Consider the following 55,638-nt stretch of genomic DNA (forward strand, 5'->3'; position numbering starts at 1 on the left):
GCCTGACGGTGAGCGCCTGACGGTGAGCGCCTGACGGTGAGCGCCTGACGGTGAGCGCCTGACGGTGAGCGCCTGACGGTGAGCGCCTGACGGTGAGCGCCTGACGGTGAACGCCTGACGGTGAACGCCTGACGGTGAACGCCTGACGGCGAACGCCTGACGGCGAACGCCTGGGTGCGGCCGACCCGGCCGTGTGCGCAGGGGCGCGGCCCTGGTCCGTACTCCGGACGGCCGCTCGCCGGATGCGGAACCGGAGGGTTCGAGGTCGACTCGGGCCATGAGCAGCGAACCGCCCCCCGGCTCCGGACCGCAGCCACCGGACGACGACCCGTTCGGAAAGCAGCCCCCGCCCGGGCAGGGCGCGGGCTCGCCGTACGACGCGCCCCAGGGCGGTCCGCAGACCCCGCCTCCGGGCGGTCAGCCGCCTCCGGGCGGGGGATGGCACCAGGGCGGCGGCGGCCCGTACGACGGCCGTCAGCCGCCTCCTCCGGGCGGTGGCGGCCCGTACGGCGGCCAGCCCCCGCCCCACGGCGGCGGCCCCTACGGCGGTGACCCCTATGGCGGCGGAGGTCCCTACGGCGGCGGCCAGTACCCGGCCGACCCGCTGGCCGGCATGCCCCCGCTGGCGGACAGCGGCAGGCGCACCCTCGCCCGGATCATCGACATGGTCCTCGTCGGCATCGTGGTCTGGCTGGTCACCTGGCCCATCGGGGTCCAGGAGCTCGGGATGGACGCCGACAGGATCTCCTACGGCAGGTCCTTCGCGCAGTCGCTCATCGCGGCCGTGCTCTACATCGCCTACGACACCTTCCTGATCAGCAGGTCGGGCCAGACCCTCGGCAAGAAGTGGCTCGGCATGCGGGTGGCGGACCTCGACGACGGCGCGACGCCCTCCACGCAGACCTCGCTGGTGCGCGCGGCGGTGCTGTGGATCCCGTTCGCCTTCTGCTGTGCCTGCATCTGGACGGCCATCGCCGGTGGTTGGAGCTTCTTCGACCGGCCCTACAAGCAGGGCCTGCACGACAAGGCGGCCAAGACGGTGGTGGTCAGCACCGGTTGACCCAGGACGACGAGTCGGCGGGCCCGTGGGAACACGGGCCCGCCGACTGTGTCCGCAACCGACTGCGTCCGGAGACGGCGGCGTGCCGAACCGGCTGTGTGCCGGACGCGGTCAGGAAGCCGTCGGCACCCGCTCCTCGACGGCCTGGACGGCCTCGACGGCCTTGACGCCCTGGGAGACCTCGACGAGTTCGGGCGGTACCGGGACGCCGGCGGCCGTGCGCGCCTCGGCCGCAGCGGTGGCGGCGGCGCGTGACTTCGGCAGGGGGACCGTCATCGAGACGAGGAGCCCCAGCGCGAGCGCCGCGAGGGCGATGACCGCGATCCCCACACCCGAACTCGTCTGTGACAGCAGCAGCATGGCGAGCGTCGAGAAGATCACGGTGGACGAACCGTAGGCGAGCTGTGCGGCAGTCGGACGAGGCATGGCAATCGTGTCCTCGGATGAGAAAGGGGGGTCAGAGGGGGTGGCGGCCTGGCATTCCGCCGACTTCCTGGCCTTCCGCCAGTCGACTCTAATCGGCTGCATGCCCGAGCGGAACGAACGGTAAGCGTGACCTTACCGACAGCGCTGGTGCACAGGGGGCGCACGGAGTCATGGAGTCCGCCAAGTGGACGTCTGTGCGCGCCCGTTGTGTTACGGCCTCGTGTCCGCAATGCGAACTCATGCTTCGCATAGTGCAGTTGTCCTGCTCAAGTCAAGGTCTGTCTTTTCTCGTAAACCAGTAGTCAAATGACGTCACTTGACTACACGCGTTTAACCGTGCGCGGACCTTTCCTGAACAGGCCCCCCTTCCGCGCGTTCGGTTGCGTCAGGGGAGGACATCAAGTGAGCAGCAGACCCAGGACCTTCAGAGCGGCCGCCACGGTCGTCGCCCTAGCGGCGGCCTCGGTGACGTTCTCGACCTTCGCGGTGGCGCAGGCCGCGGAGAGCACGTCCGCGGGAAGCCCCGTGGTGGACCGGCACGATCCGCAGCCGGTCAAGAGCAAGGAGCACGACTTCGACGGGCCCCTGAGCAAGACTCAGGACGCCCAGCGCAAGGAGGCCCTCCAGCAGGTCATAGCCGGCAAGGCCACGGTCAAGGACCGCAACGGCTCGCAGGTCGTCCAGCTCAAGGGCAAGCAGGGCGGCAGCAAGTACGTCGAGCTCGGCCGCGAGAAGACCGACAAGATCTTCACGATCCTGGTGGAGTTCGGCGACCAGGTCGACAGCCGCTACGGCGGCACCGCGGGCCCGCTGCACAACCAGATCGGCGCGCCGGACCGCGCCCAGGACAACAGCACCGCCTGGCAGGCGGACTACAACCAGGCGCACTTCCAGGACCTGTACTTCGGCACCGGCAAGAACACCGAGTCGCTGAAGAAGTACTACGAGAAGCAGTCCTCGGGCCGCTACTCGGTCGACGGCGAGGTCACCGACTGGGTCAAGGTCCCCTACAACGAGGCCCGTTACGGCTCCAACGACGCCGCCACCGGCGCCTGGTACGCGGTGCAGGACGGCGTCAACGCCTGGGTCGCCCAGCGCGAGGCGGCCGGCGACACCGCCGCCCAGATCAGGACCGAGCTGGCCCAGTACGACCAGTGGGACCGCTACGACTACGACGGCGACGGCAACTTCAACGAGCCCGACGGCTACATCGACCACTTCCAGATCGTGCACGCCGGTGAGGACGAGTCCGCGGGCGGCGGCGCCCAGGGCGAGGACGCGATCTGGGCGCACCGCTGGTACGCCTTCGGCACCGACGCCGGTTCCACCGGCCCGGACACCAACAAGCTCGGCGGCACGCAGATCGGCGACACCGGCATCTGGGTCGGCGACTACACCATCCAGCCGGAGAACGGCGGCCTGGGCGTCTACGCCCACGAGTACGGCCACGACCTCGGTCTGCCCGACGAGTACGACACCGCGGGCGGCGAGAACTCCACCGGCTTCTGGACGCTGATGTCGTCCGGTTCCTGGCTCGGCACCGGCAAGGACGCCATCGGCGACCTGCCCGGCGACATGAACGCCTGGGACAAGCTCCAGCTCGGCTGGCTCGACTACGACCTGGCGAAGGCCGGCAAGCTGTCCGCGCACACGCTGGGCGTCGCGGAGTACAACACCAAGAACCCGCAGGCCCTCGTGGTCCAGTTGCCGAAGAAGACGGTCACCACGGACGTCGTCGCCCCGGCCCAGGGCGCCACGCAGTGGTGGAGCGGCAGCGGCAACGACCTGCACAACACCCTGACCCGCTCGGTCGATCTGACCGGCAAGGCGTCCGCGAGCCTCACCCTCGACGGCTGGTGGGACATCGAGCAGGACTACGACTACCTCTACACCGAGGTGTCCACCGACGGCGGCGCCAACTGGACGCCCGTCGACGGAACTCTGGCCGACGGCACCGCCATCCCGCGTGACGGCAGCGGCAAGCCCGCCCTCACCGGTTCGGTGGCCGCGTACCAGAAGCTGACGTTCCCCCTCGACGCCTACGCGGGCAAGAAGGTCGACCTGCGCTTCCGCTACCAGACCGACGGCGGTGCGGCGCTGAAGGGCTTCACGGCCGACGAGATCACCGTGACCGCCGACGGCGCCACGGTGTTCTCCGACAACGCCGAGGCCGCGGACACCGCTTGGACGGCGGCCGGCTTCACCCGGGTCGGCGCGTCCGTCACGGACGACTACGACCAGTACTACATCGCCGAGAACCGCCAGTACGTGTCGTACGACCAGCAGTTGAAGACCGGTCCGTACAACTTCGGCTTCTCGACGACCCGTCCGGACTGGGTGGAGCACTACGCGTACCAGAACGGTCTGCTGATCTGGAAGTGGGACACCTCCCAGGTCGACGACAACACCAGCGCGCACCCGGGCACGGGCCTGATCCTGCCGATCGACTCGCACCCGACGCCGCTGAAGTGGGCGGACGGCACGCTGATGCGCAACCGCATCCAGGCCTACGACTCCCCGTTCAGCTGGTACCCGACCGACGCCGTCACGCTGCACAAGGCCGACGTCGCCACCAAGATCAAGTCGCAGGCCGGGGTCCCGGTCTTCGACGACGGCAGGTCGACGTACTACGACGCGTCGAACCCGCGGGCCGGTGTCAAGATCACTGACACCAACACCCGGATCACGATCGTCCAGGAGCCGCTGAGCGGCTCGACGATCAAGCTCCTGGTCAGCCCCTCCGCCAAGTAAACGGCGTTTTAGCAGGTCACAGGCGTATCGGCGGCAACCCCTTGGCGGGTTGCCGCCGATCGTGTTTAGGTGCGTGCTGTGGATTTCTTATTGACACCGATACGCACGGGGGTGTGACCGCATGGCTGTGGGAGGTTTCTGCAAGTTGCCGGACGGCATGGTGGTGGTGGCGCTGAACCTGCCCAGCCCCGACGCCGACGGCTCGTGCGGTGTCCGGGTGCTCGTGCACGCCCGCAACCGGGCCCGGGCCCTGACCAGGCTGCGCAACCTCGGTCTGCGCGCCGTCTACCTGCGGGGCAACGCGGCCCCGCCGACCCCGGACGAGATCACCGCGGTCCTGCACCACCCCGACGGCCTGATATGGCGCACGGCGCCCGACGGCGAGGTCACCCCGCCGGAGCTGTGGCACCCCATCCGCGCCCTGCTCAGACGCCCGGCGGCGCCCGTCTGACGAGCCTCAGACGACCGGCTTGCCGGTCAGCTCCACCCCCGCGGCCCGCAGCTCCTCCAGTGCCCGGCCGGTGCTCTCCTCGGCCACCCCGGCGGTCAGGTCGAGGAGCACGTGGGTGCGGAAGCCCTGCCGTACCGCGTCCAGGGCGGTGGCCCGTACACAGTGGTCGGTGGCGATGCCCACCACGTCCACCTCCTCGATCTCCCGCGCCCTGAGCCAGTCGCCCAGCGTGACCCCGTTCTCGTCGGCGCCCTCGAAGCCGCTGTACGCCGCCGAGTACGCCCCCTTGTCGAACACGGCGTCGATCGCCCCGGAGGCGACCACGGGCGCGAAGTTCGGGTGGAAGCCCACCCCCTCCGTGCCGGCGACGCAGTGCGCGGGCCAGGAGCGGACGAAGTCGGGGTTGTCGGCGAAGTGGCCGCCGGGTGCGATGTGGTGGTCACGGGTGGCCACCACGTGCCGGTAGCCGGCGGGCGCCTGCCCGATCAGCTCGGTGATCGCGGCGGCGACGTCGGCACCCCCGGCCACCGCGAGGCTGCCTCCCTCGCAGAAGTCGTTCTGCACATCTACGACGATCAGGGCGCGGCGCATGGCGGATGTCCTTCGGCAGTGGGATCGCGGTGGGGGAGAGGACGGGAGGAGAGGACGGGGGAGGGGGTCGGGAAGAGGTCGGGGGACGGCGCGGGACAGGGACCCGGCCGCGAAGTTCCGAGCCTAGAGACTTCGCGGGCCGTACGGGAGAGGGTGGCCGGGGGGATGCGTGCGGGCACTCGCTCTAGTTACCCGACCGTCCGTGGACGTACTCCGTAGGAATGACGGGTTCTCCCCGGGAGAGCTGGGTGGCCGACAGCGGCAGACCGGCGACGGCCGTCCGGTGCCGGTCGCGTACGACGTCCAGGGGCTCGCGGGCGACGACCTCACCGCCCTTGACCAGCTCGACCAGCAGCCGCCGGTCGAGCAGCTCGGTCGGCACCGCTCCCGTGCCGACGACCTCGGCCTCGGCGACCCCGTACGCGTCCAGCCGCCGCGCGGCCCACTTGCGGCCCCCGACGGAGGTCTTGCCGCCGCCGGACTTCTTCGCCACCGGCAGCAGCGGCGCCTTCGGATCGGTGGAATTGGCCCGGGCGACCAGCTTGTACACCATCGAGCAGGTCGGGTGCCCGGACCCGGTCACCAGCTGCGTACCGACGCCGTACGCGTCCACCGGCGCCGCCGCCAGCGAGGCGATCGCGTACTCGTCCAGGTCGGAGGTCACGATGATCTTCGTGTCGGTGGCGCCCAGCTCGTCGAGCTGCTGGCGCACCCGGTGCGCGACCAGCAGCAGGTCGCCGGAGTCGATGCGCACCGCGCCCAGCTCGGGCCCGGCGATCTCGACCGCCGCACGGACCGCCTCGGCGACGTCGTAGGTGTCCACCAGCAGGGTCGTGCCCCGGCCCAGCGAGGCGACCTGCGCCCGGAACGCGTCCCGCTCCCGGTCGTGCAGCAGGGTGAAGGCGTGGGCGGAGGTGCCGACGGTCGGGATGTTGTAGCGGAAACCGGCCGCCAGGTCGGAGGTGGAGCTGAAACCGCCCACGTACGCGGCGCGCGCCGAGGCGACCGCGGCCAGCTCGTGGGTGCGCCGGGCGCCCATCTCGATCAGCGGCCGTCCGCCGGCGGCGGAGGACATCCGGGAGGCGGCGGCGGCGATCGCCGAGTCGTGGTTGAGGACGGACAGGATCACCGTCTCCAGCAGCACGCACTCCGCGAAGGAGCCCTCGACCCGCATGATCGGTGAGCCCGGGAAGTACACCTCGCCCTCGGGATAGCCCCACACGTCACCGGAGAACCGGTAGGAGGCGAGCCAGGCCAGGGTCGCCTCGTCGACGACCGAGCGTTCGCGCAGGAAGGCGAGGACGTCCGCGTCGAAGCGGAAGTTCTCGATCGCGTCCAGCACGCGCCCGGTGCCCGCGACGACGCCGTAGCGCCGTCCTTCCGGCAGCCGCCGGGTGAACACCTCGAACACGCTGCGCCGCTCGGCGGTGCCCGCCTCGAGCGCGGCCCGGAGCATGGTGAGTTCGTACTGGTCGGTGAAGAGCGCCGTAGAGGGAACGTCCACCGGCAACCCAAGGTCCGCTACGTCCATGACCCGGATCGTACTCCCATTTCGTCACTCTGACGATTTCAGTTTCGGGGGTGCCGCGGGCGGCCGGTTTGTGCGACCACCCCCCTCGGGTGGCAGCATGGTCACTGTGACGTCACCCGCACCCCTGGAGATCGAACGCACCGAATCGGCGGAGGAGGTCTTCGCCGTACCCGAGCCCGACGTCCCCTGGGTCACGATCGTCCACAACGACCCGGTCAACCTGATGAGCTATGTGACGTACGTCTTCCAGTCGTACTTCGGCTACACCAAGGACAAGGCCACCAAGCTCATGCTCGACGTCCACCACAAGGGCCGGGCGGTCGTCTCCAGCGGCAGTCGCGAGGAGATGGAACGCGACGTGCAGGCCATGCACGGCTACGGTCTGTGGGCCACCCTCCAGCAGGACCGGAAGTAGCGAATCGCCTCCATGCCAGGACACTTCGAACCGCTCCCCGGCGGCGGCGCGGCCGTCGCCCTCGACGACGTCGAGATCTCCATCATCCGCTCGCTGACCGTCCAGCTCCTGGAACTCATCGGTCCCGGCCCCACCGAGGACGCCTCGGCCGACCCGCTCGCCGAGCTGTTCGCCGAGGGCCCGAGCGAGCCGCCCGCCGACCCGGTCCTCAGACGGCTCTTCCCCGACGCCTACGGCGACCCGGAAGCGAACCCGGGACCGAAGGAGGCGGAGGAGCAGCGGGCGCACTCCGCGGAGTTCCGCCGGTACACCGAGAACGACCTGCGGGCCGGCAAGCGCGAGAACGCGCTGGCGGTGATCCGGACCCTGGACGCGCTCACCTCCGCCGCCGGAGACAGCGGCGCGGTGCTCAAGCTGTCGCCCGCCGAGTCCCGGCAGTGGCTGAGTGCCCTGAACGACCTGCGCCTGGCGATCGGTGCCCGGTTGGAGATCGCCGACGAGGAGGACGGCGACCTCCTCTACCGCCTCCCGGACGAGGACCCGCGCAAGCCGATGGTGATGGCCTATCTCTGGCTGGGCGGGCTCCAGGAGACGCTCGTGTCCACCCTCATGCCCTGACGGGCGCACTTCATGTCCGGACCGGCGCCCCCTGGTCCATCGAGGGGGTGTTCGCTCAGCGGACACTCAAATCCGAATAACGATCGCGTTACCGCAGCGGCCGAGTGTGTCCACTTTGTGCACCCTTTGGCCGCTTCTTCTTGTGCGATGCGCCACAAATCGCCTCGACGATCAAAAGTAGGGGCGTGATAAATCTTCACGACCGCCCGGCGAGGACCACCCATGCCCCCGCCGGGTGCGCCACCGAGCCGACGACCGTCGGCCAGGCACGGAGCGGACTCGGAGAGTCCCGAGCCCGCTCGCTCCATACATCCGGGGGGATCGCAACCCGATCCGGGGCCGACGAAAGGCCCGGTTCGGCATGGAGAAAGGCGCACCACACATGACCTCTGTGCAGGTCGACAAGGACAGCACCCCCGAAGAGGGGTACGAGCGCGGACTCGGCAGCCGTCAGGTCCAGATGATCGCGATCGGCGGAGCCGTCGGTGTCGGGCTCTTCCTCGGCGCCGGGGCGAACATCGCCAAGGCCGGCCCCAGTCTCATCTTCATGTACGCCCTCGCGGGCGTGGTCATCTTCTTCATCATGCGGGCGCTCGGCGAGCTGCTCCTCTACCGGCCCGTCTCCGGTTCCTTCGCGGAGTACTCCCGCGAGTTCCTCGGCCCGTTCTTCGGCTACTTCACCGGCTGGACCTACTGGCTGATGTGGGTCGTCACCGGCATGGCGGAACTCACCGCCGCCGCGATCTACGTCCACTTCTGGTTCCCGCACATCCCGCAATGGGTGACCGCGCTGGTGTTCCTGATCGTCCTTTTCGTGGCCAACCTGATCTCCGTCAAGCTCTTCGGCGAGATCGAGTTCTGGTTCTCGATGGTCAAGGTCACCGCCCTCGTCGGCATGATCGTCATCGGCCTCGGCGTCCTCACCTTCGGCTTCAGCGCCGCCGGTGACACCGCCTCCGTCGCCAACCTCTGGCAGTTCGACGGCTTCTTCCCCAAGGGCATCGGCTCCTCCCTGATGACCCTCCAGGGCGTCATGTTCGCCTACCTCGCCGTCGAGCTCGTCGGCGTCACCGCGGGCGAGTCCGAGAACCCCGAGAAGACCCTCCCCAAGGCGATCAACACCCTGCCCTGGCGCATCGCCCTCTTCTACGTCGGCGCCCTCACCGTCATCCTCTGCGTGGTGAAGTGGACCGAGTTCGCCCCCGGTGTCAGCCCCTTCGTCGAGGCGTTCGCGAAGATCGGCATCCCGGCGGGTGCGGGTATCGTCAACTTCGTGGTTCTGACCGCCGCCCTGTCCTCCTGCAACTCCGGCATGTACTCCACCGGCCGCATGCTGCGCACCCTCGCGGACAACGGCGAGGCCCCCAAGGTCTTCAACCGGCTCTCCGCCACCAAGACCCCCGCCATCGGCATCACCGTCTCCATGCTCTTCATGGGCATCGGCGTCGTCCTCAACTACGTCGTCCCGGAGAAGGCCTTCGGCTACGTCACCTCCGTCGCCACCGCGGCCGGCATCTGGACCTGGCTGATGATCCTGATCAGCCACGTCCTCTACCGCCGCGCCGTCGACGCCGGCCGCCTGCCCGCCTCCTCCTTCCCGGCGCCCGGCGGTGCCAAATTCAGCTGGGTCGCCATCGCGTTCCTGCTCTTCGTCACCGGCCTCATCGCCTTCGACTCCGACTCCCGCGTCTGCCTCTACGTGATGGCCGGCTGGGCCGCCGCCCTCGCGGTGGGCTGGTACGCGATCAAGGCCCGCAACCCCCAGGTCGCCGAGCGCCGCGCGCCCGAATTCGAGAACGTGGGCTGACCACCCGGAGGACGTCCGGCCGCAGGGAGCACTCGTGGCGTTCCCTGCGGCAGCCGCTCAGGGCGTCCGGCATACGGGCCCTGCCGTACCACTCTTCGGTACGGCAGGGCCCGTCTGTTTATCCTGACCGGCATGCTGACCATCACCCAGGCCCTGTACGACCGGATCGTCGACCACGCGCGCCAGGACCACCCCGACGAAGCCTGCGGCGTCGTCGCGGGCCCGGTGGGCGAAGGCCGCCCCGAGCGCTTCATCCCCATGCTGAACGCCGCCCGCTCGCCCACGTTCTACGAGTTCGACTCCCAGGACCTGCTCAAGCTCTACCGCGAGATGGACGACCGCGACGAGGAGCCGGTGATCATCTACCACTCCCACACCGCGACCGAGGCCTATCCCTCCCGCACCGACCTGACCTACGCCAACGAGCCCGGCGCCCACTACGTCCTCGTCTCCACCGCGGACACCGACGGCGCCGGCGACTTCCAGTTCCGCTCCTTCCGGATCGTCGAAGGCCAGGTGACGGAGGAGGAGGTCAAGGTCGTAGAGGCGTACTGATCTCAAGCCTCGGTCGAAAAGAGTCCGTCATGTGGGATGGCCCTCCGGAACCCGGGCCGGGAATCGATACGATGAGCCCATGGTTCTGTACGACGTGAGCGAGAAGACGCCGGGCGCACTGCTCGTGGCGCGGCTGCACGTCGACCTGTGCAGGCTCGCCAGCGCCATCTGTTGACGCCGACCCCTGCCGCCGTACGGCCCGTGAGCCGCGGCGCCCGATCCGCGCCACCACGCCCGGCACCGCCGCGCGCCCACCGAACCCGCCACTCCCGACAGGAGCCCTCAGCCATGGCCATCGAGGTCCGCATCCCCACCATCCTCCGCACCTACACCGACGGCGCGAAGGCGGTCGACGCCAACGGGGAGACCCTCGCCGAGCTGTTCGCCGACCTCGACACCCGCCATGCGGGCATCCAGGCCCGCATCGTGGACGGCGGCGAACTGCGCCGCTTCGTCAACGTCTACCTCAACGACGAGGACGTCCGCTTCCTCGACGGCATCAACACCAAGCTGGCCGACGGCGACAACGTCACGATCCTGCCGGCCGTCGCCGGCGGCATGGCCTGATCGGTCCCTGAGCACCCATGCGCTACGACTCCCCGCTGGCCGCGGTGGGCAACACCCCTCTGGTGCGCCTGCCGCGGCTGTCGCCGTCCTCCGACGTCCGCATCTGGGCCAAGCTGGAGGACCGCAACCCCACCGGCTCCGTCAAGGACCGCCCCGCCCTGCACATGATCGAGCAGGCCGAGAAGGACGGCCGGCTCACCCCCGGCTGCACGATCCTCGAACCCACCTCGGGCAACACCGGCATCTCCCTGGCCATGGCTGCCAAGCTCAAGGGCTACCGCATGGTCTGCGTCATGCCCGAGAACACCTCCCAGGAGCGCCGGGACCTGCTCGGCATGTGGGGCGCCGAGATCATCCCCTCCCCGGCCGCGGGCGGCTCCAACACCGCCGTGCGCGTCGCCAAGGAACTCGCCGCCGAGCACCCCGACTGGGTGATGCTCTACCAGTACGGCAACCCCGACAACGCCGGCGCCCACTACGCCACCACCGGCCCCGAGATCCTCGCCGACCTGCCCTCCGTCACCCACTTCGTGGCCGGCCTCGGCACCACGGGCACCCTCATGGGCGTGGGCCGGTTCCTGCGCGAGCACAAGCCGGACGTCAAGATCGTCGCCGCCGAGCCGCGCTACGACGACCTCGTCTACGGCCTGCGCAACCTCGACGAGGGCTTCGTCCCCGAGCTCTACGACGCCTCCGTGCTGACCACCCGCTTCTCCGTCGGCTCCGCCGACGCCGTCACCCGCACCCGTGAGCTCCTCCAGCAGGAGGGCATCTTCGCGGGCGTCTCCACCGGCGCCGCCCTGCACGCCGCAATCGGCGTGGGCGCCAAGGCGGTCAAGGCCGGCGAGAGCGCCGACATCGTCTTCGTCGTGGCCGACGGCGGCTGGAAGTACCTCTCCACCGGCGTCTACACGGCCGCCACCACCGAGCAGGCCATCGAGACCCTCCACGGCCAGCTCTGGGCATAGTCCTTCTCATCGATGCGCCAACCCCCTCTCATGAGGGGGCTAAGGCGCGTTATGAGGCGGCAAAGATCTTCCCAGGAGCCTGCCCGGCCCCTCCCCGGGCGGGCTACGGTCTGCCCGCGCCTTGTCATGTCTGGATCATTCAGATGAGGTGAGGCGCCGAAGGTGTTCCAAGCGTTCGAAGTGTCAGCGTTCGTCAGTGTTCGAAGTGTCATGTCGATGTCGTAAGTGTCATGCTCATGACCGCGGTTTGAGCCGCCGCTACGCGCGTCACAAGCCTGCCACCCACGTCGAGATCCCCACATCCGATGGAGGCAGTACCCCATGCGTGAGTCACGCCCGAGCAAGCGGCGACCGAGCCTGCGAAGACTTCTGACCGCAGCCGTCCCGGCCCTCGCCCTCACCGTCGCAGGCCTCATGGCGGCCCCCGCGGCCGGAGCCCAGACCGCCGCCGCGACCCCCGCCGCGACCGCCACCTCCCGCACCACCCAGAACGCCCAGGCCCTCACCGCCCCCGAGCGGCAGACCGTCCACGCCACCGGCAGGGCCGGCCAGCAGGTGCCGACCGAGCACCTCTGCGCCACCGCCGAGCCCGGCCACGCGTCCTGCTTCGCCCAGCGGCGCACCGACATCAAGCAGCAGCTCTCCGCGGCCCTCGCCGCCGCCGCGCCCTCCGGCCTGAGCCCGGCCAACCTGCACAGCGCCTACAACCTGCCCTCGACCGGCGGCTCCGGACTGACCGTCGCCGTCGTCGACGCCTACAACGACCCCAACGCCGAGTCGGACCTGGCCACTTACCGCTCGACGTACGGCCTGTCCGCCTGCACCAAGGCCAACGGCTGCTTCAAGCAGGTCAGTCAGACCGGCTCCACCACCTCGCTGCCGACCAACGACACCGGCTGGGCCGGTGAAGAGGCCCTCGACATCGACATGGTCAGCGCGGTCTGCCCCAACTGCAACATCATCCTGGTCGAGGCCACCTCCGCGACCGACGCCAACCTCGGCACCGCCGAGAACGAAGCCGTCGCCCTCGGCGCCAAGTTCGTCTCCAACAGCTGGGGCGGCTCCGAGTCCTCCTCCCAGACCAGCGAGGACACCTCCTACTTCAAGCACCCGGGCGTCGCCATCACCGTCTCCTCGGGCGACGAGGCCTATGGCGCCGAATACCCGGCGACCTCCCAGTACGTGACCGCCGTCGGCGGCACCGCGCTGTCCACCTCCTCCAGCACCCGCGGCTGGACCGAGTCCGTCTGGAAGACGTCCAGCACCGAGGGCACCGGCTCCGGCTGCTCCGCCTACGACGCCAAGCCGACCTGGCAGACCGACACCGGCTGCACCAAGCGCATGGAGTCCGACGTCTCCGCGGTCGCCGACCCGGCCACCGGCGTGGCGGTCTACGACACCTACGGCGGCTCCGGCTGGGCGGTCTACGGCGGCACCAGCGCCTCCGCGCCGATCATCGCCGGCGTCTACGCGCTCGCCGGCACCCCGGGCTCGAGCGACTACCCGGCGAAGTACCCCTACTCCCACACCTCCAACCTGTACGACGTCACCAGCGGCAACAACGGCTCCTGCACCACCTCGTACTTCTGCACCGCGGGCACCGGCTACGACGGCCCGACCGGCTGGGGCACCCCCAACGGCACCGCCGCCTTCGCCTCCGGCACCAGCACCGGCAACACGGTGACCGTCACCAACCCGGGCAGCCAGTCGACCGTCACCGGCGGCTCGGTCAGCCTCCAGATATCCGCCGGCGACAGCGCCGGCGCGACCCTCACCTACAGCGCGACCGGCCTGCCCACCGGCCTGTCCATCGGCAGCTCGACCGGCCTGATCTCCGGCACGGCGTCCACCGCGGGCACCTACAGCACCACCGTCACCGCGAAGGACTCCACCGGAGCCTCCGGATCGGCCTCCTTCACCTGGACCGTCAGCACCTCCGGCGGCGGCACCTGCACCTCCGCCCAACTGCTCGGCAACCCGGGCTTCGAGTCCGGCAACACCACCTGGACCGCGAGCAGCGGAGTCATCACCAACGACACCGGCGAGGCGGCCCACGCCGGTTCGTACAAGGCCTGGATGAACGGCTACGGCTCCACCCACACCGACACCCTGTCCCAGTCGGTGACCGTCCCCTCCGGCTGCAAGGCGAGCTTCACCTTCTACCTGCACGTCGACACCGCCGAGACCAGCACCAGCTCGCAGTACGACAAGCTGACGGTCACCGCCGGTTCGACCACCCTGGCGACGTACTCCAACCTCAACGCCGCCACCGGCTACACCCAGAAGACCTTCGACCTGTCCTCGTACGCGGGCTCGACGGTCACGATCAAGTTCAGCGGTGTGGAGGACTCCTCCCTCCAGACCAGCTTCGTCGTGGACGACACCGCCGTCACGACCAGCTGACCCCGTACCGCCGAGCGGGGGCCCCGGCCGTGCGACACGGCCGGGGCCCTTCGGGGATCCGGACGCGCGGGTGGAACGTCACATCTGCACCAGGCACCGGTTCCGGCGGAAAGGCGGTCCCCCCATGCGCCGTACGACGCTCCACCGCACGACGGTCACCACGGTCGCCGCGGCGACGCTCCTCCTCGCGGGCTGCGGCGCGCAGCACGGGGACACGGGCGGCGACGGCTCCCCGTCCCCGACCTCCACCGCGCGTACTCCTTCGAGCACATTTCCGAGCACGCCGTCGAGCGCGTCGGCGTCCGGGACACCTTCCGGGACCTCCGAGTCACCGGCCTGCACGTCCCACGTGGAACTCACCGCCGCCGACAACGGCCGCGCCGTCTGTCTGACGACGGGCGGCCAGCTCCGCATCACCCTGGACGGGACCAGAGAGCGGCCCTGGAGCCCGGTCACGGCGAGCGGCGGCACGCTGAAGGCCGCGAACCCGGGCATCGTCCTCCTGCCGGGCGACGCCGTCGCCGCCTACGACGCGGTGGTCACCGGAGACGCGAAGCTCGGTTCCTCCCGGCCGGTGTGCCCCCAGCACGGCAGCCCCGGCCAGGTGTCCTGCAAGAGCGTCGAGGAATGGACCGTCACCGTGACGGTGCGCTGAACCGGCGGTGCGCCGAACCGGCGGTGCGCTGAACCGGCGGTGCGCTGAACCGGCGGTGCGCCGAACCCGCGGGGCCGCGCGCGTTCCTCAGCCGGCCAGGTGTCGCACCTGGTCCCACAGGACCGGGTCCACCACGCCCACCCGTCGCCGGAAGTCCATCAGCGGCACCTGCCGCAACTCGTCCGTCTCCAGGAAACTCGTCCGCCCCTGAGCGTCCCCGACCGCGCCCGGCGGCAGCGGGATCACCCCGGCCCGCTCGTCGTGATACCTGCTGGTGATCTTCGCGACCGTCGCCCGCCGCCCGTGCACCGACAGCACCAGACACGGCCGGTCCTTGCCCCCGGGCCGGTCCTCGTACGGCACGCTCGCCCACCAGATCTCCGCCGGCCGCGGCCGTCCCGCACCGCTCCTGCGCCCCGGCCGCCCCGGTGGACGGCTGCGGCGCCCGGCCGGTCTGCCGCTCCGCCCCCAGCCGTCGACCAGCACGGCGACCAGCGCGAGCAGTATCACCGCCGCCAGCGCCAGCCACCATGACGTGTCCATACGACGACGTTACCGGCGCGCAATCCTCGCCGCGCGCCTTGCCCCCACGCCCCCGGGCTCCGCTTCCAGCCGATCCGGTGACACCACGGGTGAGTTCGCCCACAACGGCCCCAGGCGGAGGAGCGACCGACGGTTTTGCGCCTTACGCTCAACGGACCGCACGACCCCCGTCACCCCTTTTCCCAGCATTCCCGCCAGCGGAGGTTTCTGCTTTATGAAGCTCACCGTCGTCGGCTGTTCGGGGTCGTTCCCGTCCGCGGAATCGGCCTGCTCGAGCTACCTCGTCGAGGCCGACGGCTTCCGGTTGCTTCTCGACATGGGCAACGGTGCCCTCGGAGAGTTGCAGCGCCACTGCGGTCTCTACGACCTCGACGCGATCTTCCTGAGTCATCTGCACGCCGACCACTGCATCGACATGTGCGCCTATTTCGTCGCGCGCTACTACCGCCACGACGGCGGCCGGTGCGCCCCGATCCCGGTCTACGGGCCCGAGGGCGCCGAGCACCGCCTCACCACGGCCTACGGCGACACCCCCACCGCCTCGTCGATGAGCGAGGTCTTCGACTTCCACACGGTCAAGCCGTCCACGTTCGAGATCGGCCCGTTCACCGTGCACACCGAGCGCGTGGCCCACCCGGTGGAGGCGTACGCCATCCGCATCGAGCACGGCGGCCGTTCGCTGACGTACTCCGGCGACACGGGAGTCACCGACGTGCTGACGGAACTCGCCCGGGACACCGACCTGTTCCTGTGCGAGGCCGCCTTCACCCACGGCCGGGAGGACATCCCCGACGTGCACCTCAACGGCCGCGAGGCGGGCGAGACGGCGGCCCGCGCGGGCGCCCGCCGCCTGGTGCTGACCCATGTGCCGCCGTGGACGGACCCCGCGATCAACCTGGCGCACGCGCGAGCGGTGTACGACGGACCGCTGGAACTGGCGGCGCCGCGGACGTCGTACGACGTCTAGGACCCGGGACCTGCCGAGTCGCACGAGGGTTCCACGCCCCGCGACCCGCACCTCCCACGGCGTACGAACTGCCGGGCAGGTCCCCCGACATGACGAAGGCCCCCGGAGCCACAGCGCTCCGAGGGCCTTCTGCTGTTCAGCGGGGACTCACGCCTTCGTGAGGTCCTCGATCTCCTCCTCGGGCTCGCGGCCCGGGGTGGGGAGGTTGAACTTGGTGATCGCGAAGCGGAAGACGCCGTAGTAGATCGCCGCGAAGACCAGACCGATCGGGATGATCATCCAGGGCTTGGTGGCGAGGTTCCAGTTCAGCGCGTAGTCGATGAAGCCGGCCGAGAACGTGAAGCCCGCGTGGACACCGAGCGCCCAGGTGATCGCCATGGACAGGGCGGTCAGCACCGCGTGGATCGCGTACAGCAGCGGGGCGATGAACATGAACGAGAACTCGATCGGCTCGGTCACGCCCGTCACGAAGGAGGTCAGCGCCAGCGAGATCATCATGCCCATCACGGCCTTGCGGCGCTCGGGGCGGGCGGAGTGCGCGATGGCGATCGCGGCGGCCGGCAGACCGAACATCATGATGGGGAAGAAGCCCGACATGAACTGACCGGCGGTCGGGTCACCGGCGAAGAACCGGTTGAGGTCACCGTGGACCACCGTGCCCGCCGAGTTGGTGAAGTCACCGATCTGGAACCAGGAGACGGCGTTCACGAACTGGTGCATGCCGACCGGGATGAGCGCGCGGTTGATGAGACCGAACAGACCCGCGCCGACCGTGCCGAGACCGGTGATCCACTCGCCGAAGTTCGCGATGCCGTGACCGATCGGCTCCCAGACCAGGCCGAAGAAGACACCCATGGCCGTGCCGACGAAGGCCATGATGATCGGCACCAGGCGGCGGCCGTTGAAGAAGCCGAGCCAGTCCACCAGCTTCTTGCGGTGGTAGCGCTGCCACAGCACGGCCGACAGCAGACCCATGATGATGCCGCCGAGGACACCGGGGTTGTTGTACGTCGCGGCTATGTCCGCGCCCGCCTGGATCTTCGCCTCGGTGACGGGGAACGCCTTGAGGACGTTGCTGTAGACCAGGAAGCCGACCAGGGCGGCGAGTGCGGTGGAGCCGTCCGCCTTCTTGGCGAAGCCGATCGCGACACCGATGCAGAACAGCAGCGGCAGGTTGTCGAAGATCGCGCCGCCCGCGGTGGCGAACACCTCGGTGACCTTCGCGGGCAGGTGCAGCTTCTCCGCGATGTCCGGCACCCCGAGTCGCAGCAGGATGCCCGCCGCCGGAAGGACGGCGATCGGCAGCTGCAAGCTGCGACCGACCTTCTGCAAGCCTTGGAACAGGCCGGATCCCCGCTTCTTTGCGGGGGCCGCCGTTGCGGTGGCGGTGCTCATAGCGTTCCTCCATCAAGGGGATGGTCTACACCACTCAGTGGTGTAGACCAGTTATAGCCGATTGGGGACCATCTAAGGAACCCGTGAATCCAGCTATCGGGCCACTACCCGTGGTGCTCGTCGGGCAGGTCGATCCAGTTCATACCGGACAAAAGTAAGGCCCCCGGACCGCCGGTCCGGGGGCTTTGTGACAAAAGCGACGCTCTACGCCTTTGTGATGTCTTCCACTTCATCTGCCCATTCCCTCCCGGGTGTCCTCAAATCGAACCTCTTGATGGCGAAAACGACGTCAGTGCCACCGACGGCATCAGCCCCCGACCTCCTTGCGCCGGTCCGGCCGCACGCAGTGCGTGATCGCCGGCGCCGCCCCGGCGGCGGCGCGAACGTCATGATCGGGAAGAAGGCCGAGGTGAACTGCCCCGCGGTCGGGTCACCCGTCAGGGACGTGTTGATGTCACCGTGCACCACCGTGCCGTCCGGCTTGGTGAAGCTGTCGAACTGGAACCGGATGGGCACGTTCGGGAACTGGTGCAGACCGATCACCGGCAACGCGCGGTTCGCCACCCCGAAGATGCCGGCGCCGTAAGAGCCCGGACCGTCCAGTCGGTTGGAGAAATCCTCCAGGGCGTCCCGCCACCGGCGGCCACACCCACAGACGCGGCGCCGCGAACGCGATCGCGACGAACGGCATGACGATCGGCACCAGTCGGCGGCCGTTGAAGAAGCCCAGCCCGTCGTCCCCGAACACGTCCGGCTGTCCCGGCCGGGTGAGGATGCCCGCGGCCGGGAGCGCCGCGATCGGCAACTGGAGGCTGCGTCCCATCTTCTGCAAACCCTGGAACAGGCCGTTCCAGCGCTGACGGGCGGGGCTGATCGTGACGTCTGCGCTCATCGGGCTCCTCGCGGAGGGGGCCTGGTTTGGCGGGCGTCCGCCTGGTGGTGTAGACCAGTTCGCGGACGGTTCCGTCGTCGTGAACACCAGCATTCGGCACCCACGACACGACCGCTCGCAAAGTTGGGCCAACTGTGGGTTACTGCGACAAAGCGGTTCGTAACAGGGAGAAGGAACATGGCCACCAAGGCTGAGAAGATCGTTGCCGGGCTCGGCGGCATCGAGAACATCGAAGAGGTCGAAGGCTGCATCACCCGGCTCCGCACCGAGGTCGCAGACGCCAGCCTCGTCGACGACGCCGCCCTCAAGGCCGCCGGAGCCCACGGCGTCGTCAAGATGGGCACCGCCATCCAGGTCGTCATCGGCACCGACGCCGACCCCATCGCCGCGGAGATCGAAGACATGATGTGAGGCATCCGCCTCCCCCGGACGGGGCCCCTTCCCGGTAAGGGAGGGGGCCCCTCCCGTTGTACGGCTAGGCTCGGCGCCATGTCTCGAATCGACGGCCGCACCCCCGAACAGCTCCGCCCCGTCACCATCGAACGCGGCTGGAGCAAGCACGCAGAAGGCTCCGTCCTCGTCTCCTTCGGTGACACCAAGGTCTTCTGCACCGCCTCCGTCACCGAAGGCGTGCCCCGCTGGCGCAAGGGCAGCGGCGAAGGCTGGGTCACCGCCGAATACTCCATGCTCCCCCGCGCCACCAACACCCGCGGCGACCGCGAGTCCGTCCGCGGCAAGATCGGCGGCCGCACCCACGAGATCAGCCGCCTCATCGGCCGCTCCCTGCGCGCGGTCATCGACTACAAGGCCCTCGGCGAGAACACCGTCGTCCTCGACTGCGACGTCCTCCAGGCCGACGGCGGCACCCGCACCGCCGCCATCACCGGCGCCTACGTCGCCCTCGCCGACGCCATCACCTGGGCCCAGGGCCGCAAGCTCGTCAAGGCCGGCCGCCAGCCCCTCACCGGCACCGTCTCCGCCGTCTCCGTCGGCATCGTCGCCGGAGTGCCCCTGCTCGACCTCTGCTACGAGGAAGACGTCCGCGCCGAGACCGACATGAACGTCGTCTGCACCGGCGACGGCCGCTTCGTCGAGGTCCAGGGCACCGCCGAGGCCCAGCCCTTCGACCGCGCCGAACTCGACTCCCTCCTCGACCTCGCCGTCGCCGGCTGCATCGACCTCGCCGCCGCACAGCGCACGGCACTCGAAGCCGTCCTCGAAAAGTAAAAGACACCCCAAGCGGAACGGCCCGGCCGGGCAACCGGCCCCTCACCCGCCGCGTCTACGAGTATGGGCGCACGGCACACCACCGTGCGCCCCCAGCGGCACCACAACGGGAACGGGGCCCGCGGGCCCGACAACGGGGAGGGAACCACCCATGGGCGCGAACAGACGCCGAGGCCACCGCACCACCATCGCCACCGCCCTCGCGGCCGTCGCGCTCACCACCGGCCTCACCACCGGCTGCGACGCCGTCGGCACCGCCCTCGACTGCGTCCAGACCGCCGACACCATCGCCGACAGCGTCACCGACCTCCAGCAGGCCGTCGAGAACACCGCCGACGACCCCACCCGCACCAGCCGGTCCATCGCCTCCATCGAGAACAACCTCGACCGGATCGGCGACCGGACCGACAACGCCGACGTCAACAAGGCGGTCGACGACCTCCGCAAGGCCGTCGCCAACGTCCGCACCGCCGTCGACAACGGCGACGACACCCCCGACCTCAGCCCCGTCACCGACGCGGCCGGCGAACTCACCAAGGTCTGCACACCGTAGGGACCGCCGGCCGGGGCCCGGGATACTGGTCGGCATGACCCGCCTGATCCTCGCCACCCGCAACGCCGGAAAGATCACCGAACTGAGGTCGATCCTCGCCGACGCAGGACTGCCCCACGACCTCGTCGGCGCGGACGCCTACCCCGACGTCCCCGACGTCAAGGAAACCGGCGTCACCTTCGCCGAGAACGCCCTCCTCAAGGCCCACGCCCTCGCCCAGGCCACCGGCCACCCCGCCGTCGCCGACGACTCCGGCCTGTGCGTCGACGTCCTGGGCGGCGCACCCGGCATCTTCTCCGCCCGCTGGGCCGGCCGCCACGGCGACGACCAGGCCAACCTGGACCTGCTCCTCGCCCAGCTCTCCGACATCGCCGAGGAACACCGCGGCGCCCACTTCGCCTGCGCGGCCGCCCTCGCCCTGCCCGACGGCACGGAGCGCGTGGTCGAGGGCCGGCTGCGGGGCGTCCTGCGGCACGCCCCGGCCGGCACGAACGGCTTCGGCTACGACCCGATCCTCCAGCCGGACGGCGAGACCCGAACCTGCGCGGAACTGACCCCGTCCGAGAAGAACGCGATCAGCCACCGCGGCAAGGCGTTCCGGGGGCTGGTACCGGTGGTGCGGGAGCTGTTGGGCTGAGCATATAAAAAAGGCCCGACGCCTTGGTATTCAAGGCGTCGGGCCGGATTTCCCTGTGGGCCCGGTGGGACTCGAACCCACGACACACCGGACCTAAACCGGCGCCCTCTCGGCCAGCTGGGGTACGGGCCCAGAGCGCTTACTGTACTGTGCCTGACTCGGCACTCGTGCAGAGGCGCTTCGGCGACCACGGTTGGAGAAGGTGCTCGTCTGACTGTGGCAGGACGGGCACAAGTACCGCAGGTTTGTCCGGCGGTTGTCCAGGCGGTCGCCGTTGATGTGATCGATCTCCAGAACGAGCCGCTTCCCCTGCCATGTGTCGCCGATACCGCATGCGTCGCAGACGTGCGGTACGTCGAGATCGTCGAGTGCGCGCCTGAGCGTGACCGTCTTGGTGCGAGCTTGTCCTGGGGCGAGTTGCACCAGGATCTCGGCCGCTGCCTTGCGGTTCGGGGACCGGGTGCCGCGAGAGTGCCCTTGCCCTGTGAAGTGGGCAGTCGACAGACCATGGAACGTGATGCTGCGTTTGAGCAGGGCGCGGTCCGCGCCGTTGGAACTCCGGCCGAGGGCGGCGAGGACTCCGGTGATGCTCGTGGCGGTCTCGATCAGCGGTGCCAGTTCGTCACGGGGAATGATTTTGGCGCCGTATCTGCGTCCGCTGGTGAAGTGCGAGGTGTCGATCGCGTATTTGTCCAGCTTCTTTCTGATGTGCCCGTATGGGCTGTCCCGCGGCGGAAAGCCCATGTACTCCAGCATCTCCTTGATGCTGTGTGAATGGGCGGCGGCTTCCCGCAGAAGTTCCTCCGGGTAACTGCGCCGCTCACGTTCGGGCAGGGGCTCCTCGCGGAAGTGGGAGATGTCGATGTCGTAGTACCGGAGCCGCTGGGCGAGATAGCGACGAGGGCCAGTGCCCATCGGCGCGCCCACCGCTCGCATCAGGTCGACCATGCTCATGGCCTCGGCGGCAGACCGAGTCAGCAGATCACGCGTGAATCTTGGTGTGGTCACGCGCTCACCCTTCGCTTGCGACCCCGGTATGTGTCCGTCACCGCATGGCAGTTGGGGCAGAGCAGCTGAAGGTTCTCCGGGCGGTTGTCCCACCAGTCGCCGTTGATGTGGTCGACTTCCAGTCGAAGCGGCTTGTCGTTCCACTCGGTCCCTGTGCCGCACATGGCGCAGACCTCCCGGATCCCCCTGCGGAGAAGTTCTCTCAGCAGCCGCCTTCCGGGAATTCTGCCGGTCTCGGGTGATCCGAGAGTGAGGGGATTTCCTCGCGAACCCTTCGGCCCGCCACGGTGCACCGTGAAGTGGGACGTGTCGATATTCAGTGCCGCGATGCGGCGGCTGATGTGGGTGTGGTTGCCACCCACTGGGCTGATTCCCAGGCGGCGAACCACTTCTTTGACGCTGGTCGCCGCAGCCACGATCTCGCGGAGCGTCGCCTCGCTGTGCCGTGCCCACCGGGTGGGGAAATGGGACGTGTCCACGCCTGCGTCCGCCATCTTCTGGCGCAGATAGCGTCTGCTGCCCGCCGTAGGCGTTCCTCCGCACCATCGAACGGCATCGTCCCAGCTCGCAGTCGAACGAGCTGCCTCTTCCAGCAGCTCGCGGGTGTACCTGACTCCCACGATTTCCCTCCGTCCCCGGCCACCCGTTCGTGGCTCGTACGGAGTAACGAGTCGTTTATCGGACAGTCACGCCCTAAACGCGGAACGGCCCCGGCGGGTTCGTTCCGACGGGGCCGTTGTGCAGGCGGGGGTGGGATCTCAGATGCCCAGGTCCTTGATGATCTTGGCTACGTGGCCCGTCGCCCGGACGTTGTACAGGGCGCGCTCCACCTTGCCGTCCTCGTCCACCACGATCGTGGAGCGGATGACGCCCATGTAGGTCTTGCCGTAGTTCATCTTCTCGCCGAAGGCGCCGTACGCCTCCAGGACCGTCTTGTCGGGGTCGCCGACCAGCGTGACCTTCAGGGACTCCTTCTCGCGGAACTTGGCCAGCTTCTCCGGCTTGTCGGGGGAGACGCCGATGACGTCGTACCCGGCGCCGGCCAGGAGGTCCAGGTTGTCCGTGAAGTCGCACGCCTGCTTGGTGCAGCCGGGAGTCAGGGCCGCCGGGTAGAAGTAGACGATCACCTTGCGGCCCTTGTGGTCGGCCAGTGACACCTCGTTCCCGTCGGCGTCGGGCAGAGTGAAGGCGGGGGCGGTGTCCCCGGGCTGGAGTCGCTCGCTCATCGGCCTAGCGTAACCGGGGGTCTCGGCCGTGCGGCGCGCCGCGAACCTGACAGACTGTCCGGAACAACGCATCAGCAGATTTTGGAGGCCGTACGGTGGCGGACACGTCGGAAACGTCGGACACCAGAAGCCCGGCGCAGATCGAGGCGGACATCAAGCGCCGTCGGGACGTTCTGGCGGAGACCCTCGACGAGATCGGTGTGCGGGTGCACCCCAAGACCATCGTCGGCGACGCCAAGGCCAAGGTCGTCTCCAACATCGACCACACGCTCGGCCGGGCGTACGTCGGTGTGAACAGGGTCGTGAGCGACGTGAAGGCCCAGTTCGTCGACGAGTCGGGCACGCCGAGGATGGAGCGGGTCGTGCCCGTCGCGCTGGTCGCGGTCGGCCTGGTCGGCCTGCTCGTCGTCGGTTCCAGGCGCCGCAGGCGCTGAGCGGCGGGCGACCCACCCGCGTACGGATTCGAGTCGGGCAGGTAGGTTCAGTGGTGTGAGCGCCAACAGAAACAGTCCGCAGCACGACAAGCTGCCCATCCGGATGCTGCACGACCGCGTACTCGTGCGGCAGGACACCGCCGAGGGCGAGCGGCGTTCCGGCGGCGGCATCCTCATCCCGGCCACGGCCGCCGTGGGGCGCCGGCTGGCCTGGGCCGAGGTCGTCGCGGTGGGGCAGAACGTACGCAGTGTGGAGCCGGGCGACCGGGTGCTGTACGACCCGGAGGACCGTGCCGAGGTCGAGGTGCGGGGCGTGGCGTACGTGCTCATGCGCGAGCGCGACCTGCACGCGGTGGCGGCGGACCGGTTCGAGGGGTCGGAGGACTCCACTGGGCTGTACCTCTGATTCCGCGGCAAAAACGCTCGAGAACGTTCGAGAGGGCTGGTGACCATGGTCACCAGCCCTCTCTTCGTTCCTTTGCTACGTTGGGAAGGAACCCGACGAGACGCGCCGTACCGGGGTCACAGGCTGCCGACGCAGGTCGGCGGGCCGGCGTGACAGGAAAGACGACGCACCCCGGAAGAGTCCCGTACGTCTCGGAGGTGCCTGTCATGGCCTGGGTTCTGCTCGTCGTCGCCGGTCTGCTGGAGGTCGGCTGGTCGGTCGGCATGAAGTACACCGACGGATTCACCCGCCTCGTGCCCAGTCTGCTCACGGGCTGCGGCATCGTCGCGAGCATGGTGCTGCTGTCGTACGCCACGAGGTCGCTGCCGATCGGCATGGCGTACGGCGTGTGGGTGGGCATCGGGGCGGCCGGTGCGGCGGTGGTCGGCATGGTGCTGCTGGGGGAGCCGGCGACCGCCGCCCGGATCTTCTTCGTGGGTCTGCTGCTGGTCGCCGTCGTGGGGCTGAAGGCGACCTCGGGTCACTGACCGGCGGGCCGGCCGGTCAGTCCCTGCGGGTGCCGAGTGCGCCCGTCCCCAGCGTGGTGCCGACGGTGCCGGTGTCGCCGGTGCCCCCCGTGGTGCCGCCGGTGGCCGCTCCGGAGGAGCCGTCACCGGTGCCGCCGTCGGTCGGCGTGCCGGTGTTCCCGGTGGTGGTGGAGCCGTCGGAGCCGCCGTCCGTGCCGGAGCCGTCGCCGTTGCCGTCGGTCGGCGCGCCGGTGTTCCCGGTCGTGTCGGAGCCGTCGGTGCCGCCGTTGTCCGTGCCCGCGGTGGCGTTGCCGTCGTTCTGGCCGGAGGGGGCCTGGGAGCTCTGGGAGGGGTCGGGCAGCGGGGGTGCGGGCTGGTCGGCGCCCTCCTGGAGCTGGAGGTCGAAGTCCGTCACCGGCTTGCCCTTGAGGGCGTTCTTGGTGAACTGCGCCCAGATCTCGGTGGGGGCGCCGCCGCCGTTGACGCGCGCGAGGCCCATCGCGCCGTACAGCGGGGTGTGGGCGGCGGTGACCGGGTCCTGGCCCATGACCGAGATGACGGTGGCCAGCTCGGGGGTGTAGCCGGCGAACCAGGCGGCCGTGTCGTTCTCGGCGGTGCCGGTCTTGCCGGCGGCGGGGCGGCCGGCGGCCTGGGCGGCGGTGGCGGTGCCGTTCTGGACGACGCTGCGCAGGACGTAGGTGGTGGTGTCGGCGGCCTCGCGGGTGACGGCCCGGCGGGGCTTCGCCTCGGGCGCCTCCATGATGTTCCGGCCGTCCTTGGCGACCTTGTCGATCATCGTGTACGCGCCGGCCTTGCCGTGGTTGGCGAGGGTCGCGTAGGCCTCGGCCATGTCGAGGACGCTGGCGGTGGCGGTGCCCAGCGCGATGGACGGGTAGGGGTTGAGGTCCTTGGTGGCGGCGGGGACGCCGAGGGCGACCGCGGTGTCCTTGACCTTCTGGGGGCCGACGTCGACGGCCATCTGCGCGTACACGGAGTTGACGGACTTGTCGGTGGCGGTGCCCACGGTGATGTTGCCGTAGGAGACGTCGTCCTCGTTGGCCGGCGCGTAGGCGTCGCCGTTCGAGCCCTGGACGGGTCGCTTGTTGGTGCCGTCGTAGTAGGTGTTAGGGGTGATGAGGCGGCCGTCCTGGGTCTTCGACCCGTTCTGGACGGCGGAGGTGAACACGAACGGCTTGAAGGTGGAGCCGACCTGGAAGTCCCCGCGGGTGGCGTTGTTCGTGTACTGCTTGATGTAGTCGACGCCGCCGTACATCGCGACGACCTTGCCGGTCTTGGGGTCGACGGCGGCGCCGCCCGCGCGGACGGAGTTGTCGACCTTGCGGCCCTTCTTGTCCAGCTTGGACATGAGCTTGTCGTTGACGGCGTCGACGAGGGCGTCCTGCTTGGACTTCTGGAGTGTGGTGGTGACGCGGTAGCCGCCCGCCTCCAGCTCGTCCGCGGTGACGATCTTGTCGTCCTTGAGGTATTCCTTGATCGCGTCGACGATGTAGCCGCGCTGTCCGGACATGCCCGTGGCGGCGGCGCTGTTCTCCTTCGGCGTCGGGAACTTCATGCCCGCGCGTTCGGAGGCGCCGAGCCAGCCCTTGGTGACCATGCCGTCCAGGACGTAGTTCCAGCGGGCCTGGGCGGCCGCCTTGTTCTCGGGGTGCGCGATGACGTCGTACTCGCTGGGCGCGTTGACCAGTGCGGCGAGGTAGGCGCCCTTGGCGGGGTCGAGGTTCACGGCGTCGACGCCGTAGTAGGCCTTGGCGGCGGCCTGGATGCCGTAGGCGTTGCGGCCGAAGTAGCTGGTGTTGAGGTAGCCCTCGAGGATCTTGTCCTTGCTCTCCGTGCGGTCGAGCTTGATGGAGATGAAGAACTCCTTCACCTTGCGCTTGGCGGTCTGCTCCTGCGCGAGGTAGTAGTTCTTGACGTACTGCTGGGTGATCGTGGAGCCGGACTGCTTGCCCTTGCCGGTGGCGGTGTTCCAGCCGGCCCGGAGCATCGCCTTGGGGTCGATCGCGGACTCGGTGTAGAAGTCGCGGTCCTCGGCGGCGAGCACGGCGTGCTGGGCGTCCTTGGAGACCTGGGCGAGGGTGACGTTCTCGCGGTTGATCTCGCCGTCCCGGGCGATCTCGGTGCCGTCGGCGTAGAGGTAGACGTTGCTCTGCTTGGTGGCGAGCGCGTTGGCCGGCGGGATCTTCACCATGGAGTAGCCGAGGAAGAACAGGCCGATCAGCAGCAGGACGCCGATGACGACGGTGCTCAGCACCATGCGCCAGGTCGGGAAGATCCGGCGCCAGCCGGTGCGCTTGGGGCGCTTGGGCTTCTTCCCGCTGTTCACGGGCTCGGTGGCCCGGTCGGGTTCGACGGTGTGCATGGCCTGCGCGGTCCGGGGGTCCTGGGGCGCGTGGGCGGTCTGCGCCTGCGCGTATCCCGGTGCCGGCTGGGGTGCGTGGGCCGTCCGGGAGGCGGCGGCCGCCGCCGCGAGCGGGGCCGCCTGGGCGGGGACGGCGGGGCGACGGGCGCCCTGGGCGGGAACCGTGGGGCGGGCGGTCCGGGCGGCGGTCGCGTCCGCCTCGGGCGTGACCCGGCGGAGCTGCGCGGTCGCGTCCGGCTCGGGCGTGACCCGGCGGAGCTGTGCGGTCGCGTCGGGTTCGGGCGTGACCCGGCGGAGTTGCGCGGTCGCGTCGGGTTCGGGCGTGACCCGGCGGAGTTGCGCGGTCGCGTCGGGTTCGGGCGTCGTCCGGGGGAGCCGCGTGGTCATCTCCGCCTCGGCCGCTCCGGCCTTGGCGTCGCCCGTGCGCGCCTCGTCACTCGCGGTGGCTTCGGCTGCTTCGGGCGTCCTGGCGGGCTCGGTGCTCGGAGTGGCCCGGCCGGTCGCGGCGGCCGTGCCGGTCTCGGCGGCCCCCCGGTTCCCGGAGCCCCCGCCCTCGCCGCCCTCGCCGTCGCCCGGGCCGCCGCGGTCGCGGTCGCCGCCCGGCTCGTCGGCCGGCCGGGGTGCGCTCCGGGCCGGACCCTCGGTCGGCTGCTGCGGCTGCGGCTCGTCGCTCATGTCGTGCACGGACTCCTGTTTCGCGTCGTACGTTCCCGTACGCCCTCGTACGCCTTCTCTGCCCCCAGATAAAGACTGTCGCACCAAGCGTTTCGTTCCCGAAAATCGGCACGCGTTCCGCCGGAAATTGCGTGGTGTGCCCGGTCACACGCGCAGTAGGCTCCTGCGCTTCGGTGCCGGGCAGACCTGGAAGGCGGTGGACGTGGGCGCGGGACGGTTGTACGGGGCCGTCGCGGCGGGGGGATTCCGACGGTACGCGACGTACCGGGTGGCCACGGCCGCGGGGGTCTTCACGAACACTGTTTTCGGCCTGATCCTGGTCTACACATATCTCGCACTGTGGGACGAGAAACCGCATCTGGGCGGCTACGACCAGGCGCAGGCGGTGACCTACGTGTGGCTGGGACAGGCCCTTTTGTCGACGCTCGCCCTGGGCGGTGGCGGGGTCGAGACGGAGCTGATGGAGCGCATCCGCACGGGCGACATCGCGATCGACCTGTACCGGCCCGCCGATCTCCAACTGTGGTGGCTGTCCGCCGACTTGGGCCGGGCCCTGTTCCAGTTGCTGGGGCGGGGCGTGGTCCCCTTCGTGTTCGGCGCGCTGATCTTCCCGACCGCGTTGCCCCACGACGTGCTGACCTGGGCGGCCTTCCTGGTCGCGGTGGCACTGGCGATGGTGGTCGGCTTCGGGGTGCGCTTCCTGGTGGCGCTGAGCGCGTTCTGGCTGATGGACGGCACGGGCGCGCAGCAGATGTCGTGGATCGTGGGGTTCTTCTGCTCGGGGATGATCGTCCCGTTGAACGTGTTCCCGGGCGAACTGGGCGACATCGTAAGGATATTGCCGTGGTCGGCGCTGCTCCAGGCGCCGGCCGACGTGCTGTTGGGCGAGGCCGGTGCGTGGTCCACGTACGCCTTCCAGGCGGGGTGGGCGGTGGTGCTGCTGGGCGCGGGGCGGCTGGTGCAGTCGGCGGCGACGCGGCGGGTGGTGGTGCAGGGTGGCTGAGCCGGGGCGGTTCGCGGAGGGCGTGCGGGCGTACCGGCTGATCGCCGGGATGTGGATCCGCTCCACGATGGCCTACCGGGCGTCCTTCGTCATGACGACGTTCGGGAACTTCGCGGCGACCGCGCTGGACTTCGTGGCGATCCTGCTGATGTTCTCCCGGGTGGACGCGCTCGGCGGCTGGTCGCTGCCGGAGGTGGCGTTCCTCTACGGCCTGTCCGGGATGGCGTTCGGGCTGGCCGATCTGGCGATCGGGTCGATGGACCGGCTGGGCGGCCGGGTGCGGGACGGGACGCTGGACACCCTGCTGGTGCGGCCGGTGCCGGTGCTCGCGCAGGTGGCCGCCGACCGGTTCGGGCTGCGCCGACTGGGCCGGGTGGTGCAGGGGGCGCTGGTGCTGGGTTACGCGCTGGCGTCGCTCGACATCGACTGGACCCCGGCCAGGGTGCTGCTGATGCCGTGGATGGTGGTGAGCGGCTGCGGGATCTTCTGCGCGGTGTTCGTCGCGGGCGCGGCCTTCCAGTTCGTGGCGCAGGACGCCTCGGAGGTGCAGAACGCGTTCACGTACGGCGGTACGACGCTGCTCCAGTATCCGCCGACCGTGTTCGCCCAGGACCTGGTGCGGGGGGTGACGTTCGTGCTGCCGCTGGCCTTCGTCAACTGGCTGCCGGCGAGCTACGTGCTGGGGCTGCCGCTGCCGCTGGGGCTGCCCGGCTGGGTGGCGTTCGCCGGACCGGTGGTGGCGGTGGCCTGCTGCGCGCTGGCGGGCGTGGCCTGGCGGGCGGGGCTGCGGGCCTATCGGAGTACGGGAAGTTAGGAGGGACCCGGGGCATGGACGGTGAGGCGACGGCATGAGCGGTACGGGCGACGTGGGCGGTGCTCTCCGTGAGGACGGTGCTTTCGGTGAGGGCGCTGCTCTCATCGAACTCGACCGGGTCGAGAAGGTCTTCTCCGTGCGCAGGAAGACGGGCTTCCTGCGCCGGGAGTCGCGGCAGGTGCGGGCGGTGGACTCGATCTCCTTCACCGTGGCGCGCGGGGAGATGGTGGGCTACATCGGGCCGAACGGCGCCGGGAAGTCGACCACCATCAAGATGCTGACCGGCATCCTGACGCCCAGCGGCGGCCGGCTGCGGGTCGCGGGCATCGACCCGTCCCGCGAGCGGGCGCGGCTGGCCCGGCGTATCGGGGTGGTGTTCGGGCAGCGGACGACCCTGTGGTGGGACCTGCCGCTGATCGACTCGTACCGGTTGATACACCGCATGTACCGGATCCCGGACGGGCGTTACCGGGAGAACCTCGACCGGTGCGTGGAACTCCTCGAGCTCGGCGACCTGTTGGACGTCCCGGTACGGCAACTCTCCCTGGGGCAGCGGATGCGCGGTGACATCGCGGCGGCCCTGCTGCACGATCCCGAGGTGCTGTACCTCGACGAGCCGACCATCGGTCTGGACGTGATCTCCAAGGCCAGGGTGCGGGAGTTCCTGCGCGAGCTGAACGCCGAGCGCGGCACGACGGTGCTGCTGACCACGCACGACCTCCAGGACATCGAGCAGCTGTGCTCGCGGGTGATGGTGATCGACCACGGGCGGCTGGTCTACGACGGCGCGCTGGCGGGGCTGCACGAGGTGGGGGAGAGCGAGCGGACGCTGGTGGTGGACCTGGAGCGGGAGGTGCCGCCGGTCGAGGTGCCGGGGACGCGGGTGGTGAAGGTGGAGGGGCCGCGGCAGTGGCTCGCCTTCCCCGCGGCCGAGTCGGCGGCGCCGCTGGTGGCGCGGATCGCGGCGTCGTACCCGCTGGTCGATCTGTCGGTGCGGGAGCCGGACATCGAGGCGGTGATCGCCAAGATGCTGTGGTCGACGGACACGGCGGAGCCCGCGGCGGGGACGGAGCCGGAAACGGGGATCCCCGAGCCCCCGGCGGAGAGGGCCGGTGCGTAGTGCCGGGAGCCGGGAACTCGTAGGCTGTCAGGCATGACCGACGATGCCCCGGAGCTGCGTGCCTCCGACGCCGATCGTGAGCGAGTCGCCGAGGTCCTGCGGGACGCCGTCGCCGAAGGCCGCCTCGACATGGAGGAGTTCGAGGAGCGGCTGGAGGCGACGTACAAGGCGCGGACGTACGGCGAGCTGGCCCCGATCACCCGCGACCTGCCGTCGGCCGGGGTCGCGCCGCCCACCATCTCCCTGATCAAGGAGCCCGAGGGCGACGGGAGTTGGGCGGGGCGGATCGTCGGTGGCGAGGGTTCGTCGCCGTGGGCCGTCGCCGTGATGTCCGGCTTCCAGCGCAGGGGGCGCTGGACGATGCCGAAGCGGTTCAACTGCTTCGCCTTCTGGGGCGGCGGTGAGATCGACCTGCGCGAGGCGAACTTCGCCGACCGCGAGGTGGAGATCAACTGCGTCGCGATCATGGGCGGGTTGAACGTCATCGTGCCGCCCGGCGTCGAGGTCGTCGTGCGCGGCATCGGCGTCATGGGCGGCTTCGACCACACCCAGGCGGGCGTGCCGGGGGACCCCGGAGCGCCGAGGGTGGTCCTGACCGGCTTCGCCTTCTGGGGCGGGGTGGGGGTCGAGCGCAAGGTGACACGGGCCGAGCGGCTGCGCCTGAAGGAGGAGCGGCGCCAGGAGAAGCTGGACCGCAAGGCCGCGATGCGGGACCTGCACTCGACGTTCCGCGACGAGGTGGAGGGCGCGCACCGCAAGATGCTCGACGCCCACCGCGACCTGCGGCGGGCGCACCACGAGGAGCGGCGGGAGGCACAGCGCGAGCGGCGGGACGCCCGCCGCGAGGAGCGGCACCGGCGGCGCTACGAGGACTGAGCGGCACCGGCGGCGCTACGAGGACCGAGCGGCACCGGCGGCGCTACGAGGACCGAGCGGCACCGGCGGCGCTACGAGGACCGAGCGGCACCGGCGGCGCTACGAGGACCGAGCGGGTCCGCCGGTCACAGCCGTGCCGGAACCGACCCCGTCAGATCATCCAGGTCGAGCGCCCGGGCCATGGCCCGGTAGCCCTTGTCGCTGGGGTGGAGATGGTCGCCGGAGTCGTAGTCGGGGCGGAACGCGTGGGGGTTGTACAGGTCGCGCAGCGCCTCGTCGAAGTCGACGACCGCGTCGTACACCTTCCCGGCCCGGATCACGGCGTTGACCTCCTGGCGGACCTCCTCCCGGACGTCGGTGTAGCGGGGATGCCCCTGGAAGGGCATCAGCGTCGCGCCGACGACCTTGATCCCCCGGGCGTGCGCCTGCCGTACCAGCTCGCGCAGGCCGTCGAGGATCGCCTCGGGGTCCGCGCGCCGCTCGCTGCGCAGGATGTCGTTGACGCCGAGGTCGATGACGACGACCTTGACGTTCGGGCGGGCCAGTACGTCCCGTGCGAAGCGCTTCAGGCCGCTGGTGTTGCCGGCGGGGCTGCCCGGCCCCCCGTCGGCGAGGACGCGGTTGCCGCTGATGCCCGCGTTGACCACGCTGTAGCGGGGCACGTCGCCGCCCGAGCCGAGGGCCGCTCGCAGCCGGTCCGAAAGGGCGTCCGGCCAGCGGCGGTTGGCGTTCTCGGTGGAGGTGACGCCGTCGGTCAGCGAGTCGCCGAGGGCGACGACGGTGCCGTCGGCCTCGTCGCTCAGCACGTCCAGGGCGGTCAGGTAGCGCCAGTGCTCGTCGCGCTCCCCGTACGGCGTCCCCGTCGCGTCCTGGACGTGGTCGCCGTCGGCGGCGTAGCTGATCTGGCGGGCCGCCTCGTGGTAGGTGACCGGGCCGGAGGAGGCGGGGGAGTAGGTGCTGACGAGGAGGTCGGCGCCGCGCGGCACCAGCAGGGGCACGGCGTCGCTGACCGTCTGCCCGCCCGCCGGTATGACGACCGACCCGGCGCCGCCGAAGCTGAGCCGGCGCAGGGTGCCGGTGGCCGCGGCGGCGGTGTCCGGACCGGCGGCGACGGCGATCGAGGCGTGGGTGACCGTCAGCGGCCGGGTGCCGTAGAGGTTGGACAGGGTGATGCGGGCACTCGTACCGGAGACGCTCGCGTGCACCACGTTGCGTATCGAGCGGCCCGCCGTGCCGGTCGTCTCCGTGCCCGGTTCGGCGCCGGACGGGGATGCGGACCAGGCGCCGACCCAGACGCCGGCGGAGGCGGGGACGGCGTCGGCGCGGACGGGGGAACCGCCGTTCTTCGCGTCGGTGTGGCCCGCGCCGACCGAGACGCCCACGTATATGGCGGCGGACAGGGCGACGATCAGGGCGGTGATCGCGGACAGCAGGGCGCAACCGTGACGCCTGGTCATGCGGCGCGGGTCTCCTCGGGCATGGGGAGCCCGGGGCTCCGCTGTGATCGGCTCATGCTGGACAGGGGGGACAGGAGGGACGGGGAGGCCGGGGAGGTCCGGCTCGCTTCGAACCTTCTGCGACCTTCCTCGAACCGTCCTCGAACACAAACGACGGGAACTCTTGTTCCGTTCCAGGAGTCCGTCACTGAGGGGCGAGGAAGGGACAATGGGTCCGAGGGGTAGCGAACGGGTGGAGTGGATGAACGTCACACATCAGGACGAAGCGACCGAAGAAGGTGCGCCCGCCGCGAGCCGGCGCACGATGACCACCTTCAGCCCCGCCGACGAGGAGAAGCGGCGGGGGGTACGCAGGATGAAACTCACCGCGACCGGCCTGCTGCTCCTCGTGGCCCTCGTCTACGTCCTCGCCACCTGGGCCCGGCACTCCGGCGCCGGGGCGTGGACGGCGTACGTCGCCGCGGCCGCCGAGGCCGGCATGGTCGGCGCGCTCGCCGACTGGTTCGCGGTCACCGCCCTGTTCCGCCATCCCCTCGGCCTGCCCATCCCGCACACCGCGATCATCCCCAACAAGAAGGACCAGCTCGGCGTCTCCCTGGGGGAGTTCGTCGGCGAGAACTTCCTCTCCGAGGACGTCGTACGCCAGCGGCTGCGCGCCGTCGGCATCGGCAGCCGGCTCGGCACCTGGCTGGCGGATCCCGAGCACGCCGACCGGGTGACGGCCGAACTGGCCACCGCCCTGCGCGGCGCGCTGACCGTGCTGCGCGACTCCGACGTGCAGGCGGTGGTGAGCGAGGCGATCACCCGTCGTGCCGGCGCCCAGGAGATCGCGCCCGGCATCGGGAAGCTGCTGGAGCGGATCGTCGGCGACGGCGGGCACCGCCGGGCGGTGGACCTCGTCGTGGCCCGCGCGCACGACTGGCTGGTGCTGCACGGCGACTCCGTGATGGACGCGGTGCAGGGCGGCGCGCCCGGCTGGACCCCGCGGTTCGTGGACCGCAAGGTCGGCGAGCGCGTCTACAAGGAGCTGCTGCGCTTCGTCACCGAGATGCGAGACATGCCCTCCCACCCGGCTCGCGGCGCCCTGGACCGCTTCCTCACCGACTTCGCCTCCGACCTCCAGTCCGACACCGACACCCGTCTGCGGGTCGAACGGCTCAAGGGCGAGGTGCTGGGCCGCGGCGAGGTCCAGGACCTGATCGGGTCCGTCTGGACGGCCGTACGGTCCATGATCGTGTCGGCTGCGGAGGACGAGCGCAGCGAGCTGCGGCTGCGGGTACGGGCCTCGCTGCTGACGCTGGGCGCCCGGATGGCGAACGAGCCGAAGGTGCAGGAGAAGGTCGACAGCTGGGTGGAGGGCGCGGCGGTGCACGTCGTGACGACGTACCGCAAGGAGATCACCTCCCTGATCACCGACACCGTCGCGAGCTGGGACGCCCGCCACACCACGAAGAAGATCGAGGCCCACATCGGCCGCGACCTCCAGTTCATCCGCATCAACGGCACGGTGGTCGGCTCACTGGCGGGCCTGGCGATCTTCACGCTGTCCCGGGTCCTGGGGGCGTAGGCCGGGCGGGGCGCGGCCCGGCGCGGGAGTGGATCAGCCGGTCCGGGGCACACGGACAGCGTTCTCGCTCGACGATGAGGAGGGGGCGCATGACCACCGCGCAGGCCGGGAGCGGCCGTACCGTCACCACGAACATTCCCGCCCGCCTGGACCGCCTGCCGTGGTCACGCTGGCACTGGACGATCGTCATCGGCCTCGGCACGGTGTGGATCCTCGACGGCCTGGAGGTCACGGTCGTCGGCAGCATCGCCAGCCGCCTCTCGGAGCCCGGCAGCGGTCTGCCGATCAGCTCGGGCCAGATCACGGGCATCGCGGCGGCGCTGTACGTGGCCGGTGCGTGCGTGGGCGCCCTGTTCTGGGGCCGCCTGACCGACAAATGGGGCCGGAAGCGGCTCTTCATGATCACCCTCGCCGTCTACCTGGCCGCCACCGCCCTCACCGCGGTCTCCTTCTCCTCCTGGTGGTTCTTCACCTTCCGCTTCCTGACCGGCTTCGGCATCGGCGGCGAGTACGCGGCGATCAACTCCGCGATCGACGAACTGATCCCCGCGAAGTTCCGCGGCCGCGTCGACCTGATCATCAACGGCAGCTTCTGGCTGGGCGCGGTGGGCGGTTCGCTGCTGTCGATCGTGGCGCTGAACACGAGCATCTTCCCGGCCGACGTCGGCTGGCGCCTGACCTTCGCGCTGGGCGCGGTGCTCGCGCTGGTCATCCTGCTCGTACGACGTCACGTCCCGGAGAGCCCGCGGTGGCTGCTGATCCACGGCAGGGAGCACGAGGCGGAGGCGATCGTCACGTCGATCGAGGAGCGGGTGGAGACGCAGAAGGGCGAGCGGCTCGCGCGCCCGGAGGGCGAGATCACCATCCACCAGCGCGGCGGCGTGGGCTTCGCGGAGATCGCCCGCACGCTGTTCGCCGACTACCGCAAGCGCTCGGTCCTGGGCTTCTCGCTCTTCATCGGCCAGGCGTTCCTGTACAACGCGATCACCTTCGGCTTCGGCGCGATCCTGACGACGTTCTTCGACGTGCCGAGCGGCAACACCGGTTACTACTTCGCCGTCATAGCGGTCGGCAACTTCTTCGGCCCGCTGCTGCTGGGCAAGCTGTTCGACACGGTGGGCCGCCGGGTGATGATCTCGGGCACGTACCTGCTCTCCGGCCTCCTGCTCTTCGGCACGGCGTGGCTGTTCGACCGCGGCTCGCTGAACGCGACGACGATGACGGCGTGCTGGTGCGCGGTGCTGTTCTTCGCCTCGGCGGGCGCGTCCAGCGCGTACCTGACGGTCTCCGAGATCTTCCCGATGGAGACCAGGGCCATGTCCATCGCCTTCTTCTACGCCCTCGGCACGGCCGCCGGCGGTATCAGCGGCCCCCTGCTCTTCGCGGACCTGACCAGCACCGGCAAGGTCGCCGACACGGTCCTCGCCTTCCAGATCGGCGCGTCCCTGATGTGCGCGGCGGGCCTGGTGGCGGCGTTCCTGGCGGTGAACGCCGAACGCCGCTCGCTGGAGGACATCGCCCGCCCGCTGACGGCGGCGGCGGAGAAGGCCCGCACGGCGACGACGAAGCCTCGCGGTACGAAGGGGTCGAAGGGATCGCACGTGAAGCCGGCGTAGCGCTCACCGCGCCGTCCCGCACCCTGGGGGACGGCGCGGGCTCTTGACCGGGCCCCAGGGGGGTGGATCAGACCCCGGTCGTGGACCCGGGCCGGACGATCATCAGCACCGTCACGGCCGCCCAGAGCAGATTGAACATCCCGGTGAACATGGCGAGCCGCACGGTCGCCCCGGCCGTCCCGCCGCCCTCGGCCAGCGCCTCCTGCCGGGGCAGCACCAGCACGGCCAGCACGAGCGCGGCCAGCACGGTCAGCACGATGGAGGCGATCAGCCAGCCGTCACCGAGCACACCCATGTTGCTCGCCGTGGCGAACCCGAACACGGGAACGACGACACCGACGACGGCGTACACCCGGCAGATCCGGTGCAGCAGCCGTACGGTCTCCACCGCCCGCGCGTCGTCCGGCGCGGCCAGCGCCCGGCGCGCGGCGGGCGGGAACATGCTGGCGGCGACGGTGACGGGCCCGATCGCGACGATCGCGGCAAGGACATGGACGGCGAGAAGGAACTTGTTCACGCCCCGACGGTAGGCGGCGGCCCGCCGGCACAGAAGTGGCAGGAGTGCCATAGATCAACGGATTCTCGCCAGCACCTGCCGCACGGCCGCCACCGGGCCCGTGCCGGTGTCGCCGACCTCACACCTGCCGCCCGGCGAGGCCAGGCACCCACTGGGCGCGGCAGCCGTGCCGCCTCATGCCTGCCTGCCGGTCGGCGCCGACGGGTTCCGCTGGGCGCGGCAGCCGTGCCGCCTCACGCCTGCCGGTCGGCGCCGGGGTCGTGATCGTGTCGGTGGCCTCACGCCTGCCGGTCGGTGACGGGGTCGTGTCGGCGGCCTCACGCCTGCCGGTCGGCCACGGCCCAGGACGCCAGGGCTACGGCCCCCGCCACCCCGAACACGGCGGGCCAGGCGCCCACCTTCTTGGCCAGCGGGTGGGGCCCGGCGAACGCGGCGACGTACGCGGCGCTCAGCGCACCCGCGGCCACCCCGCCGGCCTGCTCCCGCCACTGCCGGGCGGCGGCGACCCCGGCCACGGCCAGCACGGCCCCACCGAGCTGCCGCTTCCTCGTCCACCGGGCAACCCCGTACCCACCGACGAGCCCACCCGCGGCCACCACCGCACTGGGAACCTTCGCCATGATTACCTCCTCATTTGTCCCGCTGAGGCTAACGGCCCGAGCTCAGCGCGACGGACTTGCCCCTCGGCGCGGAGCCCGAGCCAGGAGGATCAGAGCTTGGGCTCGACGGGGGAGGGCAGCTTGTCCGCCCAGCTGGCGAGAGCTTTGGTCGCGATCTCGCGCACTTCACCGTCCACGGCTGTTTCCGCGAGCAGGGTTCGCTCAGCGTTGGAAACGGTGAGCTGGCGGTAGAACTGGAGATCCTCGAACCCGTTCACGGCGACGTCGCGACTGGTGGCGGCGTAGACCAGGCGCGGGATTCGGGCCCAGTAGCAGGCGACCAGGCACATGGGGCAGGGCTCGCTGCTGGAATACATCACGGCGTCTTCCATGAGGTGACGCCCGAGTTCCGCGCCTGCCGCGCGCAAGGCCATGACTTCGGCGTGGGCTGTGGGATCCCGGAGTTCGACGACTGAGCTGGTGCCGGTGGCGATGACCTTCCCGTCGATGACGACGAGGGCACCGAAGGGGGTTTTGCCTTCGTCTTCGAGAGCGTGCCGAGAGAGTTCGATGGCTTGGGCCAGGAAAGCCTGGTCGTCCTGGTTCTGAGGTACGTAGGACACCTGATCTCCAATGGTGCAGGGCCGGTTGCGGGTGCGCTTACAGGTAGACGGAGGGATCGGCGTCACCGAAGGGGCCGTCGAGGTCCACGTCGTAGCCGGTGAGTGGCGTGGTCGTACCTGTGGCCTCGATGGTGCGCAGCACCAGTTCGGCTCGGTGCTGGTCTGTCCAGTCGCCGTTTTTCAGCAGTTCGACCATATCTGGGATAGGTGCCCTGGTCTGGTCTCCGCCAAGGATCAGGCGATGGATGCGGTGCGCGGGCGAACTGCCGTTCGGGAGCAGGATGCTGGCAGCTGACAGGCGGTCGTGCCATTCAGTGAAAGCGCGGTCGACAGCGGCCGGCCGATGGACAGTGCCCGATGCGAGAGGGAGGCCGTGCAGGATGATACGGGTGATGGCGAGCCGGTCCCCGCGGCGCAGTTGAGCCTTTATGAGCGCCTGGTCGACTTCGTTCCGGAAGGCGGTGAGGCTGGGCCGGAGCCAAGCCTGGTCGCACTGCACAACCACCACGGCCGAGACTTCAGCGTCTTCCAGATCGGTCAGACGCTGGCGCCAGTCGGCCACGTCTATCACGGAGTCGGTCACGCTCCCTCCCGTGTGTGGGCGCCGATCAGTTGCAGAACCTTCAGGCCGACGGCGATGGCCTCCACAGGGTCGGATTCCGCTGCGGCACCAGGCAGCACGCGGGCGGCGAGGCGAGCGGAGGCAGCCAGGGCCGGGGCAGGAAGCGAGGCGAGAAAGGCCCGCAACTCCGCGTCGTCGCTATGGGGGACGAGCGGAGCCAAGCGGCAGGCGATGGCAAGGATCATCGCGGCCGGGCGCCGGTTCGGCTCCACGCGCGGGGCGGGTATCCGGTACGTGTCACCGCTTCGTGCCCGCAGTATCTCTGCGGCGGGCGAGCCGGGAGCGTCGGCGCGGGATACGAGACTCAGGAGTGCCTCGCGGCCTTGTGCCGCGGTGGTGAAGTAACGATGAGTGGCGAACGTGCGCAGATAGGCCCCCAATAACTGGTGATCGGGAGTGAACTCGGGACGCACCAGCTCTGGCGGGTGCGGAACGCGGGCGTCGCGCAGAGTGGCGAGGGCGGTCACGGAGACCAGCGCCCAGAAGTGGTCGTATTCCTCTGGTGGCCCGAAAACCGCTCGGGAGGCGTCGGCCTCGGGAGTGGAAACGGCCTCCGCGTCGTCGTACAGGACGTGGCGCAGCCGGCCGAGGACGGAATCGCCGTCCCAGTAGTTCCCCATGAATTTGGTGCCGGTGAGGATCTCGTAGACGCCGTACAGAGCGCCGGCCTGGTGAGCGCCGTGGAACTCCGCGAAGTCGCCGCTCCACAGCAGCACTTGGAGCGGCCCCGTGAAAATGGTGCCGATCTCCTCACGGGTGGTGGCCGACTTCGGGTCGGGGTCGACACAGCGAAGAATCTTCAGACGGGCATCGGTCGTGAAGGCGACGAGTTCCCGGGCCGCCCGGTTGGAGGCCACACCGCGTACCGACATGAGGAGCGCGGTGTTGGCGAGCCAGGCCAGATAGCGGCTGAGCGCGCCCAGGGGCGGGGCGGGGTCGGGCAGTCGGCGGCAGTGCCGGATGACCGAGTCGGTCAGCGCGTGGGCGCAGTCGCTGACCTGCACAGGATCCGTCCCGCCGACCAGTGCGGCGCGTGAGAGCCGGTGCAGGACGTCGAGGTGGACACCGATGGCACTCTGGGCGGCCTCCGGTGGTACCTCCGCCCCTGTCAGCTGTTCGACAAGGTGCTGGATCGCGGTGGGGTCGTTCCCGGTGCCGGCCTGGCTGACGGTGCCGAGGTAGGCGTTGAGGGCCGAGTCGTCGCCAGGCTCTGAGGGGAAGGGGCCGAGGGCCGTTCCCTGTCGGCCCAGGGCCTCGGCCAGAGTCCGGCGTAGGAGCCGGTTGCGGCCACCGACACTGGCCAGGCCGAAGAGCTGGACGAACGAGAAGACGCCGAAGACGTTGGCCAGCAGGAACAGCAGTGCGCCGTAGGTGGCGCTGATGGCGTTGCCACCGAGGAGACCGCAGGCCGTGAACAGGGCCGCGAACCAGCCGATGAGCACCCATTCCCGGAAGGCGATGTGACCGTCGATCGCCCGTAACGAGGGCCAGGAGCTGGCAGCGGAGAACGTCAGCGCGAAGATGACCGCTTCTCCGGTCAGCAGTGTGGCGAAGAAGGCGATGCTGAACTGGGTCGCGTCCACGATGTCGTCATGGCTTCGCGGGTACTGGACCGCGACGAGTCCAAGCGCCACGGAACACACGAACAGAGCTAACCGTCTCCACGTCTGCACCGCTGCCCCGTTCGCATCCCGGCCCCCACGAGCGGTGTTCAACTCTTCCAGGATGCAGACGGGTTGCCAACAGGCCCTTCGGGCCGGGCGCGTGGTGACGGCTGGAGCGACGAGTCAGGAGACTGGCCTTCCTGTCACCGCGAGGAGGCGGTCAGAAAGTGACGCCAAGCCGCGGCCGACACCGAAATGCGAGGACCGTCCGGCCGCTTGGAGTCCCGCACGTGGATGCCGGATGCTATGAACGCCGCCTCTACGCATTCAGTGGTGTTGCCGCCGCTGTACGACGACTTGAACCAGGCGGATTCGGCGACGGGCTCAGGACTGGTCGGCATTCACAGCTCCTTGCGAGCGCGATGGATCATGGCGGAGGAGGCCTCCATGTCCAACGCTTGCGCCTGGAGGTACTCGAACGCAAGTCTGTATCGGCTCAGCTCCTCGTCCTTTTCCAGGAAGAGCGAGCCGGTGTGGAAGTCGACGTACACCACGTCTAGCGCTGGTTCAGTGCCACCGATAGTGACAAAGCTCCCCAGTGCGGCGGCGTGGGCGCCTTTGGCGAAGGGCAGCACCTGAAGAGTGATGTGCGGGGACTCGTTCGCTTCCAGCAAGCGGTCCAACTGCTCCTGCATGATCCGGGGTGACCCGACGACGCGGCGGATCACGGATTCGTCGAGGATCGCCCACAAGCGGAGAGGCTTCGGCCGGTCGAGAATTTGCTGCCGCTTCATGCGGATGTCGACCAGGCGCTCGATTTCCGCTGGCGCCAAGGGGACTTCGTTGGCTCTCTGTAGCGCTGTGCTGTACGCGCGTGTCTGAAGGAGACCGGGGACGTAGACACAGGCGAAATGGCTCTCGCGTACGGCTTCGTCCTCAAGAGTGAGCAGCAGGTTCATGCTCTCCGGGATGGCATCGGCGAAGGAGCGCCACCAGCCTTGCTGTTTCGCGTCCCTCGCCAGCCCGACAATGGCCGTGCGCTCGGCCTCTGTTGCCCCGTACTCCCGACACAGGGCGTCGACGACAAGCCACTTGACCGGCCCTGCCTGAGTTTCGTACCGGCTGACCGTCGCCTTCGAGACGCCGACAAGCTGCCCGGCCTCCTCAAGGGTCAGCCCCGCGCGAGCGCGCAATTTGCGCATCATCGCGCCTAGTTGCCGACGCCGGGTGGTGATCCGTTCGGGCATGCGGCTCCTTTGCCATGGCCGGGCGGAGGGCCCGGGGGTCCCCGACAGGCTAGGCAGCCCATGCGCGGCTTCACTACCGGATTCACCCGATAGATTCCGATGAGAAGTTACACAGAGAGAGTTCTCTGTGTCATGCTCGCTCACGGATCGCTACGCAGTGCAGTCGTACGGATACGGCAGGCGCAGCATGTGCGTGGTGCGAGAGGGAGGAGCGGCCTATGTCTGGCTGTGAAGTCACTGAACCTCGACCTCGACTCCGTTGTGTCCTGCCCTTTGAGGCGGCGCCGGCGGAAGTGCGTTTGCTCCGGAGAGCCGCAGCGGCACAGCTGAGCCGATGGGGTGTGCCCGTTGCCGCCGGTGAAGCGGAACTGCTCGTAACTGAGCTGGCGACGAACGTCGTCAAGCATGTGGGCGAAGGCTCATCCGCCACCCTGGTCCTTGAATGGCGCGGGGAGCGGTTGCGTCTCGAAGTGCATGACAAGAGCCGGGCTGTGCCGTCACCGAGCACGTCCGACTGCGACGCGGAGTGCGGCCGTGGTCTGCACATGCTCGCGGCGCTGGCGGTGGACTGGGGCACTGTGCTGACCGCGGTGGGCAAGGCGGTCTGGTGCGAGATCTCGATCGGCTCAGGCCGGACGTGCCGACGCATCGAGCGCGCCGTAACGGCACTGGAGGGCTACCAGAGGATCAGCCGTGGTGCTCCGCTTCGCGTGAACGGGCGGGATGTCGGGCTTGAGGAAACCGCTGTGGAACTGATTGCCGATCTGCTCCACTGGACTGCCGCTCGCGGACTCGACCCGGACGACGTCCTCGATCGCGCTCAGATGCACTATGAGGCCGAAGCGGACGCAGCCTAGTGGGACGGTACTCAAACGGATCCTTGCATTTGTCCTCGGAGTTCAGCCGGGGTGCGCCAGGATTCTCCGCGGAAACTCCTGTGGCACATGCGGTGGCAGTTCGCGCACAGGAGGGCAAGATCCGGCAGCCGGGTCTCTGTCATCCCCGATACGTGGAGGGGCAGCCTGTGGTGGACTTCGATGTACCCGTCCCCCAGTTCGCCGTAAGTGGCGGCGAAGTCGAACGAGCACACCTCGCAACGGAGCGGGAAGCCTCCTTCCAGCGCCGCCTGGATCTTTTGGTCACGCAGGGGCTTGCTCCGCTCGCGGTGAAGCGCCCAGCGCCTGAGAAGCCGTCCTTCACGCGCCACGGCTTCCTCGCCTTCCTGGACGGGTATGCGGACGATTCCGGCGGACGTCGCGCCTGCGTGCAGGATCCGGGCGGCAGAGAGCATCTCGTCTGTGTGCTCTGTGAAATCGGCCACCACCTCACGGGTCAGGCGTCCGCCTTTCGTGGCGACCCCGTGATATCCGGCGCGAGCCGTCACGATGTCGCCCGTCTTGCGGCTGACGCTGCCTGGGGAGCGGAACTTCGGATCTGCTGCCGCGCCATCGTGCAAGGGGAGCCCCCTGAGGACCCTGGACAGGTCCTGCACTCGCTCGTCGGCCGGTCGCAGCTCTCGCCACTCGTTTTCGACGACGAGCGCGCAAGCCAGTAGCAGTTCGTCACGAGTCCAGTCGGGAATCGGCATGAGCGATATCGTACATACATTCGAGAATGCCGCACTGGCGGTGGCTGAGGTGACCGGGGCGAGGCAGGGGATGCCGCACACTGGTGTGTGCCGCCGTGTTGAGTCGCAATGTCAGTGGGTCGTGTCACCCTCTGTGATGGCTGCCGTATGAGGCATCAGTGGGATCTGTGCAAGAGGAGGGGTCGTGACCGGGACTGACCGGGACTACACGTCGATTGAGATCTGTGCCGGCGCTGGCGGACAAGCGATCGGGCTGCATTCAGCCGGTTTCAGGCACCTTGCCCTGATCGAGATCGACAAGTACGCGGCGGCGACCCTGCGTGAAAACATCGAGGTGCACCCCAAGTGGGACTGGGAGCGCGACAACTGCGATGTTCTCTGCAAGGACGTGCTTGATTTTGATCCCGAGCGCGACCTGGACAAGAGTGCTGGTCTTTATCGCAGAGGTGAGGTCGACCTGCTAGCGGGTGGGGTGCCGTGTCCGCCGTTTTCGCACGCAGGCAAGCAGCTCGGCGAGGACGACGAGCGTGACCTCTTCCCGCGCATCCTGGATCTGGCCGAGCTGATCCGTCCCCGGGCTGTGATGATCGAGAACGTCCGCGGCCTCATGGATGCCAAGTTCGATGACTATAGGTCGCGGATCCAGGCCCGGCTTGAGGGGATGGAGACCGCTGACGATGGGATGCCCGGCTACAAGGTGGTGGGGTGGGAGGTATACGAGGCGGAGAAGTTCGGCGTGCCGCAGCTTCGCCCCCGTTCCATCCTCGTCGCCTTCCGGAAGGACGTCCTCAAGGACCTGAAGTACGAAGCTCCCACGCCCAGTGCCGAGCGGATGACGGTCTACAAGGCGCTTGAGGCCACGATGCTTGAACGCATCGCGCCCTTCGAGGGTGGGGCGCGGGCTGCCCGGGCGCAGCAGGTCTTCGACGAATGGAAGGCGGCGGCTGACAAGGATGTGGCTCCCACCCTGGTGGGCGGTTCCAAGAAGCATGGAGGAGCGGACCTTGGCCCCAGCCGGGCTAAGAAGGCATGGCGGGCGCTGGGGGTCTCGGGCATGGGCGTGGCCAACGCGCCGGTGAACGGCGAGCCGACTGGCACTGAGGATCGAGATCTGTTCGGTACCGAAGGTCCCATGCTCACGGTTCGTCAAGCCGCGATCATCCAGGGCTTTCCGACGGAATGGGATTTCACTGGAGGCAAGACAGCTCAGTACCGACAGGTAGGTAACGCGTTTCCGCCGCCCGTCGCGCAGGCCATCGGCGAATCGATCCTTGAGGTACTACAGGCTGACCGCCAGCGCAATTCCGGCCGATGACGAAGGTGCGGCTGAGGAACGAGGACGCTCCAAGCTGTTTCGTTGCTCAGCCGCACATTGCAGGGGATGGCGTCTGTGGCGATGGATTTATTCTTCGCCCATTACTACTGAGCCTTTCTCTCTGGGGACCACAGGAGCCGATACGGGGGGGTCGGCTTTTCGCTCTTCCGTATTGGCAATTACCCAGTTCTGCCCTTCGATCTGGGCTGATGGGCGGCCATCTCCAGGTTCTGGAGCTGGGGCAACATGCACGGAGATGAATTCCCCCTTAGCGGGGACGGGTAGGCCGAGCGACTTTGCGATCAGTGGGTCGTTGTCCTGATGCCCGAGGACGAGTACTCCTTTACCGCGGAGTGCATCACGCGCGCCGCCGTTGCTTCGGGCTCGCTTGAGTGGATCATCCAAGCCATAGCCGACTGTTTCTGTGGTCACCCTTCGGATGATGACTTCTTGAATTTCAAGAAACAGCTGGTTGATGCGGGCCTGCCCGTTTTTACCCGTGATCTTCCCTTTTGCTGACATTATACGGTTGCGTTTTGTTGGGTCCATGTGGAGCAGCTGGTTGGCGGCAAGGTCTCGCTTTCCGTCCCACAGCCAGTGGATGGAGGCGACTCCCAAGGGGTTGAGTTTTCTTTTTTTGTCGCGGTTCTCGGTTTCTCTGAGGTTTTCTTCCGAAGCGCGAACAAGGCCCGCCTGCCAAGTGGATTCAAGGTCGTTGGATGTAACTACAAGGCAAATGTGACCAACAAGCGGGGGGCCGATTTCCCACCCGCCAATCATTTTGGCGTATTTGCAGTCGACTTCGATGCCTTCAATGAGGTAGTCGGCCACCCGCCCTTCAAGCAGCTGGAATTCCTTGAAAGTGTTGATCTCTACTAGTGTCCCCATATGGGTCTTCTCGGTCTTATGCAGATCGTGGTAGTCCCATCGGCCCATGCGTCGACCGTCAAGCAGTTGATCGTAGGTTGCGCGAATGACCTCGGCCATGCGTTGCCCGGTCGGGTCCAATGCGTACAAAGCCGCCTTAACTGTATCAATCTCTTCATCGTCGCTGAGGTTGAAAAGTCCAGGGATAGGTAGCGTCATGGGTGATATTAAAGCTGACGCGATTGCGGCGATGGCTGATTCTCTGGTGGGCAGGTGGTTTCGAGGGGGGATTGGCAGGCGTTAATCATGATAATTGGCTTGATTCTGGTACATTCTGTTGCGCCGCGCCTCGATGGCCAGGTTGTTCGCTAAGGTGCCGCCCGATGGCGTCTTGACGTCACCGCATGACAGATCGCCACGCTGCATTCCTCCGCTGTCTCATGCTCCCAGAAGCGCAAGACCAACCAGCCGGCGGCCTTTAGGCGCTCATCCGTATCGCGGTCGCGAGTCATGTTCCGTACCACTTTTTCGGACCAATAACCGGAATTTGTCTTGGGGGGGACGTAATGGTCAGGGCAGCCGTGCCAGTAGCATCCATCAATAAAGACGGCCACCTTGGTTGGCCGGAAAACCATGTCGGCGGTGCGGCGAAGATCTGGAAGTGGGCGAGCCGCAACTCGATACCGCAGCCCCTGGGCGTGTACCAGTCGACGGACAAGCCGTTCTGGGGTGGTGTCCCGGCTTTTGATCGCCTGCATGTTGCGGCGGCGCGCGGCGGACGACGCCCACGAGCCCTCGGGCGGTACCCAAGCAGTCGGTGACGGATTTGGTTCTGAGGTGGGAGTAGTCATCTGTGTTGACTTACCAGTCGGGCAGAGGTGGCCTTTTCGGCAGAAGAGGCGAGTGCGAATGGCGCCTGCATTATCAGTCCTGCCTAGTGTGTGATGGCAAGGCCGGGGCGGCTTCGATCGGGTCGTCCGGCTGTGCGAGGACCCATTCCTTCCCATCCAGTGTGACTCGCGGGACATCCCCGTGCTGAGGTCCTGCGGTGACCACTCGTGCGCTGATGAATTCACCCTCCTCCGGCAGAGGAAGGCCCAGCTGGTCGGCGATCTCGCGGTGGCTGGCGTAGTCGCCCATGATGAGGATGCCCTCTGGCCTCAGTGCCGACCGGCTGCCGCCGTTGCCGCGGACTCGCTTCATGTAGTCCTTCTGCTGGGCCACGGTGCGCACCACGTTGCGGCCGATGCGCCGCCTCTGGGCGCGCCGGAAGAGTTCGTTCAAGCGGCGCTGACCCGAGTCCGACGTGAACACCGCGGCCCGGTCCGCGGTGTCCATGTGGAGGAGTACGTTCTCGGGAAGGGCTTCATCCCGCCACAGCCACCGGATCTTGTCTCGGTGTTCAGCCTTGATCGTGAGCTTGAGGTCTCGGTTGTTCCCCGTGTTCAGCCACTCGTGACGTATCCGGACAAGCCCGACGCTCCAGCGGGACTTGTAGTCGTCCGCCCAAGCCAGCAGACAGAGGTGGTCCATCGCTTCGGGGGGAATCATCCAGCCGCCGAACTGCTGGGAGTACTTGCAGTCCACGTCGACGCCCTCGATCTGGTAGTCCATGGCGACGCCGTCGGCGAACCTGAACTCACGCTGGAGATTGATCTCCACGAGAGTTCCCGCGTGGGTCTTCTCGGTCTTGAAGAGCGTCTTCCAGTCGTAGCGTCCGGTCACCTCGCCGTTGAGCAGTTGGTCGATGGTGTCGCGGAGGACCCTGGCAAACCGCCGGCCCGTAGGGTCGTACGCCTTGATGCGGTCGTAGACCCGGTCCAGTTCAGGGTCCACCCCGGCCGCCAAGTTCGGTAGAGCTACCGAAATGGCGGCCTTGATGTCGGCCTCTTCGAAAGGAAGCATCTTCTCCCCGTTGGTGAGTGATCCGCTGCGCGCAGAGCTCTCGTGCCTCAGTCCGCGTTGACGATAACCGCGTCCGGGCGAGTGGAGTCCTTGGTCTGGAAGCGCACGAGTTGCTTCTTCGTGTCGATGGCTGCCCTCGGCGGAATCACGGTGAACGCCATGATGACGCGGTCAGTTGCCGCGGTGCCCGTCGTGGCGACGGCCTTGACCTCATCGTCCTGGGCGGCGTCTACGACGGGATACAGGAGCACTACGCCGCGCGTCGATCCGAGTGCGGGGAAAGCGTCTCCCGTGGCGGCCAGGCCCGGCTGCTCGATCAACTGCTGGGCGAACAGGCGATGTTCCAGGCCTGAGATACGGCCGAAGGACTGCTTTCCGGACTGGCGGCTTCGGCGGAACAGGGAGAACGGTCCCTGGCCCAGCACGTTCGCCTCGATCCGGTTGCGCTGGGTTCGCTGCGGAGCGATGACCAGCCAGTCGTCCACCTTGGCCAGTCGGCCGTCGAGCTGGGACAAGTAGGTCAGGTGCGGGGCGAGAACGTTGCCGTCCTCCCATTCCAGCGAGCTCAGGACGGAAAGGAGCTGAGCGTGCGGGATGACCGTGGTCGACGCCTGGAAGCTGCGGGGCAGGGGCGAAGTCTCGTCCGGCCGCAGAACGCAGGTCGCTGAGGTACCGCTGAGAGCAGCGAGGACGGACTTCCAGCGTTCGGTGTTGCGCGAGGTCAGCACAGCGTCCTGCGGGTACGCGGCCGGCTCGATCGGTTTGCCCGGCGACCGCACCTCCACCAGCTCCGCGTTGAACATCTTGTTCCGGGCCGACGGCTTCACCCAGGGCAGGTGCTGGGCCACCAGGGGCGGGATCTGGGCGGGGGTGACCTGGGGTCGGCCGTCCACCAGCGGGGCGTAGCGGGCCAGCTCGGCGCGGAAGAGTTCCTCGTCCCGGCAGATCGCCTCGAAGGCCTCGTACAGGTCGACGGTCTTGGCGCTGCGGCCGCGGCCGAGAGCCTCCTCGCGGCCGATGTACAGCCGTACCAGGTCCCGGTAGCCGGGGCGGAAGCCGAACCAGCGGCCCATCTGCATCAGGGTGTCGGCCTGCTGGGTCGTACGGCGGTAGTACGTGACGGTCAGGCCCTCGACCGTGAAGCCGCGGGACAGCTTGGTGCCGCCGACGAGGATCTTCCAGACGTGCGGGGTGCGGTCGAAGTCGAGGTCGGGCTGGGTGTAGTCGCGCTCGCTCTCGCCGTTGATGACCATGACGGGGCTGCCGCCCTGGTTGATCAGGCGGCGGGCTTCGGAGACGTACGGCTTGAGGTCGGCGTACGCCGTGGGAGTGGGCAGGGAGCCGGACGCGTGGGTGCGGAAGTCCCTCTCGAAGAGGTCCGCCAGGCGGGCGTGACCCTCCGGGCCCGTGTACGCGGCTTTGTGCCACATGGTGTTGATGCGCAGGGCGAGTGCCGTGTGCTCGGCCATGCGGACCGATTCGTGCACCAGCATCGTGTGGTGCCGGAACGGGCCGTCGGGGACGCCGTGCTCCGCGCGGTAGATCTTCAGGGCGCCCGTGAGGACGAAGGCGTCCAGGGCTTCCTGGAGGCGGTCGCCCGTGCTGTCGTAGATGCCCCGGACGTGCTTCTTCTCGGCCTGGCCCGCGCCCTCGCCGTCGTCGACCGTGTCCAGGTCGTGGAAGTCCTGGACGCCCATGTAGTCGGTGGGGCGGGGGAGGGAGATCAGGAAGTCACGCGGGAACAGGTCCTCCTCGTCGCCCGGGTCGATGAACACGTTGGCGAAGGGAGTGGCGGTGTAGCCGACGTACTGGGCGCGGGGCAGGAGCTTGAGCAGGGCGCTGATCTGGCCGTTGATCGCCGTGCGGGTGACCTTGCCGTCCTCCCACTTCTTCGGGTCCGTGGTGTTCACCGAGGCCTGGTCCGACTCGTCGTCGATGATCAGGGCCGGCACCTCGCCGAGGATCGGGCCGAACTTCTTGAGGTCCTTGACCAGCTTCTCCAGCACGGACTTGTTCTTCTTCACGACCATGACGCGGGCGCGGGCCGCGTGCAGGTTCGCCGGGTTGTACAGCGGACGGGTGCGGTCCGGCTTCTCGAACTCCAGGGCGCTGATGCCGCGTTCCAGGGACATGTAGTCACGGTCGCGGGAGGTGAGACGTTCGATGTCGAAGGCGCCGAGGGCGGACGGGCGGGCGCCGAACGAGACGAACTTCGCGGGCCAGTCCTCGTCGTCCTGGTAGTCGATGCCGACCAGGGCGTCCGGGTCGTTCGGGTCGGCCGAGCCCAGGATGTTCTCCTGGCCGATCAGTTCCATGTCCAGGCGGCGCTGCGTCTGGCCGCGCAGCAGGTTCAGCGTGCCGCCCAGCACGATGACCAGCCGGTAGCCCGCGTCGATGGCCTTGGCGGTGACGCCGGTGAAGTTGGCGGTCTTGCCGGACTGCACGTAGCCGACGACGAGGCCGCGCGCGCCGTAGGCGTCGTCCCGGGTCGGGTCGGCGAGCCGCTCGACGACCGCGTGGGCGGCCTCGTCCAGACTGGAGACCGCCGCGTCGGGCCAGCCCTTGCGGCGCAGCAGACGCTCGTACGACGCCCAGTAGAAGGAGCGGTTCGCCGCCTGTTCCCGGGTGTACCAGGGCTGGAACTCGCGGCTGATGGTGACCGGGCCCGTCTCTTCGTGCACCGGGACGGCCGCGTCGAGCGCCTTGCGCAGATCCGGGCCGAACGCGAGTCTGTCGTAGACCTCGGCACGGCGCTCGGGGGTGCGCGGAGCGGTGGCCGACCAGGTGGGGGACTGCTCGAAGTCCCAGGCGGTGAGCTTGCGGTGCCAGAGGGCGAGAAGGTCGTCGCCGGGGGCCGCGGCCAGGACGCGGGCCCGGAAGTGGGTCTCGTCCGTGTCCTCCGGATCGTCGGCGTCGGAGAGTACGAAGGCGAGTTTGGCGAAGTGTCTGGGGCCGCGCCGGCTCATCGCGTCGAGGACCTCGCCGTGCAGGTCGGTGAGGTGGTCGGAAAGGGGGGTGTTCTCGGCGGTCACGGCGGCGGGGCGGCCTTTCTGGAGGTGCGGGGGACGCGTGGGGCGGGAGGCGACTAGTCGGCGGCGCGGTCGAGTTCGGCGCGTGCCGCGGTGACGAGCACGCTGTTCCACAGGGCGATCTTGTCGGTCTGGTTGGCCCGGACCCGCTCCTTCTGGAAGATCTCGTTGAGCATCAGGTACAGAAGGCTCTTGAGGACCGGGGCGTCGTTGGAGCCGCCGCGCCGGCCGCCGTTGAAGGCCTGCCGGTAGTCCTTGTTGAGGACTACCACGCGCTCCTTGTGGTCGACGGTGAAGAGCAGTTCGGCGGAGTCGGTGCCGGGCGGCACGTCGAGCCGGGCCCAGGTGAAGGTGATGGGGTCGTCGCCCTCCAGCTGAGGCAGTTCGTCCCGCAGCGTCCGCCTCAGCTTCGGATCGATGCCCTTGCCGGGCGGGATGACGGCCGTGCGCTTGACCTCGGTGTTCCGTCTGGCCGCCTCCCGGTAGACCGCGTCGGCCTCGTGGACGTACTCCGTGAACGTGTGGCCGGTGGCGGGGACGGACGCCTGCTCCAGCCCCCGGGCGAACGCAGGGGTGACCTGGACGCCGTCCTTCTTCACGGTCAGGGCGAAGACGTCGTTGGGCTCGGGCGGCAGGTCGACGGCGATCCTGGCGAGGGCGAGGTGGCCCTCCGGGCTGCGGGTGTCGTTCCAGCCGCCTGCCTGGACGAGCCGGTCGTTGCGGTAGAGGTAGAAGCCCTGGCGTTCGGCGAGCGGGCCGATGCCCCGGTAGGCGACCAGCGGCGACTTGGCGGGCCAGATGTGCGCGGTGAGCGCGACGTCGCCGACGCCTTCGACGGGCGCGAGGTAGGTACGGGGGTAGCCGGCGCGGCCCGGGACGCGGTAGCCGAACGGGTCGATGGGCTCCACGCCCCGGTGGTCGAGTTCCTCCCGGGTGTGGACGTCCTCGACCACGATGTCTATGTGGAAGCCCTCGCGGGCGAGGAAGCGGTGGAGGTAGAGACCGAGGTGGGTCTCCAGCCGCTCGATCGCGTCGTTGAGGTACCGGTCGGTCTGGCCGGCGACGATGGTCTCGAACGTGCGGACCTGGTCCCAGCGCACGATCGTGCCGTGCCAGCCGATGATCCCGTCGTAGCGGTCGACCAGGTTCTGGCAGTACGTCGCGTCGACGATGTCGCACGTGAAGTCGGCCTGCGCGCGGGCGGTGAGCCAGCGCCGGCCGACCGACGGGCTGCGCTTGGTCCGGCTGATCACGGTGAGCGCGTCGGCGTGCGAGAGCGAGGCGGCCTTCAGACCGGCGCCGAAGTGCCCGAGAGCGTCGGCGGCGTACCGCTCGCGGCCACCGACGGTCATCGCCGTGTCCAGGCCCGCCTCGTCCATGCCTTCGCCGTCGTCGATGACGAGCAGCCCGACGAGACGGTCCCGTCCGCCGCGCTCACCGGTGTCCCGCAGGAAGCTCACGACGACGTTGCGGGCCTTCGCGTCGATCGAGTTGTCGATCAGGTCGGCGATGGCCGCCTCGAAGCCGTAGCCCTGGTGCGCGAGCGATTCGAAGGACCTGGCCGCCGGGGGGAGCCGCTTGCTTCCACTGGTGGGTACGTCGAACTGCCAGTCCGAGGACGGCTGGTAGGGCGGCATGCAGGTCTTCCTCGCGGGCCGGGACATGCCCGGAGTGCGTGCGGGCGTGCCAGTTTCAGCTGTTCACGTGTGAAGTTATCGTGAGGGACTTGTACGAGGTGTAACGGGATCGGAACAAATGCACTCGGTGTCCGTTGACACGCCTCCTGGGGACGGGCCCGGGAAGCGCGCCGCCGCCCGCGCTCACGCCGTCGGGACCCCGTGACACCCCTCGTACCCCCGCCCCGACCCGCACCAGCACACCGCCCCCCGCTGCGGGGGCCAGACGATGGCTCGGCCTCGGGCTGCCAGGGTGGTGGCGTACTGGGGGAGGAGGGCGGTGTCGGACGGGGTGGTGGCTTCCGAGGCGGCGAAGGCCTCGTAGGAGGGGACCGTGCCGGTGACGATGCCCAGGTTCGGGGTGCCGGACGCGGACAGTTCGCGCAGGGACGCCTCTATCGTCGCGAGGTGCTCCTCGTGGGAGGGGTACTCCGCGGCCAGCGGCGGGTAGGCGGCGAGGAGTTCCGTCAGTTCCTGGTTCGGCCAGTGCAGGACCGCGACCGGGAAGGGGCGGGAGAGGGCCTCGCGGTAGGTGCCGAGTTCGGCGCGCAGGCGGGAGATCTCCGCCGCCAGCTCCTCGGGGTTGTCGGAGCCCAGGGACCAGACGCGTTTGGGGTCGTGGAGCTCGTCCAGGGAGATCGGGGACGAGTTCAGGGAGTCCGCCAGGGTGTCCCAGTCGTCGTGCGCCACGCCCAGCATGCGGCGTACCCGGTGGCGGCCGAAAAGAAGCGGGTGGGTGGCGTACGGGGGCTCCGAGGTGTCCGTGAGGAGGAGCCGGACGCCCTCCGTGAACGTCTCCTGCGCCGCCTCCAGCTCGTCGTGGGACTCCAGGGACTCCGCCACGATCACCCAGGGGGCCGCATCGCGCGGGGCGGCCGTGCGGATGCCGTCGATGATCGCCCGCGCCTCCGCCTCGTGGCCGTACTCCCAGAGGTTCGAGGCCTTCAGGGCGCGGACCAGGTGGGGGTTGTCCAGCGGGTCTGACGTGCTCAGCAGGCGGTCGTAGAGGGTGGACGCGGCGGGGCGGTCGCCGGCCAGTTCCAGATGGGCCGCGGCCTGCAGCAGCAGGGCCTCGGCGTCCTCGGGATACAGGCCGGCGGTCCGCTCCAGGCGTGCCGCTTCGGCGGTGTGGTCGACGTTCTCGGCAGGCGTGTCGGGGCGCATGGTTGACACCGTACTGCCGGGCCCGGCGGAAAGTGAGATATCTGCTGGCCAGGGCGCCGGGCCCGGAAGGCCGTCGGGTCCGCGTCGGGTGCTACGCCGTGACGCCGTCGATCTGGAGCGTCTGGACCGACTTCGCCGCGAAGGGCACGCTCACCGTCTTCCCGCTCAGATACGTGTCCGAGTGGGCGGTGTAGAGGTCGCCGCCGCCGGTGGTGAGCGTGTTCCAGCGCGGGACCAGGCCGCCCGAGCCGCCGGTCACGGTGGTGAAGCGGGACAGGTCGAAGGTCAGGGTCTGGGCCGAGGCCGCGGTGTTCGCGGCGACGACCACCAGGCGTTTCGCGCTCGCGTCGTAGGCGGCGGCCGCGTAGCTCACACCAGTGTCGATGATCTTCATTCCGGGGCGGATGTGACGGCTGAACTGGGCCATCACGTAGTACTTGGTCGTCACCGCGCCGGCCGCCAGGGTGTTCGCGTCGTACGCGATCATCGCCCAGTTCGTGGACGGGTCCATCACCTGCCAGTAGACCCAGGCGGTGGGGTGCAGCCAGCGGAAGTCGTAGAGCAGATTGCTCGCCAGGGTCAGGCCGGTGCCGTCGTTGTCGCCCGTCTCCGAGTTCCACAGGGCCTTGCCCGCCGTCGTCACCACGTCCGTGTAGAGGAGGTCGCGACGGCCGCCGGAGCCCTGGTAGCCGTGGACGTTGACCCGGTTGACGTACCCCTTCGTCGTCGAGCTGAAGGAGTTCCAGGTGGTGCGGGCCAGGTCGTAGCTCGTCTCGTCCGAGGCCGAGATCTTGGTGCCCGTCAGGCCGCGCTTGTCCAACTCGCTGCGCAGGTACGGCAGCACGGCCGCCTGCACGGTGGCGTCCATGTGACAGCCCTCCTGGGTGCCGGTCGCCGTCCACCAGCTCGAGCTGGGCTCGTTGAAGGGGTCGATCGTCGCGAAGTTCACCCCCCAGTTCGACTTCGCGTACAGCGCCACCGCGGCCAGGTGGGAGGCGTGCTGGCGGTAGTTCCAGGACTGGAGGTTGTTGCCGCCGTCGGCCGCGCCCGACGGGTTGTGGTTCAGACACATCCACCACATGGGGGAGTTCGCGAACAGCTCGGTCGTCGCGCCCCGGGCGGTGGCCTTCACCAGCATCGCCCGCTGGGCCGCGTCCGCCGTCCACTTCCAGGCCGTGGAGGTCGGGTCCTCGTTGTTCCAGTCCTGCCAGTAGCCCTCGATCTGCTTGAAGGCGGGGATGTTGGCGGAGGCCGTCATGCTCTCGCCGCCGACGCTGTTCCAGCTGCACGCGCCCAGGTTGTAGCGGGCGATGTTCAGGCCGAGGCCGGGCAGGGCGGTGCCGTTGTACGTCACCGACCTGGTGGTGAAGAAGACGTCGGCGAAGTCGTCCCGGGCGCCGAAGACATTGGCCCACCAGGCGAGCGAGGTGCCCCAGCCCTCCCAAGTCCCGTAACCCACGGAGGGGTTCACGGCGATCGTGGCGTCGGCGCGGGCGGTGCCCGTCGCCAGGGTGCTGCCGAGGACTCCGGCTCCCGCCGCGGCCAGCAGGGTTCTGCGTCGGATCATTCGCGTCTCCGATTCCCTCAACTACCGGTTTTCGAACCGGTGTTGGTGCCTGTCCCGTTCATGGCAACAGGAAGCATCGGGTGTGACGCGTGGGATGTCGAGCGTTCTGACAGCCCTTTCTCAAACCTATGGAAAAAGCCGGGGTCCGGGCGGCCGGGCGACCGGGGTCACCAGGTGACCGGGAGCGTCCGTGGTCCGCGGATGAGGCCCTGGAGCTGGAACTCCACCTCCCGGGCCGGTACGGCCAGCCGGATGCCGGGGAAGCGGTCCAGCACCGAGCCGATGATCACCTCGGCCTCCATACGGGCCATGATCGCGGCCAGACAGTGGTGCGGGCCGTGCCCGAAGGCGATGTGACCGGCGCCGTCGCGGTCGAAGTCGAGGGCGTCGGGGTCGGGGAAGACGTCGGGGTCGCGGTTGGCGGCGACATAGGCGTTGTAGATCACCTCGCCCGCGCGGACCAGATGACCGCCGACCGTCACGTCCTCGGTGGCGATGCGGGGGATGCCGACGCCGTTGCGGTGGGGCACGTAGCGGAAGAGCTCGTCGACCGCCTTCGGGAGCAGTCCGGGCTCGCGGCGCAGCCGCTGGAGGTGCTCGGGGTGGGTGAGCAGCGCGTACATCATGGAGCCGCTGTTGTTGCGTACGGCGTGACCCCCGCTGACCTGGATGGCCATGGCGAGGGACACCGCCTCGTCGTCCGTGATCTCACCCGTGGCGGCGGCCTGCGCGAGGACGCCGGCCAGGTCGTCCCGGGGGTCCTCGCGCCGGCAGTCGAGCAGGTCGACGATGCGGGCGCGGGTCGCCGCCCGGGCCGCCGCCGCGCGCTCCTCGGAGTCCGCGCCCGCGGACAGCAGGGCCTCGCCGGTCTGCGCCCAGCTGTGCCAGTCGCTCTCGTCCACCCCGAGGAAGTCGCGGATCACGGCGATCGGGAACGGGCCGTGCAACCGCTGCATGAGGTCGGCCGGGGGACCCGCCGCCTCCATCGCGTCGAGCAGCCCGGCGGCCGTGCGCTCGGCCATCGGGCGCAGCCGCATCATGCTCTTCCCGGTGAACGCGCGGGCGACGACCCGGCGCAGCTCGGTGTGCCGGGGCGCGTCGATGTACTGGAGTCCGGCCTTCTGGGACGCCACCGGCGTGGGCCGCATGGTGGTCACCGAACGGCCGACGAGCTCCGCGCGGGAGAAGCGCGGGTCGGAGACGACGAACCGGACG

At 69.1% G+C, this 55,638-nt stretch carries 53 protein-coding genes, 1 tRNA gene and 1 pseudogene (1 of these 55 only partly in view); 28 read left to right on the forward strand and 27 right to left on the reverse strand.

Annotation, left to right across the window (positions count from 1 at the left end):
* Positions 1-277: 277 nt before the first annotated feature.
* On the forward strand, positions 278-1,060 hold the full coding sequence (locus ACWC24_RS00050; protein ID WP_450660546.1) for an RDD family protein: 783 nt from the start codon (positions 278-280) through the stop codon (positions 1,058-1,060).
* Positions 1,061-1,171: 111 nt separating this feature from the next.
* Here ACWC24_RS00050 and ACWC24_RS00055 read toward each other — a convergent pair whose 3' ends face one another.
* Positions 1,172-1,486 (reverse strand): hypothetical protein, encoded by a 315-nt coding sequence (locus ACWC24_RS00055; RefSeq protein WP_450660547.1) that lies wholly within the window; start codon positions 1,484-1,486, stop codon positions 1,172-1,174.
* Between the two features lie 402 nt (positions 1,487-1,888).
* Between ACWC24_RS00055 and ACWC24_RS00060 the strand changes: the two genes are divergently transcribed.
* Both ACWC24_RS00060 and ACWC24_RS00065 read left to right on the forward strand, forming a co-directional pair.
* Positions 1,889-4,237, forward strand: coding sequence for an immune inhibitor A domain-containing protein (locus ACWC24_RS00060; protein WP_450660548.1), 2,349 nt, complete (start codon positions 1,889-1,891; stop codon positions 4,235-4,237).
* Between the two features lie 121 nt (positions 4,238-4,358).
* A complete protein-coding gene (locus ACWC24_RS00065) occupies positions 4,359-4,688 on the forward strand; it encodes a hypothetical protein (protein ID WP_450660549.1) in 330 nt (109 codons plus the stop codon).
* Positions 4,689-4,694: 6 nt separating this feature from the next.
* On the opposite strand, the gene ACWC24_RS00070 is transcribed toward ACWC24_RS00065, so the two are convergent.
* On the reverse strand, positions 4,695-5,279 hold the full coding sequence (locus ACWC24_RS00070; protein ID WP_450660550.1) for an isochorismatase family protein: 585 nt from the start codon (positions 5,277-5,279) through the stop codon (positions 4,695-4,697).
* 184 nt (positions 5,280-5,463) lie between these two features.
* Positions 5,464-6,810 (reverse strand): nicotinate phosphoribosyltransferase, encoded by a 1,347-nt coding sequence (locus ACWC24_RS00075; RefSeq protein WP_450660551.1) that lies wholly within the window; start codon positions 6,808-6,810, stop codon positions 5,464-5,466.
* A 97-nt stretch (positions 6,811-6,907) separates the two neighbouring features.
* Here ACWC24_RS00075 and clpS point away from each other — a divergent pair, with 97 nt between their 5' ends.
* The 9 genes from clpS (at position 6,908) to ACWC24_RS00120 (ending at position 14,798) form a co-directional block, all read left to right on the forward strand.
* Positions 6,908-7,225 (forward strand): ATP-dependent Clp protease adapter ClpS, encoded by a 318-nt coding sequence (gene clpS / locus ACWC24_RS00080; RefSeq protein ID WP_450660552.1) that lies wholly within the window; start codon positions 6,908-6,910, stop codon positions 7,223-7,225.
* 12 nt (positions 7,226-7,237) lie between these two features.
* The gene (locus tag ACWC24_RS00085; RefSeq protein ID WP_450660553.1) at positions 7,238-7,843 is read left to right on the forward strand and encodes a DUF2017 domain-containing protein; all 606 of its coding nucleotides are present in this window, start codon (positions 7,238-7,240) and stop codon (positions 7,841-7,843) included.
* 382 nt (positions 7,844-8,225) lie between these two features.
* Positions 8,226-9,650, forward strand: coding sequence for an amino acid permease (locus ACWC24_RS00090; RefSeq protein WP_450660554.1), 1,425 nt, complete (start codon positions 8,226-8,228; stop codon positions 9,648-9,650).
* Positions 9,651-9,782: 132 nt separating this feature from the next.
* Complete coding sequence (locus ACWC24_RS00095; protein WP_450660555.1) at positions 9,783-10,205, forward strand: Mov34/MPN/PAD-1 family protein; 423 nt, start codon at positions 9,783-9,785, stop codon at positions 10,203-10,205.
* Positions 10,206-10,284: 79 nt separating this feature from the next.
* Entirely contained in the window at positions 10,285-10,380 is a 96-nt protein-coding gene (locus ACWC24_RS00100; protein ID WP_238427166.1) for a winged helix-turn-helix domain-containing protein, read from the forward strand.
* Between the two features lie 113 nt (positions 10,381-10,493).
* The gene (locus tag ACWC24_RS00105; RefSeq protein ID WP_450660556.1) at positions 10,494-10,772 is read left to right on the forward strand and encodes a MoaD/ThiS family protein; all 279 of its coding nucleotides are present in this window, start codon (positions 10,494-10,496) and stop codon (positions 10,770-10,772) included.
* A gap of 17 nt (positions 10,773-10,789) precedes the next feature.
* A complete protein-coding gene (locus ACWC24_RS00110; protein WP_450660557.1) occupies positions 10,790-11,740 on the forward strand; it encodes a PLP-dependent cysteine synthase family protein in 951 nt (316 codons plus the stop codon).
* 321 nt (positions 11,741-12,061) lie between these two features.
* Positions 12,062-14,143, forward strand: coding sequence for a putative Ig domain-containing protein (locus ACWC24_RS00115; RefSeq protein ID WP_450660558.1), 2,082 nt, complete (start codon positions 12,062-12,064; stop codon positions 14,141-14,143).
* Positions 14,144-14,267: 124 nt separating this feature from the next.
* A complete protein-coding gene (locus ACWC24_RS00120) occupies positions 14,268-14,798 on the forward strand; it encodes a hypothetical protein (protein WP_450660559.1) in 531 nt (176 codons plus the stop codon).
* 87 nt (positions 14,799-14,885) lie between these two features.
* Here the strand turns inward: ACWC24_RS00120 and ACWC24_RS00125 are convergent, their stop codons facing one another.
* Positions 14,886-15,341: a type II toxin-antitoxin system PemK/MazF family toxin gene (locus tag ACWC24_RS00125; protein ID WP_450660560.1), complete on the reverse strand. Its 456-nt coding sequence runs from the start codon at positions 15,339-15,341 to the stop codon at positions 14,886-14,888.
* A 214-nt stretch (positions 15,342-15,555) separates the two neighbouring features.
* Here ACWC24_RS00125 and ACWC24_RS00130 point away from each other — a divergent pair, with 214 nt between their 5' ends.
* Positions 15,556-16,308, forward strand: a complete 753-nt coding sequence (locus ACWC24_RS00130) for an MBL fold metallo-hydrolase (protein WP_450660561.1) — start codon at positions 15,556-15,558, stop codon at positions 16,306-16,308.
* Between the two features lie 147 nt (positions 16,309-16,455).
* Here the strand turns inward: ACWC24_RS00130 and ACWC24_RS00135 are convergent, their stop codons facing one another.
* Positions 16,456-17,703, reverse strand: a complete 1,248-nt coding sequence (locus ACWC24_RS00135; protein ID WP_450660562.1) for a PTS transporter subunit EIIC — start codon at positions 17,701-17,703, stop codon at positions 16,456-16,458.
* A 281-nt stretch (positions 17,704-17,984) separates the two neighbouring features.
* A pseudogene (locus ACWC24_RS00140) lies at positions 17,985-18,595 on the reverse strand (PTS transporter subunit EIIC); the annotation flags it as partial.
* Positions 18,596-18,772: 177 nt separating this feature from the next.
* Between ACWC24_RS00140 and ACWC24_RS00145 the strand changes: the two are divergent.
* The 4 genes from ACWC24_RS00145 to rdgB all read left to right on the forward strand — a co-directional run bounded on the left by ACWC24_RS00145 (position 18,773) and on the right by rdgB (position 21,012).
* A complete protein-coding gene (locus ACWC24_RS00145) occupies positions 18,773-19,006 on the forward strand; it encodes a glucose PTS transporter subunit EIIB (RefSeq protein ID WP_152892847.1) in 234 nt (77 codons plus the stop codon).
* Between the two features lie 78 nt (positions 19,007-19,084).
* Positions 19,085-19,822, forward strand: coding sequence for a ribonuclease PH (gene rph / locus ACWC24_RS00150; protein WP_450660563.1), 738 nt, complete (start codon positions 19,085-19,087; stop codon positions 19,820-19,822).
* A 151-nt stretch (positions 19,823-19,973) separates the two neighbouring features.
* Positions 19,974-20,375 (forward strand): hypothetical protein, encoded by a 402-nt coding sequence (locus ACWC24_RS00155; protein ID WP_450660564.1) that lies wholly within the window; start codon positions 19,974-19,976, stop codon positions 20,373-20,375.
* A 34-nt stretch (positions 20,376-20,409) separates the two neighbouring features.
* The gene (rdgB, locus tag ACWC24_RS00160) at positions 20,410-21,012 is read left to right on the forward strand and encodes an RdgB/HAM1 family non-canonical purine NTP pyrophosphatase (RefSeq protein ID WP_450660565.1); all 603 of its coding nucleotides are present in this window, start codon (positions 20,410-20,412) and stop codon (positions 21,010-21,012) included.
* Between the two features lie 56 nt (positions 21,013-21,068).
* Here rdgB and ACWC24_RS00165 read toward each other — a convergent pair.
* The 3 genes from ACWC24_RS00165 to bcp form a co-directional block, all read right to left on the reverse strand.
* A tRNA-Leu gene (locus ACWC24_RS00165) sits at positions 21,069-21,144 on the reverse strand.
* An 872-nt stretch (positions 21,145-22,016) separates the two neighbouring features.
* Complete coding sequence (locus tag ACWC24_RS00170; RefSeq protein ID WP_450661010.1) at positions 22,017-22,643, reverse strand: HNH endonuclease signature motif containing protein; 627 nt, start codon at positions 22,641-22,643, stop codon at positions 22,017-22,019.
* A gap of 135 nt (positions 22,644-22,778) precedes the next feature.
* Positions 22,779-23,246: a thioredoxin-dependent thiol peroxidase gene (gene bcp, locus ACWC24_RS00175; RefSeq protein ID WP_384724442.1), complete on the reverse strand. Its 468-nt coding sequence runs from the start codon at positions 23,244-23,246 to the stop codon at positions 22,779-22,781.
* A 95-nt stretch (positions 23,247-23,341) separates the two neighbouring features.
* Between bcp and ACWC24_RS00180 the strand changes: the two genes are divergently transcribed.
* The 3 genes from ACWC24_RS00180 (at position 23,342) to ACWC24_RS00190 (ending at position 24,613) form a co-directional block, all read left to right on the forward strand.
* Positions 23,342-23,680 (forward strand): DUF3618 domain-containing protein, encoded by a 339-nt coding sequence (locus tag ACWC24_RS00180; RefSeq protein WP_450660566.1) that lies wholly within the window; start codon positions 23,342-23,344, stop codon positions 23,678-23,680.
* Positions 23,681-23,783: 103 nt separating this feature from the next.
* Entirely contained in the window at positions 23,784-24,086 is a 303-nt protein-coding gene (locus tag ACWC24_RS00185; protein WP_450661011.1) for a GroES family chaperonin, read from the forward strand.
* A gap of 206 nt (positions 24,087-24,292) precedes the next feature.
* The gene (locus ACWC24_RS00190) at positions 24,293-24,613 is read left to right on the forward strand and encodes a DMT family transporter (RefSeq protein ID WP_450660567.1); all 321 of its coding nucleotides are present in this window, start codon (positions 24,293-24,295) and stop codon (positions 24,611-24,613) included.
* A 16-nt stretch (positions 24,614-24,629) separates the two neighbouring features.
* Here the strand turns inward: ACWC24_RS00190 and ACWC24_RS00195 are convergent, their stop codons facing one another.
* Complete coding sequence (locus ACWC24_RS00195) at positions 24,630-26,972, reverse strand: transglycosylase domain-containing protein (RefSeq protein WP_450661012.1); 2,343 nt, start codon at positions 26,970-26,972, stop codon at positions 24,630-24,632.
* Between the two features lie 877 nt (positions 26,973-27,849).
* Between ACWC24_RS00195 and ACWC24_RS00200 the strand changes: the two genes are divergently transcribed.
* From ACWC24_RS00200 to ACWC24_RS00215, 4 genes are read left to right on the forward strand one after another with little or no spacing between them, the layout of a single operon-like run.
* The gene (locus ACWC24_RS00200; protein ID WP_450661013.1) at positions 27,850-28,650 is read left to right on the forward strand and encodes an ABC transporter permease; all 801 of its coding nucleotides are present in this window, start codon (positions 27,850-27,852) and stop codon (positions 28,648-28,650) included.
* 49 nt (positions 28,651-28,699) lie between these two features.
* On the forward strand, positions 28,700-29,464 hold the full coding sequence (locus tag ACWC24_RS00205) for an ABC transporter permease (RefSeq protein WP_450661014.1): 765 nt from the start codon (positions 28,700-28,702) through the stop codon (positions 29,462-29,464).
* Between the two features lie 34 nt (positions 29,465-29,498).
* The gene (locus ACWC24_RS00210) at positions 29,499-30,584 is read left to right on the forward strand and encodes an ABC transporter ATP-binding protein (protein WP_450660568.1); all 1,086 of its coding nucleotides are present in this window, start codon (positions 29,499-29,501) and stop codon (positions 30,582-30,584) included.
* 33 nt (positions 30,585-30,617) lie between these two features.
* A complete protein-coding gene (locus ACWC24_RS00215) occupies positions 30,618-31,460 on the forward strand; it encodes a DUF1707 SHOCT-like domain-containing protein (protein WP_450660569.1) in 843 nt (280 codons plus the stop codon).
* 125 nt (positions 31,461-31,585) lie between these two features.
* On the opposite strand, the gene ACWC24_RS00220 is transcribed toward ACWC24_RS00215, so the two are convergent.
* Entirely contained in the window at positions 31,586-32,917 is a 1,332-nt protein-coding gene (locus tag ACWC24_RS00220; RefSeq protein ID WP_450660570.1) for an SGNH/GDSL hydrolase family protein, read from the reverse strand.
* Positions 32,918-33,158: 241 nt separating this feature from the next.
* On the opposite strand from ACWC24_RS00220, the gene ACWC24_RS00225 reads away from it, so the two are divergent.
* Both ACWC24_RS00225 and ACWC24_RS00230 read left to right on the forward strand, forming a co-directional pair.
* Positions 33,159-34,484 (forward strand): DUF445 domain-containing protein, encoded by a 1,326-nt coding sequence (locus tag ACWC24_RS00225; protein ID WP_450660571.1) that lies wholly within the window; start codon positions 33,159-33,161, stop codon positions 34,482-34,484.
* Between the two features lie 89 nt (positions 34,485-34,573).
* Entirely contained in the window at positions 34,574-36,100 is a 1,527-nt protein-coding gene (locus ACWC24_RS00230) for an MFS transporter (RefSeq protein ID WP_450660572.1), read from the forward strand.
* Positions 36,101-36,167: 67 nt separating this feature from the next.
* Here ACWC24_RS00230 and ACWC24_RS00235 read toward each other — a convergent pair whose 3' ends face one another.
* From ACWC24_RS00235 to ACWC24_RS00265, 7 genes are all read right to left on the reverse strand, one after another.
* Positions 36,168-36,617, reverse strand: coding sequence for a hypothetical protein (locus ACWC24_RS00235; RefSeq protein ID WP_450660573.1), 450 nt, complete (start codon positions 36,615-36,617; stop codon positions 36,168-36,170).
* Positions 36,618-36,934: 317 nt separating this feature from the next.
* The gene (locus tag ACWC24_RS00240; RefSeq protein WP_450660574.1) at positions 36,935-37,237 is read right to left on the reverse strand and encodes a hypothetical protein; all 303 of its coding nucleotides are present in this window, start codon (positions 37,235-37,237) and stop codon (positions 36,935-36,937) included.
* Between the two features lie 89 nt (positions 37,238-37,326).
* Complete coding sequence (locus tag ACWC24_RS00245; protein ID WP_450660575.1) at positions 37,327-37,839, reverse strand: nucleoside deaminase; 513 nt, start codon at positions 37,837-37,839, stop codon at positions 37,327-37,329.
* 37 nt (positions 37,840-37,876) lie between these two features.
* Complete coding sequence (locus ACWC24_RS00250) at positions 37,877-38,422, reverse strand: hypothetical protein (protein ID WP_450660576.1); 546 nt, start codon at positions 38,420-38,422, stop codon at positions 37,877-37,879.
* On the reverse strand, positions 38,419-40,095 hold the full coding sequence (locus tag ACWC24_RS00255; RefSeq protein ID WP_450660577.1) for a hypothetical protein: 1,677 nt from the start codon (positions 40,093-40,095) through the stop codon (positions 38,419-38,421). Before ACWC24_RS00255 ends, ACWC24_RS00250 begins: the two co-directional genes overlap by 4 nt.
* A 173-nt stretch (positions 40,096-40,268) precedes the next feature.
* Positions 40,269-40,466 carry a DUF397 domain-containing protein gene (locus ACWC24_RS00260; protein WP_450660578.1) on the reverse strand — a complete coding sequence of 66 codons (198 nt, stop codon included), beginning with the start codon at positions 40,464-40,466 and terminating at the stop codon, positions 40,269-40,271.
* Positions 40,467-41,312: a helix-turn-helix domain-containing protein gene (locus ACWC24_RS00265; RefSeq protein ID WP_450660579.1), complete on the reverse strand. Its 846-nt coding sequence runs from the start codon at positions 41,310-41,312 to the stop codon at positions 40,467-40,469.
* A gap of 218 nt (positions 41,313-41,530) precedes the next feature.
* Between ACWC24_RS00265 and ACWC24_RS00270 the strand changes: the two genes are divergently transcribed.
* Complete coding sequence (locus ACWC24_RS00270; protein ID WP_450660580.1) at positions 41,531-42,169, forward strand: ATP-binding protein; 639 nt, start codon at positions 41,531-41,533, stop codon at positions 42,167-42,169.
* An 11-nt stretch (positions 42,170-42,180) separates the two neighbouring features.
* Here the strand turns inward: ACWC24_RS00270 and ACWC24_RS00275 are convergent, their stop codons facing one another.
* On the reverse strand, positions 42,181-42,900 hold the full coding sequence (locus tag ACWC24_RS00275; protein ID WP_450660581.1) for an HNH endonuclease: 720 nt from the start codon (positions 42,898-42,900) through the stop codon (positions 42,181-42,183).
* A 184-nt stretch (positions 42,901-43,084) separates the two neighbouring features.
* Between ACWC24_RS00275 and ACWC24_RS00280 the strand changes: the two genes are divergently transcribed.
* Positions 43,085-44,215, forward strand: a complete 1,131-nt coding sequence (locus tag ACWC24_RS00280; protein WP_450660582.1) for a DNA cytosine methyltransferase — start codon at positions 43,085-43,087, stop codon at positions 44,213-44,215.
* Positions 44,216-44,302: 87 nt separating this feature from the next.
* Here the strand turns inward: ACWC24_RS00280 and ACWC24_RS00285 are convergent, their stop codons facing one another.
* The 8 genes from ACWC24_RS00285 to ACWC24_RS00320 form a co-directional block, all read right to left on the reverse strand.
* On the reverse strand, positions 44,303-45,301 hold the full coding sequence (locus tag ACWC24_RS00285) for a NaeI family type II restriction endonuclease (RefSeq protein WP_450660583.1): 999 nt from the start codon (positions 45,299-45,301) through the stop codon (positions 44,303-44,305).
* Between the two features lie 149 nt (positions 45,302-45,450).
* Complete coding sequence (locus ACWC24_RS00290) at positions 45,451-45,933, reverse strand: very short patch repair endonuclease (protein WP_450660584.1); 483 nt, start codon at positions 45,931-45,933, stop codon at positions 45,451-45,453.
* A gap of 73 nt (positions 45,934-46,006) precedes the next feature.
* Positions 46,007-46,987 carry a NaeI family type II restriction endonuclease gene (locus ACWC24_RS00295; RefSeq protein ID WP_450660585.1) on the reverse strand — a complete coding sequence of 327 codons (981 nt, stop codon included), beginning with the start codon at positions 46,985-46,987 and terminating at the stop codon, positions 46,007-46,009.
* Positions 46,988-47,034: 47 nt separating this feature from the next.
* Positions 47,035-49,953: a Z1 domain-containing protein gene (locus tag ACWC24_RS00300; RefSeq protein ID WP_450661015.1), complete on the reverse strand. Its 2,919-nt coding sequence runs from the start codon at positions 49,951-49,953 to the stop codon at positions 47,035-47,037.
* A 119-nt stretch (positions 49,954-50,072) separates the two neighbouring features.
* Entirely contained in the window at positions 50,073-51,653 is a 1,581-nt protein-coding gene (locus tag ACWC24_RS00305; RefSeq protein WP_450660586.1) for an ATP-binding protein, read from the reverse strand.
* A gap of 183 nt (positions 51,654-51,836) precedes the next feature.
* Positions 51,837-52,856: an SEC-C domain-containing protein gene (locus tag ACWC24_RS00310; RefSeq protein WP_450660587.1), complete on the reverse strand. Its 1,020-nt coding sequence runs from the start codon at positions 52,854-52,856 to the stop codon at positions 51,837-51,839.
* 91 nt (positions 52,857-52,947) lie between these two features.
* Complete coding sequence (locus ACWC24_RS00315; RefSeq protein ID WP_450660588.1) at positions 52,948-54,423, reverse strand: beta-1,6-galactanase; 1,476 nt, start codon at positions 54,421-54,423, stop codon at positions 52,948-52,950.
* Positions 54,424-54,590: 167 nt separating this feature from the next.
* Positions 54,591-55,638, reverse strand: partial view of a cytochrome P450 gene (locus ACWC24_RS00320; protein ID WP_450660589.1) — the 3' portion only. 203 nt of this gene lie beyond the right edge of the window; the window shows 1,048 of its 1,251 coding nt (coding positions 204-1,251); the start codon falls outside the window, past its right edge; the stop codon is at positions 54,591-54,593.

The sequence above is a fragment of the Streptomyces sp. NPDC001443 genome (genome assembly GCF_053597355.1).

What these genes read in the sequence shown, in the direction of transcription:
- ACWC24_RS00195 (WP_450661012.1), bottom strand. Translation starts at nt 26,972, where the DNA reads ATGCACACCGTCGAACCCGACCGGGCCACCGAGCCCGTGAACAGCGGG.
- ACWC24_RS00295 (WP_450660585.1), bottom strand. Translation starts at nt 46,987, where the DNA reads ATGCTTCCTTTCGAAGAGGCCGACATCAAGGCCGCCATTTCGGTAGCT.
- ACWC24_RS00205 (WP_450661014.1), top strand. Translation starts at nt 28,700, where the DNA reads ATGTGGATCCGCTCCACGATGGCCTACCGGGCGTCCTTCGTCATGACG.
- ACWC24_RS00220 (WP_450660570.1), bottom strand. Translation starts at nt 32,917, where the DNA reads ATGACCAGGCGTCACGGTTGCGCCCTGCTGTCCGCGATCACCGCCCTG.
- ACWC24_RS00110 (WP_450660557.1), top strand. Translation starts at nt 10,790, where the DNA reads ATGCGCTACGACTCCCCGCTGGCCGCGGTGGGCAACACCCCTCTGGTG.
- ACWC24_RS00210 (WP_450660568.1), top strand. Translation starts at nt 29,499, where the DNA reads ATGAGCGGTACGGGCGACGTGGGCGGTGCTCTCCGTGAGGACGGTGCT.
- ACWC24_RS00230 (WP_450660572.1), top strand. Translation starts at nt 34,574, where the DNA reads ATGACCACCGCGCAGGCCGGGAGCGGCCGTACCGTCACCACGAACATT.
- ACWC24_RS00085 (WP_450660553.1), top strand. Translation starts at nt 7,238, where the DNA reads ATGCCAGGACACTTCGAACCGCTCCCCGGCGGCGGCGCGGCCGTCGCC.
- rdgB (WP_450660565.1), top strand. Translation starts at nt 20,410, where the DNA reads ATGACCCGCCTGATCCTCGCCACCCGCAACGCCGGAAAGATCACCGAA.
- ACWC24_RS00095 (WP_450660555.1), top strand. Translation starts at nt 9,783, where the DNA reads ATGCTGACCATCACCCAGGCCCTGTACGACCGGATCGTCGACCACGCG.
- ACWC24_RS00075 (WP_450660551.1), bottom strand. Translation starts at nt 6,810, where the DNA reads ATGGACGTAGCGGACCTTGGGTTGCCGGTGGACGTTCCCTCTACGGCG.
- clpS (WP_450660552.1), top strand. Translation starts at nt 6,908, where the DNA reads ATGGTCACTGTGACGTCACCCGCACCCCTGGAGATCGAACGCACCGAA.
- ACWC24_RS00125 (WP_450660560.1), bottom strand. Translation starts at nt 15,341, where the DNA reads ATGGACACGTCATGGTGGCTGGCGCTGGCGGCGGTGATACTGCTCGCG.
- ACWC24_RS00115 (WP_450660558.1), top strand. Translation starts at nt 12,062, where the DNA reads ATGCGTGAGTCACGCCCGAGCAAGCGGCGACCGAGCCTGCGAAGACTT.
- ACWC24_RS00120 (WP_450660559.1), top strand. Translation starts at nt 14,268, where the DNA reads ATGCGCCGTACGACGCTCCACCGCACGACGGTCACCACGGTCGCCGCG.
- ACWC24_RS00185 (WP_450661011.1), top strand. Translation starts at nt 23,784, where the DNA reads ATGCTGCACGACCGCGTACTCGTGCGGCAGGACACCGCCGAGGGCGAG.
- ACWC24_RS00155 (WP_450660564.1), top strand. Translation starts at nt 19,974, where the DNA reads ATGGGCGCGAACAGACGCCGAGGCCACCGCACCACCATCGCCACCGCC.
- ACWC24_RS00285 (WP_450660583.1), bottom strand. Translation starts at nt 45,301, where the DNA reads ATGACGCTACCTATCCCTGGACTTTTCAACCTCAGCGACGATGAAGAG.
- ACWC24_RS00050 (WP_450660546.1), top strand. Translation starts at nt 278, where the DNA reads ATGAGCAGCGAACCGCCCCCCGGCTCCGGACCGCAGCCACCGGACGAC.
- ACWC24_RS00305 (WP_450660586.1), bottom strand. Translation starts at nt 51,653, where the DNA reads ATGCCGCCCTACCAGCCGTCCTCGGACTGGCAGTTCGACGTACCCACC.
- ACWC24_RS00290 (WP_450660584.1), bottom strand. Translation starts at nt 45,933, where the DNA reads ATGACTACTCCCACCTCAGAACCAAATCCGTCACCGACTGCTTGGGTA.
- ACWC24_RS00065 (WP_450660549.1), top strand. Translation starts at nt 4,359, where the DNA reads ATGGCTGTGGGAGGTTTCTGCAAGTTGCCGGACGGCATGGTGGTGGTG.
- ACWC24_RS00225 (WP_450660571.1), top strand. Translation starts at nt 33,159, where the DNA reads ATGAACGTCACACATCAGGACGAAGCGACCGAAGAAGGTGCGCCCGCC.
- ACWC24_RS00145 (WP_152892847.1), top strand. Translation starts at nt 18,773, where the DNA reads ATGGCCACCAAGGCTGAGAAGATCGTTGCCGGGCTCGGCGGCATCGAG.
- ACWC24_RS00270 (WP_450660580.1), top strand. Translation starts at nt 41,531, where the DNA reads ATGTCTGGCTGTGAAGTCACTGAACCTCGACCTCGACTCCGTTGTGTC.
- rph (WP_450660563.1), top strand. Translation starts at nt 19,085, where the DNA reads ATGTCTCGAATCGACGGCCGCACCCCCGAACAGCTCCGCCCCGTCACC.
- bcp (WP_384724442.1), bottom strand. Translation starts at nt 23,246, where the DNA reads ATGAGCGAGCGACTCCAGCCCGGGGACACCGCCCCCGCCTTCACTCTG.
- ACWC24_RS00265 (WP_450660579.1), bottom strand. Translation starts at nt 41,312, where the DNA reads ATGCCCGAACGGATCACCACCCGGCGTCGGCAACTAGGCGCGATGATG.
- ACWC24_RS00275 (WP_450660581.1), bottom strand. Translation starts at nt 42,900, where the DNA reads ATGCCGATTCCCGACTGGACTCGTGACGAACTGCTACTGGCTTGCGCG.
- ACWC24_RS00315 (WP_450660588.1), bottom strand. Translation starts at nt 54,423, where the DNA reads ATGATCCGACGCAGAACCCTGCTGGCCGCGGCGGGAGCCGGAGTCCTC.
- ACWC24_RS00130 (WP_450660561.1), top strand. Translation starts at nt 15,556, where the DNA reads ATGAAGCTCACCGTCGTCGGCTGTTCGGGGTCGTTCCCGTCCGCGGAA.
- ACWC24_RS00260 (WP_450660578.1), bottom strand. Translation starts at nt 40,466, where the DNA reads ATGCCGACCAGTCCTGAGCCCGTCGCCGAATCCGCCTGGTTCAAGTCG.
- ACWC24_RS00105 (WP_450660556.1), top strand. Translation starts at nt 10,494, where the DNA reads ATGGCCATCGAGGTCCGCATCCCCACCATCCTCCGCACCTACACCGAC.
- ACWC24_RS00240 (WP_450660574.1), bottom strand. Translation starts at nt 37,237, where the DNA reads ATGGCGAAGGTTCCCAGTGCGGTGGTGGCCGCGGGTGGGCTCGTCGGT.
- ACWC24_RS00300 (WP_450661015.1), bottom strand. Translation starts at nt 49,953, where the DNA reads ATGAGCCGGCGCGGCCCCAGACACTTCGCCAAACTCGCCTTCGTACTC.
- ACWC24_RS00090 (WP_450660554.1), top strand. Translation starts at nt 8,226, where the DNA reads ATGACCTCTGTGCAGGTCGACAAGGACAGCACCCCCGAAGAGGGGTAC.
- ACWC24_RS00135 (WP_450660562.1), bottom strand. Translation starts at nt 17,703, where the DNA reads ATGAGCACCGCCACCGCAACGGCGGCCCCCGCAAAGAAGCGGGGATCC.
- ACWC24_RS00190 (WP_450660567.1), top strand. Translation starts at nt 24,293, where the DNA reads ATGGCCTGGGTTCTGCTCGTCGTCGCCGGTCTGCTGGAGGTCGGCTGG.
- ACWC24_RS00070 (WP_450660550.1), bottom strand. Translation starts at nt 5,279, where the DNA reads ATGCGCCGCGCCCTGATCGTCGTAGATGTGCAGAACGACTTCTGCGAG.
- ACWC24_RS00100 (WP_238427166.1), top strand. Translation starts at nt 10,285, where the DNA reads ATGGTTCTGTACGACGTGAGCGAGAAGACGCCGGGCGCACTGCTCGTG.
- ACWC24_RS00310 (WP_450660587.1), bottom strand. Translation starts at nt 52,856, where the DNA reads ATGCGCCCCGACACGCCTGCCGAGAACGTCGACCACACCGCCGAAGCG.
- ACWC24_RS00215 (WP_450660569.1), top strand. Translation starts at nt 30,618, where the DNA reads ATGACCGACGATGCCCCGGAGCTGCGTGCCTCCGACGCCGATCGTGAG.
- ACWC24_RS00055 (WP_450660547.1), bottom strand. Translation starts at nt 1,486, where the DNA reads ATGCCTCGTCCGACTGCCGCACAGCTCGCCTACGGTTCGTCCACCGTG.